The organism is Companilactobacillus heilongjiangensis, from assembly GCF_000831645.3.
Taxonomy (GTDB): Bacteria; Bacillota; Bacilli; order Lactobacillales; family Lactobacillaceae; genus Companilactobacillus; species Companilactobacillus heilongjiangensis.
Genome location: NZ_CP012559.1, coordinates 576,715 through 634,385, shown reverse-complemented (window position 1 = coordinate 634,385; position 57,671 = coordinate 576,715). Strand labels below are relative to the sequence as shown.

44 protein-coding genes and 1 pseudogene (2 of these 45 only partly in view) are annotated in these 57,671 nt (G+C 38.4%); 10 read left to right on the top strand and 35 right to left on the bottom strand.

Annotated features, from left to right (window positions below; genetic code table 11):
• The 3 genes from JP39_RS02800 to JP39_RS02790 all read right to left on the bottom strand — a co-directional run.
• Window positions 1-17 carry the beginning of a helix-turn-helix domain-containing protein gene (locus JP39_RS02800; protein ID WP_041501689.1) on the bottom strand. It extends 460 nt beyond the left edge of the window, so only the first 17 of its 477 coding nucleotides appear in the window; the start codon lies at window positions 15-17; its stop codon lies off the left edge, out of view.
• A 146-nt stretch (window positions 18-163) separates the two neighbouring features.
• Complete coding sequence (locus JP39_RS02795; RefSeq protein ID WP_041500028.1) at window positions 164-781, bottom strand: metallophosphoesterase family protein; 618 nt, start codon at window positions 779-781, stop codon at window positions 164-166.
• Window positions 781-1,116, bottom strand: a complete 336-nt coding sequence (locus JP39_RS02790) for a hypothetical protein (RefSeq protein WP_041500029.1) — start codon at window positions 1,114-1,116, stop codon at window positions 781-783. The genes JP39_RS02795 and JP39_RS02790 overlap by 1 nt, the downstream gene beginning before the upstream one ends.
• Before the next feature lie 979 nt (window positions 1,117-2,095).
• Between JP39_RS02790 and JP39_RS02785 the strand changes: the two genes are divergently transcribed.
• The 4 genes from JP39_RS02785 to JP39_RS02770 all read left to right on the top strand — a co-directional run bounded on the left by JP39_RS02785 (window position 2,096) and on the right by JP39_RS02770 (window position 8,704).
• Entirely contained in the window at window positions 2,096-3,526 is a 1,431-nt protein-coding gene (locus JP39_RS02785; protein WP_041500030.1) for a glycerophosphodiester phosphodiesterase, read from the top strand.
• A gap of 65 nt (window positions 3,527-3,591) precedes the next feature.
• Window positions 3,592-4,989, top strand: a complete 1,398-nt coding sequence (pepV, locus tag JP39_RS02780) for a dipeptidase PepV (protein ID WP_041500031.1) — start codon at window positions 3,592-3,594, stop codon at window positions 4,987-4,989.
• 411 nt (window positions 4,990-5,400) lie between these two features.
• The gene (locus JP39_RS02775; protein WP_041500032.1) at window positions 5,401-8,151 is read left to right on the top strand and encodes a transglycosylase domain-containing protein; all 2,751 of its coding nucleotides are present in this window, start codon (window positions 5,401-5,403) and stop codon (window positions 8,149-8,151) included.
• A 247-nt stretch (window positions 8,152-8,398) separates the two neighbouring features.
• Complete coding sequence (locus tag JP39_RS02770) at window positions 8,399-8,704, top strand: hypothetical protein (RefSeq protein WP_041500034.1); 306 nt, start codon at window positions 8,399-8,401, stop codon at window positions 8,702-8,704.
• Window positions 8,705-9,434: 730 nt separating this feature from the next.
• Here the strand turns inward: JP39_RS02770 and ccpA are convergent.
• Window positions 9,435-10,436, bottom strand: a complete 1,002-nt coding sequence (gene ccpA, locus JP39_RS02765; protein ID WP_041500036.1) for a catabolite control protein A — start codon at window positions 10,434-10,436, stop codon at window positions 9,435-9,437.
• 172 nt (window positions 10,437-10,608) lie between these two features.
• On the opposite strand from ccpA, the gene JP39_RS02760 reads away from it, so the two are divergent.
• Window positions 10,609-11,709 (top strand): M24 family metallopeptidase, encoded by a 1,101-nt coding sequence (locus JP39_RS02760; protein WP_041500037.1) that lies wholly within the window; start codon window positions 10,609-10,611, stop codon window positions 11,707-11,709.
• A 497-nt stretch (window positions 11,710-12,206) separates the two neighbouring features.
• On the opposite strand, the gene JP39_RS02750 is transcribed toward JP39_RS02760, so the two are convergent.
• From JP39_RS02750 to JP39_RS12865, 3 genes and pseudogenes are all read right to left on the bottom strand, one after another.
• On the bottom strand, window positions 12,207-12,512 hold the full coding sequence (locus JP39_RS02750) for a hypothetical protein (RefSeq protein WP_041500040.1): 306 nt from the start codon (window positions 12,510-12,512) through the stop codon (window positions 12,207-12,209).
• Window positions 12,513-12,514: 2 nt separating this feature from the next.
• Window positions 12,515-12,925: a DUF948 domain-containing protein gene (locus JP39_RS02745; protein WP_041500042.1), complete on the bottom strand. Its 411-nt coding sequence runs from the start codon at window positions 12,923-12,925 to the stop codon at window positions 12,515-12,517.
• 402 nt (window positions 12,926-13,327) lie between these two features.
• Window positions 13,328-14,729: pseudogene (locus JP39_RS12865) on the bottom strand (XTP/dITP diphosphatase).
• A gap of 114 nt (window positions 14,730-14,843) precedes the next feature.
• On the opposite strand from JP39_RS12865, the gene JP39_RS02730 reads away from it, so the two are divergent.
• Window positions 14,844-15,323: a DUF2507 domain-containing protein gene (locus JP39_RS02730; protein ID WP_041500046.1), complete on the top strand. Its 480-nt coding sequence runs from the start codon at window positions 14,844-14,846 to the stop codon at window positions 15,321-15,323.
• Window positions 15,324-16,028: 705 nt separating this feature from the next.
• Here the strand turns inward: JP39_RS02730 and trxA are convergent.
• The 22 genes from trxA to JP39_RS02620 form a co-directional block, all read right to left on the bottom strand.
• A complete protein-coding gene (trxA, locus tag JP39_RS02725; RefSeq protein WP_041500047.1) occupies window positions 16,029-16,340 on the bottom strand; it encodes a thioredoxin in 312 nt (103 codons plus the stop codon).
• Between the two features lie 69 nt (window positions 16,341-16,409).
• Complete coding sequence (locus tag JP39_RS02720; protein WP_041500049.1) at window positions 16,410-18,764, bottom strand: endonuclease MutS2; 2,355 nt, start codon at window positions 18,762-18,764, stop codon at window positions 16,410-16,412.
• A 51-nt stretch (window positions 18,765-18,815) separates the two neighbouring features.
• Window positions 18,816-19,358: a CvpA family protein gene (locus tag JP39_RS02715; protein WP_041500050.1), complete on the bottom strand. Its 543-nt coding sequence runs from the start codon at window positions 19,356-19,358 to the stop codon at window positions 18,816-18,818.
• Between the two features lie 379 nt (window positions 19,359-19,737).
• Entirely contained in the window at window positions 19,738-20,049 is a 312-nt protein-coding gene (locus JP39_RS02710; RefSeq protein ID WP_041500051.1) for a DUF1292 domain-containing protein, read from the bottom strand.
• 10 nt (window positions 20,050-20,059) lie between these two features.
• Window positions 20,060-20,494, bottom strand: coding sequence for a Holliday junction resolvase RuvX (gene ruvX / locus JP39_RS02705; RefSeq protein ID WP_041500053.1), 435 nt, complete (start codon window positions 20,492-20,494; stop codon window positions 20,060-20,062).
• A complete protein-coding gene (locus tag JP39_RS02700) occupies window positions 20,495-20,752 on the bottom strand; it encodes an IreB family regulatory phosphoprotein (protein ID WP_010018752.1) in 258 nt (85 codons plus the stop codon).
• Window positions 20,753-20,815: 63 nt separating this feature from the next.
• The gene (gene alaS / locus JP39_RS02695) at window positions 20,816-23,452 is read right to left on the bottom strand and encodes an alanine--tRNA ligase (protein WP_041500054.1); all 2,637 of its coding nucleotides are present in this window, start codon (window positions 23,450-23,452) and stop codon (window positions 20,816-20,818) included.
• Between the two features lie 772 nt (window positions 23,453-24,224).
• Entirely contained in the window at window positions 24,225-25,571 is a 1,347-nt protein-coding gene (locus tag JP39_RS02690; RefSeq protein WP_041500055.1) for a DEAD/DEAH box helicase, read from the bottom strand.
• Window positions 25,572-26,528, bottom strand: a complete 957-nt coding sequence (locus JP39_RS02685; protein WP_041500057.1) for a DHH family phosphoesterase — start codon at window positions 26,526-26,528, stop codon at window positions 25,572-25,574.
• Window positions 26,521-27,630, bottom strand: coding sequence for a DNA polymerase IV (gene dinB / locus JP39_RS02680; RefSeq protein ID WP_371851534.1), 1,110 nt, complete (start codon window positions 27,628-27,630; stop codon window positions 26,521-26,523). The genes JP39_RS02685 and dinB overlap by 8 nt, the downstream gene beginning before the upstream one ends.
• Before the next feature lie 39 nt (window positions 27,631-27,669).
• Window positions 27,670-29,106 carry a glucose-6-phosphate dehydrogenase gene (gene zwf / locus JP39_RS02675; RefSeq protein WP_041500060.1) on the bottom strand — a complete coding sequence of 479 codons (1,437 nt, stop codon included), beginning with the start codon at window positions 29,104-29,106 and terminating at the stop codon, window positions 27,670-27,672.
• Window positions 29,107-29,538: 432 nt separating this feature from the next.
• A complete protein-coding gene (locus JP39_RS12535) occupies window positions 29,539-29,691 on the bottom strand; it encodes a hypothetical protein (protein ID WP_157492450.1) in 153 nt (50 codons plus the stop codon).
• A gap of 361 nt (window positions 29,692-30,052) precedes the next feature.
• Entirely contained in the window at window positions 30,053-30,529 is a 477-nt protein-coding gene (gene yajC / locus JP39_RS02665; RefSeq protein ID WP_041500069.1) for a preprotein translocase subunit YajC, read from the bottom strand.
• A gap of 96 nt (window positions 30,530-30,625) precedes the next feature.
• Window positions 30,626-31,768, bottom strand: a complete 1,143-nt coding sequence (gene tgt / locus JP39_RS02660; RefSeq protein WP_041500062.1) for a tRNA guanosine(34) transglycosylase Tgt — start codon at window positions 31,766-31,768, stop codon at window positions 30,626-30,628.
• A gap of 9 nt (window positions 31,769-31,777) precedes the next feature.
• Window positions 31,778-32,815 carry a tRNA preQ1(34) S-adenosylmethionine ribosyltransferase-isomerase QueA gene (gene queA / locus JP39_RS02655; RefSeq protein WP_041500064.1) on the bottom strand — a complete coding sequence of 346 codons (1,038 nt, stop codon included), beginning with the start codon at window positions 32,813-32,815 and terminating at the stop codon, window positions 31,778-31,780.
• Between the two features lie 66 nt (window positions 32,816-32,881).
• Complete coding sequence (ruvB, locus tag JP39_RS02650; RefSeq protein WP_041500065.1) at window positions 32,882-33,910, bottom strand: Holliday junction branch migration DNA helicase RuvB; 1,029 nt, start codon at window positions 33,908-33,910, stop codon at window positions 32,882-32,884.
• A gap of 514 nt (window positions 33,911-34,424) precedes the next feature.
• The gene (gene ruvA, locus JP39_RS02645) at window positions 34,425-35,012 is read right to left on the bottom strand and encodes a Holliday junction branch migration protein RuvA (protein WP_041500067.1); all 588 of its coding nucleotides are present in this window, start codon (window positions 35,010-35,012) and stop codon (window positions 34,425-34,427) included.
• Window positions 35,013-35,015: 3 nt separating this feature from the next.
• Window positions 35,016-36,947, bottom strand: coding sequence for a DNA mismatch repair endonuclease MutL (mutL, locus tag JP39_RS02640; RefSeq protein ID WP_137619754.1), 1,932 nt, complete (start codon window positions 36,945-36,947; stop codon window positions 35,016-35,018).
• A 283-nt stretch (window positions 36,948-37,230) separates the two neighbouring features.
• Complete coding sequence (gene mutS, locus JP39_RS02635) at window positions 37,231-39,876, bottom strand: DNA mismatch repair protein MutS (protein WP_041498749.1); 2,646 nt, start codon at window positions 39,874-39,876, stop codon at window positions 37,231-37,233.
• 13 nt (window positions 39,877-39,889) lie between these two features.
• Entirely contained in the window at window positions 39,890-40,693 is an 804-nt protein-coding gene (locus JP39_RS02630; RefSeq protein ID WP_041498750.1) for a TIGR00282 family metallophosphoesterase, read from the bottom strand.
• A 373-nt stretch (window positions 40,694-41,066) separates the two neighbouring features.
• A complete protein-coding gene (locus JP39_RS02625) occupies window positions 41,067-41,762 on the bottom strand; it encodes a DUF554 domain-containing protein (protein WP_041498751.1) in 696 nt (231 codons plus the stop codon).
• 73 nt (window positions 41,763-41,835) lie between these two features.
• The gene (locus JP39_RS02620) at window positions 41,836-42,648 is read right to left on the bottom strand and encodes a MerR family transcriptional regulator (RefSeq protein WP_041498752.1); all 813 of its coding nucleotides are present in this window, start codon (window positions 42,646-42,648) and stop codon (window positions 41,836-41,838) included.
• Window positions 42,649-42,821: 173 nt separating this feature from the next.
• On the opposite strand from JP39_RS02620, the gene JP39_RS02615 reads away from it, so the two are divergent.
• Both JP39_RS02615 and JP39_RS02610 read left to right on the top strand, forming a co-directional pair.
• Window positions 42,822-45,305 carry a DUF11 domain-containing protein gene (locus tag JP39_RS02615; RefSeq protein WP_041498753.1) on the top strand — a complete coding sequence of 828 codons (2,484 nt, stop codon included), beginning with the start codon at window positions 42,822-42,824 and terminating at the stop codon, window positions 45,303-45,305.
• 284 nt (window positions 45,306-45,589) lie between these two features.
• Entirely contained in the window at window positions 45,590-48,049 is a 2,460-nt protein-coding gene (locus JP39_RS02610) for an isopeptide-forming domain-containing fimbrial protein (protein ID WP_169751860.1), read from the top strand.
• A gap of 51 nt (window positions 48,050-48,100) precedes the next feature.
• Here the strand turns inward: JP39_RS02610 and JP39_RS02605 are convergent, their stop codons facing one another.
• The 3 genes from JP39_RS02605 to groES form a co-directional block, all read right to left on the bottom strand.
• Window positions 48,101-48,673: a hypothetical protein gene (locus tag JP39_RS02605; protein WP_041498755.1), complete on the bottom strand. Its 573-nt coding sequence runs from the start codon at window positions 48,671-48,673 to the stop codon at window positions 48,101-48,103.
• A gap of 591 nt (window positions 48,674-49,264) precedes the next feature.
• Window positions 49,265-50,896 (bottom strand): chaperonin GroEL, encoded by a 1,632-nt coding sequence (gene groL, locus JP39_RS02600; RefSeq protein ID WP_041498756.1) that lies wholly within the window; start codon window positions 50,894-50,896, stop codon window positions 49,265-49,267.
• 51 nt (window positions 50,897-50,947) lie between these two features.
• Window positions 50,948-51,232: a co-chaperone GroES gene (groES, locus tag JP39_RS02595; RefSeq protein ID WP_041498757.1), complete on the bottom strand. Its 285-nt coding sequence runs from the start codon at window positions 51,230-51,232 to the stop codon at window positions 50,948-50,950.
• 142 nt (window positions 51,233-51,374) lie between these two features.
• On the opposite strand from groES, the gene JP39_RS02590 reads away from it, so the two are divergent.
• Window positions 51,375-52,001: a CPBP family intramembrane glutamic endopeptidase gene (locus tag JP39_RS02590; RefSeq protein ID WP_245626347.1), complete on the top strand. Its 627-nt coding sequence runs from the start codon at window positions 51,375-51,377 to the stop codon at window positions 51,999-52,001.
• Between the two features lie 448 nt (window positions 52,002-52,449).
• On the opposite strand, the gene JP39_RS02585 is transcribed toward JP39_RS02590, so the two are convergent.
• From JP39_RS02585 to JP39_RS02575, 3 genes are all read right to left on the bottom strand, one after another.
• A complete protein-coding gene (locus JP39_RS02585; protein ID WP_041498758.1) occupies window positions 52,450-53,730 on the bottom strand; it encodes a cation:dicarboxylate symporter family transporter in 1,281 nt (426 codons plus the stop codon).
• Between the two features lie 514 nt (window positions 53,731-54,244).
• Complete coding sequence (gene manA / locus JP39_RS02580) at window positions 54,245-55,213, bottom strand: mannose-6-phosphate isomerase, class I (RefSeq protein WP_041498759.1); 969 nt, start codon at window positions 55,211-55,213, stop codon at window positions 54,245-54,247.
• A gap of 20 nt (window positions 55,214-55,233) precedes the next feature.
• Complete coding sequence (locus JP39_RS02575) at window positions 55,234-55,884, bottom strand: redox-sensing transcriptional repressor Rex (protein WP_041498760.1); 651 nt, start codon at window positions 55,882-55,884, stop codon at window positions 55,234-55,236.
• A 136-nt stretch (window positions 55,885-56,020) separates the two neighbouring features.
• On the opposite strand from JP39_RS02575, the gene JP39_RS02570 reads away from it, so the two are divergent.
• Window positions 56,021-57,671, top strand: partial view of an ABC-F family ATP-binding cassette domain-containing protein gene (locus JP39_RS02570; RefSeq protein WP_041498761.1) — the 5' portion only. 260 nt of this gene lie beyond the right edge of the window; the window shows 1,651 of its 1,911 coding nt (coding positions 1-1,651); the start codon lies at window positions 56,021-56,023; its stop codon lies beyond the right edge, outside the window.

The window sequence follows — 57,671 nt, the reverse complement described above, 5'->3', positions numbered from 1 at the left end:
CTGTTATTCGATTTCATGAGGATTGTCCTTTTTGAATTGATTATATCGAAATACAGATATGAAAGCTACGCTCCACTAGTTAATCGGTAATAATGAAATGAAAATGTATATAAAAGTATTTACATTTCATTATTTTAATCGATGAGATATTTGTTACTGGTCATCATCTTGCATCTCGCTGCAATCTAGCCATATCTTTTTGCTTCTTAGCATACATTTCCAAAATCTCTTCACCACGTAAAGGCGAACCCCATGGCAAATCTTCTGACAAATAATCACGTTCAGGCGCATCGACACCAACGTTGATATTTTCAGCAATCGGTACAGCGTAATGATGAATATGTCCGTGCAAATTGATAATCTTATCGACTTTTCCTAAAAGCATTGGATAGTGTGTGCAATAAAATTGGTGATGATCAAACTTCAACAGTGAACCGACATCCTCAAACTCAAATCTTGGCTTACCATCGGCCATCGTTTCATTGTGCTTATCCAAAAATTTAAAGAGTGAACGATAATCATGATTTCCCTTGATCAGAGTCATATGCCCATTCAATTGGCGCAACATATCATAAGTTTCTTCATCAGTTGGTGTGTTCTGTGGGCGCATTGAAATATCACCCAAATGATAAACTCGGTCATTTTCATCAACTCGAGCATTCCAAGCATCAATCATAGCCTGATTCATTTCATCAACGTTACCGAAATGACGTGGTGCAAAATTATTAGGCTCTAATAATTGATAATGATAAAAATGTGTATCGGCTATAAAATAATTCATTATTCAGCGTTATCTTCCTTTGAAATTATTCGGTTAGCTTTTAAGATTTCATTGAATGCATCCCGAACTTTACCCTCAGGTTTCTTGTATTCAACCCATTCTTTTAAATTCATTGGTGGAACTGTATAATTTGCGTTGACGTAATCCTCGTAGACAGTAACCGCTGAAGAATGTGGAATGTTAAGTTTCAAAATCCTAACTTCTTTAATCATACCAAGTTCTGCAGCCTTTTCTGCACGACCATTCATAACGATATTGGCAAGTTCATAATACTTAGTGCCATCATTACGAGTAATTTGTTCAATTATATCTAACGTCTGTTTCTCATTGTCCATTCTTAATACCTCACGTTTAAAAATATCCCGTCTCCAGAGCCGAGAGTATTTCGCCTGCTGTGCGACCGGCTCGAGCCAAAGTTCGGTCTCGAGCCTCGATTTTGAGCTTTGCAAAAACCGCAAATCTCAAAATACGTCGGTGGTGTAATGGCTAAAGCCATAACGCCACTTCCACTGCTGGTGAATACTCTCAGCTCTTCCGACTAATTTGTTTCCTCATTATTAATAATAATCATTCAGAGTTGTTTTAATATATACTGAATAGATTACAGCTGTTTCCATAAAAACATTTTTCATACGCGTGGTGCTAGTTAAGTATGCCGTCTACAGAGCTGGGAAATATTCTCAAGCTGTGCGGAACGGTCCGAGCCAAAGTGCGGTCTCGAACCTCGGTTTGAAGCCTTGACACAGTTCGTCAAGTCTCCAAACACGTCCGGTGGTATAAGTACGGAAGATTCCTTCCGTACTTATACCACTACCACGGCACACAAATATTTCCCAGCTCTTCCGACTAATTAATCTTTATTAATTGAATGTGAAAGCATTTAAATAATTTTAGACTATAAAATATTTGTAACAGGTTATCAACTAGCACCATGCGTATTTTTCATATCTATTCTAGTTCATTCAACCTATAGACTTGTAAATCGTTTGATTAATTGGAAATAGTAGTAACAAAACCAACATCACTTACTATTTTAGATATATATATATTCATACCAAGTATGAATCATAAGCCAAAAATGCACTAGCCTCCGGTCGTCAGGAATATAGTACGCTGTGGAGGTGGCGTTAGAGCTTTAGCTCTTACACCACAGGGCGAGTTTTGAGATTCGCGTACTTTGCGAAGCTCAAAATCGAGGTTCGAGACCTTGGCTCGGACCGGTCCTCATAGCGGACTATATTCCTGACGACCGGAGGCGGCCCAAACACCAGCCTTACTACAGTATATAATATCTAAAAACTTAGGGAGTTAATTATGATTTCAAAAAGTTTCAATCTTTTCAAAATATCGCTAGCTTTATTAATTTTTATCTTTGCTAGTGGTTTTACCGTCATTGGTCACCGTGGCGATCCAATCAATGCTCCCGAAGAAACATTTGAGAGTTTTGATAAAGCTTTCTCTGAAGGGGCCGATTACGTTGAACTCGATTTGCACGTTTCCAAAGATAATGTCTTAGTTGTTTCTCATGACCGAGACCTTGAGCGTGTTACTGGTACTTCGGAAATTGTCTCGCAACACAACTTCTCTGAACTAGCTCAGTTAAATCAGAAGAATGGCGAGCCTATTCATAGTTTGAACCAAGTCTTTGAACATTACAAAAATAATCCTAAAGCTAAGTTTTTAATTGAAACTAAAAAAACTAAAAAGGGTAATCCACAAAATATGGAAGCCTTGCTCAAACAAGTTATCGACACTTATGGCATGCAAAACCGTGTTATGTTCCACTCCTTCTCAACTAAGAGTTTGGAAAATGAAGCACAATTGATGCCTGACATCCCTCGGATTTTCATTGCTGGGACAACTAAACGAATCAATTTTGATATTTTGCAATACGTTACTGGCGTTAATGTGTCATCTAATATTGTTACGCCGCAAATTATTGATACGATGCATTTTATGGGCAAGAGCATTTACGTTTGGGATGAAATGAATGAGAGTCCTAAGAAGTGGAATACGTTGATCAACATGCCGATTGATGGTGTGGTCACCAACTACCCTGCTACTGGTAACGAATATCGTCAGCTCAAGGACCAGTCAAAATCCGAAGCGCTCAATCAGAATGTCTATTACATGAGCAGTCAAAAGGAAACTATTTATGAGAACCCTTACCGTTTAATTAAAACTGGCAAAACTGTTAATCCGCTTGATGGCTATCACATCACTAATATCATCAAGTTTAATGGTGAGAAATACGTTCAACTTGGCGAAAACAAATTTGCTAACGCGACCGGCTTTAACTCTGAATATGCCTTACGTGATTTGCGTCAATATTTTGGTGCTAAAGTAGTCTTTCGTAATCAACAACCAGATAACTTCCTATATAGTGACCCGACCGATTCAAATTCAATCGTCAATCGCTTAGAAGCCAACAAGCCACAACGTATCATTACGATTCAAAAGTATGGCACACAAACTTGGCTCAAGTTAAAAAATGGCTGGATCAATGCCCATAATGTTTTGATTCAACTGAATCCTGAATCATATTTTGGGAATAATTCATTAGACAGTTATCAGGATTTACCTCGTGGCCAAAGAATCAAAAATATTGATTTATTACAGGATTTTGCAAACTTTAAACCAACTGGTGACCAAAGTTTAAAAAATGCCAGTCTAATCAGAGAAATCAACAACTTTTATATTAATTTCTCGGTTAATAATGACAACGATTCCATAAATAAAATTTAGGTAGATTAGCCTTTAAGGTCAACCTTTGGTAAAATATAAAAAACTCGTGTGGAGGTCAAAGATATATGTCTATAGATTGGGAAAAGGAAGTTTCACATCGTTCAGATGAACTAATAAATGATCTTTCTGAATTAGTAAGTATTGATAGTTCTAGAGATACAGAACACAAGACTAGCGATTATCCACTAGGACCTGGACCAGCAAAAGCTCTACAAACATTTTTACACTTTGCAGATCGTGATGGTTTCGCAACTAAGAACGTCGACAATCTTGCCGGAAGAATTGAACTTGGGGACAGCGACGATGCCATCGCCATTTTAGCTCACGTGGATGTTGTGCCTGAAGGACCAGGTTGGAACACTAACCCATTTGAACCAGTTATCAAAGATGGTAACTTTTATGCTCGTGGTGCTTCAGATGATAAAGGACCTAGTTTAGCTGCCTACTACGCTATGAAAATTATCAAAGAACTCAACTTGCCCACAAGCAAGAGTGCCCAATTGATTTTAGGAACTGACGAAGAGAGCGAATGGGTCGGTATGAACCACTACATGGAAAAGGAAACTTTGCCAGAAACTGGTTTCTCGCCCGACGCTGAATTCCCTGCCATCAATGGTGAAAAAGGAATCGTCTCATTCAGAGTTAATTTCCCAACACCAACTATCGGCTTAGTTAAAAACTTTGTTGCCGGAATCAGACCTAACATGGTTCCTCAAAACGCTGAATCAGACCTTGATTTGACTAAAGTTTCTGTTGAAGATGTTAAAGCTAACCTTAACGACTTCTTAGCAGCAAATCCTGAAATCAAAGGTAGCGTAACCGTTACAGACGACATTGCCTCAGTTAAGATTATTGGTAAAGGAGCTCATGCCATGGAACCATACAATGGTATCAATGCCGCAACTTACCTAGCTAAATTCCTAACTGCCTTTGACTTGAATGATAGTGAAAAACTTTACTTCTCATTTATTGCCAACGACTTACACTTAGATTTTGCCGGCAAACACTTAGGTATTGCCAACAAAGATGATGTCATGGGTGAATTAACACTCTCACCTAACATTTATGAATACGATGCTGACAAGGCTAACATCTTGTTAAACATCCGTTATCCAAAAGGTGACACAGGCGAAACATTGACTGACAAGATTAACAAAGCCTTACCAGAAAATGTTTCCGCCGCTATTGAAGGACACAACCAATTACCACACTTTGTTGCTGCAGATGATCCATTGGTTCAAGCACTTGTTGGAGCCTACCGTGATCACACAGACGACGATACCGAACCATTTACAGTCGGTGGTGGTACTTATGGACGTATCTTAAAACATGGTATTGCCTACGGTGCAATGTTCCCTGGTGACGAAAACGTCATGCATCAACCTAACGAATATATTAATCTCGATAAACTAATGAAGTCGACTGCTATTTACGCAGATGCTATTTACCGTTTGATTAAATAAATTAAAACTAGAGCTATTACAACAATGAATGAATATAATCTTCATATTTAAACATTTAATTAATACAAACAAATATCTAATCATTTGAAAATAAATTAAATTAGTCGGAAGGGATGAGAATATTAACCCGCTGTGGGTGTGGCGTTAGAGCTTTAGCTCTTACACCACCGGGCGAGTTTGGAGACTTACCGGGTTATGGTAAGGCTTCAAAACCGAGGTTCGAGACCGCACTTCGGCTCGGACCGGCCCGCATAGCAGGTTAATATTCTCATCCCTGTAGACGGCCTTAAATAACAATTCAAAAAGTTCTGTAGAAGTACTTTTCTACGGAACTTTTTTTGTTTTTACACTTCTAAATCGATTTTATTATATAATTACGGTATGTAACTTTTTAAGGGAGCTTATTTAAAAGTGAAAAATTTATGGAATAGCATTGTCGACAGCTTCAAAAGTATCAAGAGCTGGTCTGATTTTGCTAAGAAAGCTAATCTAACGATTGAAGTTATTCGCAGGATAATCCTCTACTCGCTCGCCGGGTTATTGATTATTATGAGTTTAGCAATCGGTTTAGGTATGGGCTATGTTTCTGCTTTGACTAACAAAGTAGATGTACCAACCAAACATGAAATGCAGACTGAACTTCAAGACGTTAATAATTCAGCCACTTTATATTTTGCCAATGGCGAAAAGGTTGAAAGTCTCCAAAAGGACCTTGAAGGTAAGAAAATTTCCCTTTCAGAGATGTCTCCTTACTTGAAGAAAGCTATCGTCTCAACTGAAGATAGCGACTTCTACCGTCACAAAGGTGTCGTTCCAAAGTCTATTTTTAGAGCCGTAATTTCTGACGTTACCGGTATCGGTGCGCAAACTGGTGGATCAACTTTGACACAGCAAACAGTTAAGATGCAGATGTTATCATCGGAAACGACTTGGAAACGTAAAGCCGTTGAAATCTTCCTAGCTATGCGTGTTGATAAATACTTCAGCAAGGAAGAGATCTTGCAAGATTATTTGAACGCTGCAACCTTTGGACGTAACAATAAGGGTCAAAATATTCAAGGTGTCCAAGCTGCTGCTCAAGGATTGTTTGACAAAAATGCCGGTGACTTGAACTTGGCTGAATCAGCCTTTATCGCCGGTTTGCCACAAAGTCCTTCAATCTATACACCATACGATTTACGTGGTCGCGTTAAAGATGACATTAGTCTTGGTTTAAAGCGTAAAGATATCGTTTTGTATCGGATGTATCGTGATAATCAAATTACCGAATCCCAATACAATGCTGCTAGAAAGTTTGACTTGAAGTCTGATTTCCAAAAGCCTGCCAAACTAAGCAGCAGAGAAATCAAGTATGGCTATCTATACAACACATTATCTGAACAGGCACGCACGATTTTGATCAAACGTTTAGCCAAAAATGATGGTGTTAAATACAGCGATGTCGTCAAAGATGAAAATCTCTACAAGAACTACTCGACACAAGCTGACAATGAATTACACAATAAGAATTACAAGATTTACAGTACTGTTGATAAGAAATTGTATGAAGCAATGAATGACCAAGCCCAACAATTTAAGGGTAACTTGGGAACGGTCCACTCTGATGACGCAACTGATCCAACAACTGGTAGAGCTGTCAAAGTATCCGAGCCAGTTCAAAATGGTTCTGTCTTACTTGATAACAAAACTGGTCAAGTTCTAGCATTCGTTGGTGGTGTTAACTTCAAGAAATCACAATTGAACCATGCGTTTGATACAAAACGATCACCTGGTTCTTCAATTAAGCCATTGATTACCTTTGCACCCGCAATTGAAAATGGTTTGATTGGTTCTCAAACAATGTTGGCCGATTTTAAGACTTCATTTAAGAAGTATTCTCCAACTGACTATGGTGAAACGATTCAAAACCGCTTTGTCTCAGCTAGAGAAACTTTGGAAGAATCATACAACATTCCTTCAGTTAACTTGTACAACTACATCAAGCAAAACGATGTTCATTCTAAGAAGTACATGGAAAAGATGGGTATTCACTTATCTAACAAAGAATACAACCAATTAGGTATTACCTTAGGTGGTACTGAAAATGGTGTGACTGTGCTTCAACAAGCCAGTGCTTTCTCAACTTTTGCCAACAAAGGTGTCCATGTTGACCCTTACGTTGTTGCCAGAGTTTCAGATCCCGCCGGCAAGACGATTTACAAACACAAGGGTTCTAATACTCGTGTCTTCAGTAAACAAACATCTTACATTATCAAAAATATGTTACATGGAGTCGTTACTAAAGGTACTGCCTCTGCCCTATCATATGAAGCTAACTTCAATACCAAGAATCTCTTTGGTAAAACTGGTACTTCAAACGATTATCGAGATAACTGGTTTATTGGTAGTACTCAAGGTGTCACAATGGCTTCATGGATCGGTTACGATAACTTCTATGGCAATAATTACAACCTAGCAAGTAATTCAACCGATATTAACCAAGAGCTCTGGGCGAAGATGGCCAATGCCGTTTACAAAGAAGATAAGAATACCTTTAACACTAAAGAAGCTTTCAACAAGCCCGAAGGTGTTAGATCTTATAAAGTTGATAAAGAAACTGGTACATACACCGGTTCAATCGGCTACAACGGTATTACGACAAAAGTTAACCAACACACCACTAATTCCTTGTTCTATAAAGGTAGCCCTAAGAATATGTCATACGATGAATTTGCTATCGGTGCTAAAGATAAGAATTACAAACTATTCTGGGATAATTACTTTGGTCGTAGCAATGGTTATGCTGTGGTTAAGCAGATCGGTTCAAATGACAAATCCGCTGACGAATTAGCCAATGAAAATGGTAGTGGACGTACTTCAGGATTCAGTAACAGCACTAATAGCAATGAATCATCCGAAGTCGTAACTAACAACTCATCATCGACAACAAGCAGCAACAATAACCAAACAAATTCAACAACCTCAAATGGTTCATCAGAAACAGGTACTGGATCCGGCTCTGGGTCAGGTTCAGGTGCTGGGTCTGGAAATGGCTCAACATCAACTGATACTGGCGACACAGGTTCAACTGGTTCTGAAGGTGGATCATCATCTGGAACTGGTGATACAGGTACCGCAGGTGGCGGCGCTGATGCTGGTGAGACACCGGCAGCTGGCGCGTAGAGAGTGGAGACAGGGCGGTTAGCTCCCGAGCATTTGCGTAGCTTCACGAATTATCCGCGCACTTTGCGGATGATTTGGGAAGCTATGCAAAGCGGAAGGAGTTGCCCTGTCGGAACTCGTTTTAGACCCACCGCATATATAATATAAAAAAAACTAAAGCCCCAAGGTCAGAACAGACAAATTCAGACCTTGAGGCTTTTCTTATGATAAAATGGGAACGTTACTTTAAGATTTAAGGAGATCACATATGTACTTCAGTCCAAGCTTTTTACAAAACACACTTTATATCGTAGCTGTAATTCTAATTGCATTTATAGCATACGTTATCAGCTACAAAATCAAACATAATATTAAAATTTGGGACAAATCATTAACACTAGCATCCATCGTCCTAGTCAACACACTATATTCAATTTTAGGCGGTTTTATCGACCTCCCCTATGAATTAAGCTCAGTTGTAACTGGCGGTCTCTCACTAGTGGCATTTGGCTATATAGTCGTAATTATATGGGAACTACATAAACAACGTAAAACTTCCAAAAAGAAAGCTTAGAGAAATTCTCTAGGCTTTTTTCTGTACTTGCCGCCTCAGGTTGGAAAAAAGCAGTCTGCTATGGGGACCGGTGCGAGCCAAGGTCTCGCACCTCGATTTTGAGCTTCGCAAAGTACGCGAATCTCAAAACTCGTCCCGTGGTGTAATGGCTAAAGCCATAACGCCACCTCCATTGCGGACTGTTTTTTCCAACCTGAGGCTATTTTTTTTCTGATGGTCCAGTTCATATAATCATTTAGTAGATTATGAATACGTATGATTACTAAACGGTTCTCAATATAATACTTAACAATTTAAGATTGAACGATAAAACTCGACATAACTCTTGTTGTAATAACACTAATGATGATTTGCATAGATTCTCAGAAGTCCTCATTAGAATAATAAATCAAATTAAAAGATAAATTAGTTGGAAGAGCTGAGAGTATTCATCCGCAGCGAAAGTGGCGTTATGGCTTTAGCCATTACACCACCGGGCGTGTTGGAGACTTACCGTTTTTTGGTAAGGCTTCAACCGAGGTTCGAGACCGCACTCTGGCTCGAGCCGTACCGCGCAGCAGATGAATACTCTCAGCTCTGGAAACGGCCTCCTTCAATACACTTTCAGTCCTAGAATAAAATGATTATTCTAAACACATTTTCAGATAAAAAAATCAGGTAACTCCATTATTTGAAGTTACCTGATCCATAAATTTTGAATTAACGATTGAAAATTCTATTTTAATTTCAACTATTTAGTTGAACCACGTTTAACAATGCTGTATGGCAACTTGATTGTGTTGTCATCAATTTGTTCTTGGTTCATCATCTTTGTCAAAAGACGCATAGCAACGGCACCAATATCATACAATGGTTCTTCGATTGAACTCATCTTTGGACGAGTTACTTCACAAAGAATCGTGTCATTACTTGTTACAAGTTCAAAGTCGTCAGGAATCTTAACGCCAGCTTTAACGGCTGAGTTCAAAATACCTGAAGCTAGAAGATCATCTGTAACATAAGCGGCTGTAGCACCACTACTGTGAATTGCATCCCAGATAGCTTCGCCGGCACGTACTGAATATTCAGCTTCAAAGACCAAGTTAGATGAGAAGTTCAAGTGAGCTTTCTTCAAAGCCTTCTTGTAACCATCTAATCTGTACTTGCCATCAATAGGATTTTCAAGACTGCCACCGACAAAGGCAACCTTCTTGTGACCATTTTGTGTCAATTGACCAACAACGCTGGCAACAGCATCAGTAAAATCAATGTTTACACTGGCACTTTCATTATTTTTATCGACTGAACCAGCCAAAACGATTGGTGTCTTTGAGTTTGCCAAGATACGCTTCAACTTTTTAGACAATTGCTTGCCCATGTAAATAAGCCCATCAACTTGCTTTGATAGCAAATTATTCAAGATTTGTTCTTCATCGCCAACTGATTCTTGCAAACTAGTTAGAATGATATTGTACTTGTACATTGAGGCAACATCGTCAATACCTTTAGCTAATGATGCATAATACAAGTTAGTGATATCGGGCAAAATTACGCCAATTGTTGTACTCTTTTTACTTGCTAAACCACGGGCAACAGCGTTGGGACGATAGTTTAAACGATCGATTACTTCCAAAACACGCTTTCTAGTTTCTTCCTTTACATTGGCGTTACCATTGACTACACGAGAAATAGTGGCCATAGAAACGTTGGCAGCTTCGGCTACGTCATAAATTGTTACTACTTTTTTCTCCATTAATATTCACTCTCTCAAACAATATTTTCATTAATTATCTCTAATTTATCAAACATCTTTACATTTTGCAAGCGGTTTCTGTATCATTGGTATATGTTTTCACGTTTTTTCAAAAAGAAAATCATTTTCAGTGATATACTACTAATAAATATTGTCGTAAAGGAGTATTTTCATGAAGAAACAATTAATCGCACTACAAGAGTATTTAGCACAAAACGGACTTGATGCTGCATATATTTCAAGCCCCGAAGATATCAACTATTTTACTGGTTTTTACAGCGACCCAGTAGAACGTATTCTTGCACTACTCGTTTTCCCAGACAAAGACCCATTTATGTTCGCACCACAGCTTGAAGTTGAAGCTGCTAAGGATGCTGGCTGGGATAAAGATGTCTTTGGTTATCTCGATCATGAAGATCCATTTGCTTTGATGGCTGGTCATATCAAAGACGTTGCTGGTTCACCTGTCAACTGGGGTATCGAAAAGGATAACATGTCTGTTCAAAAGCTTGAAGCTTTGAGACAACAATTCCCTGACGCTAAATTCCCAGTTAACCTTTCACGTTACATGGAAAATGCCAAGCTTATCAAAACTCCAGAAGAAATTGCTGAATTAAAAGCTGCTGGTGATGAAGCTGACTACGCTTTCTCAGTTGCTTTCAAGGCAATTAAAGAAGGCCGTACGGAACAAGAAGTCGTAGCCGAAATCGAATACGCTATGATGAAAAAAGGTGTCATGCACATGAGTTTTGACACTATCGTTCAAGCCGGAGCCAATGCTGCTAATCCACATGGTGGCCCTGAGAAGACACCAATCAAACGTGATGAATTAATCCTCTTTGACCTTGGAACAGTTCACAACGGCTATATCAGTGATGCATCAAGAACCGTGGCTTTCGGTCAACCAGATGCTAAGTCACTCGACATTTACAAAGTCGACCTTGAAGCTCAATACGCTGCTATGGATGCCGCTAAACCTGGTATCACCGCTGCTGAACTAGATAAAGTTGCACGTGACATTATCACTAAAGCTGGTTATGGCGAATACTTCATTCACCGTCTAGGACATGGTATGGGAGCATCAGAACACGAATTCCCTTCAATCATGGAAGGCAATGACATGGAATTGAAACCAGGCATGTGCTTCTCAATCGAACCCGGAATCTACATTCCAAACGTTGCCGGAGTTAGAATTGAAGATTGTGTTTATATCACAGAAGATGGTTGCGAACCATTTACACATACAAGTAAAGAATTGCAATATATCAACTAGGGGGCCGTCTCCAGAGATGAGAATATTTCACCTGCTATGCGGACCGGCGTGAGCCAAGGTCTCACACCCACAGCGGGTGAATATTCTCATCTCTTCCGACTAATTGGACTTTAACTAACCATTTAGTAATATTCATAATTAACTTAAACTTGCAGTTACATATTTAAAGCTAAAAGGACAAAACATTGACTAATACAGTGTTTTGCCCTTTTTTGTATAGCATTCTAAAATTTATAACAACAGATCAAACAAGAAATAAACTAGCCGGAGTGTGACAGTAAATGCAGTCTGCCATGAAGGTGGCATTAGGGATTTATCCCTTACACCACGGGACGATTTTTGAAATTCGTGGTTTCTGCGAAGTTCAAAATCGAGGTTCGAGACCTTGGCTCGGACCGGTCCCCATGGCAGAACTGCATTTACTGTCACACGGAGGCGGCCCAATAAAAAAAGACCTCAACTCTTAAACACAAGTTGAAATCCTATAAATTTACAAATTAATCTTTATTGCTTTTAAGAGAATTTTCATCATTTAGGTCATCTTCATTGAAGACAATATCTGATGTATCTTCACTCTCTTTAATTTTTGACATGTGATCCTTCAAGGCATCTGTCTTTTCGTTGAATGAATCAACCAGATCACTGTTTGTACTCAAGCCAACGCCGCCATTATTGAAATCTGCACGAATTGTCATGATATTTTCCAATAGCTTTTGACCTGATTCACTTGTTAAATACTTAGAAGCAGCATATCCTGAGGCGCAGCCTAAGAGTAGGCCCAATACAAAATGATTATTTTTCATAATTATTTATTCTTCTTTCTTGGCCAGAACTTAGCAGCCGTCTTAGCAACTGTGGCAATGTTACCTACTGTCATCAAGTTTTGGAAATTAAAGCCAGTGTTTGGCTTTTCCTCTGTTGCTTTAGCAGATTTCTTACCGAGGTTCTCAACTGTATCAAATAATGGGTTCAACTTGCTGGATTTGCTGTTAACATCATCCATCAAGGTGTTAGTCTTATCAACTAACTTAGTACTTTGATCCATAATCTGTTCAGTATTCTTAGAAAGGACTTCAACCATCTTAGTTGTTTCCTTCATAGTTTCTTGCAATTCTTGAAGCAATTTAGCAGTTTGGACTAATGTTCTGGCTAAATATACAACCAATACTACAAAAGCAACTGCCGCGATTAAGCCTGCAATTTGTCCACCAGTCATAATCTTACCCTCCTGTATTTTAATAGCACTTTCATACTAGCATTATATCAATTCATCGGCAATTAATTACCTGCCTTCTCCGGGTGACAGAAATATAGTCTGCTGTGAGGACCGGTCCGAGCCAAAGTACGGTCTCGAACCTCGATTTTGAACTTCGCAAAGTACGCGAATTTCAAAACTCGTCCTGTGGTGTAATGGCTGAAGCCATAACGCCACCTTCACTGCTGACTATATTTCTGTCCCCCTCCGACTAATTCACATTCTATTAGTATAAGCAATCTAACCAACGCATGATGTTAGTTGATAACCTATTATAAATATTTCATAGTCTAAAAACACATTAAATAAATTGTACTTGAAACCGTTACATAACGTTTATATCTTTCAAAATCCAGAAAAAATCTACCACTTAATCCAGTCTTGCCATTGCTTTTCTAGCTTCTGAATCGCATGTCCTCGGTGACTGATAGCATTCTTCTCGTCCACGCTCAACTGCGCCATCGTCTTATCTAATTCTGGTAGATAAAATAATGGATCATAACCGAAACCGTCGTCTCCTGCTGGGAACAAGCCAATCAAACCCTTGACTTCTCCTTCAACAACTAAATCTTCGTCATTGTTAGGACTAGCGAAAACTAATGTTGAAAAGAAACGGGCGGTTCTCTTTTCTTTTGGTACTCCACCTAATTCACTCAAAAGTTTGGCATTGTTGGCTGCGTCATTGTGATCTCCTGCATAACGTGCTGAATACACGCCTGGTCGACCGTACAAAGCATCAACTTGTAATCCGGAGTCATCGGCAATGGTTGGTAAATTGAAGCGTTCCATCACTGCATGTGCCTTAAGTTTGGCATTCTCTTCAAAAGTCTTACCAGTCTCTCTAATTTCAGGGAATTCTGGAAAATCCAATAAAGTCTTCAATGTGAAATCTTCATCGTTAAAGATGCTTTTGAACTCACGAGCTTTGCCGGGATTCTTAGTTGCTATGATTATTTCTTTCATCGTTGCCTCCAATATTTACTAAACTGATTTCATCAATGTCAGTCTGTAACCAACGTTTTGCAAGTTTTGAGAACTCGTCAATGCCGCCAGTTGTATAAAGTTTAATTGTTCTATTATTTTGATTTGTTAAAAGCTCATTATCTGTTAAATAAGTTTTCGCCACTTCAACCGTGCTGACTGCGGGGTCAACCAAAGTCATTTTTGGTAAGTAGTTATTGATTTGTGTCTTCAACATTGGGAAGTGTGTGCATCCCAAAATTAAAGTGTCATAATTGCTATTTTTAAATGGCGATAAAGTTTTGGCAATATCGGCTTCAGCCTCTTGACTGTTAACTTTATCAGCTTCCACAAGTGCAACGAATTTCTGTGCTGCAATCCCTAAAACCTTGGCACTCGAGTTAATCCCAGTAATTGTTTGGCTGTAACTCTTGGAATTAATCGTCGATTCAGTTCCAATAATACCGATATTACCAGTTTTAGAAACTTTAACTGCTGCTTGTGAACCCGGTTGAATTACTCCAATCATTGGAACAGTAAATTCAGTTCTCAATTCTTCCAAAGCATTGGCAGTAGCGGTATTGCATCCATAAATAATTAGTTTTACATTCTGGCTAATCAAAAACTGTACCATTTCTCGGGTATAAGCGATAATTTGTTCCTTAGTTTTTACACCGTAAGGCATACGTGCTTCATCGCCAATGAAAATGATATTCTCAGCTGGCAATTGACGGAGTACTTCTTTAACGACGGTTAATCCGCCCAATCCAGAATCTAATACTCCAATTGGTCTATGATCACTCATAATGTTTCCCCCACTCTCATTTAAGTGAAATTTTTCCGTGCTATCTTTTACAATGACTTAAAAAGCAATTACTCTAATGATATAATGAATTGTCTGAAAAAAGGAGTTATAGCAATGGCCGCAAAATCAAAAGATCTTAACAAATCAACGTTAACTGATGCTCTAAAGAAAAGTGAAAACGGTGAGAGTACAGATACGTTAACTGAAAACTACTTTGCAGTTTCAGTACTCCGTGATTTTATTCTACCCGATTTGCTTGACAAGGATGCCGTCGAATTATTGTATTGGGCCGGTAAAAACCTCAGCCGTCAATTGATTCTCGATATGGAAAGCTTACCCGACCTATTCATCAAGGCTGGTTTCGGTAAATTAGAAATTACCAAGCAAACACCGAAGAGTTATACATATAAGTTAACTGGTCCTGAAGTTAAACAACGTTTTGATACGAATAATGATGATCCAGAGTTCTCATTAGAAACTGGAATAATTGCTGAAACTGTTGAAAAAACAATCGCAGCATATTGTTTAGGAACATATACTGTAAACAGTAAAGCCAAAAGCGTGACAATTAAAATTCAAATTGATCGAAACTAAAGTATACACCAAAAACCGATCAAAGTGACTGCGTTTATTGCTTAAAATTTATAACAACAAATAAATAAGCAAGTCTCAAATCCTGATCTATCAGGGTATTGAGGCTTGCTTATTTTTTTATTTGCCGTCTCCAGAGATGAGAGTATTAACCTGCTATGCGGACCGGCGTGAGCCAAGGTCTCACACCTCGGTTTGAAGCCTTACCAAAAACCGGTAAGTCTCCAAACACGCCCGGTGGTGTAATGGCTGAAGCCATAACGCCACACCCACAGCTGGTTAATACTCTCATCTCTTCCGACTAATTTCAGCTTTTAATATCATTGATTCAATCAATAATTATGGTTATTTTGATATACACCTATAAATATAAATATCAATTTCGGTCGCTCAACTCTTTTTTGTACTCCAACAAAAAAAGATTGGATTCCCAAACATAAGGAAAATCCAATCTTTTTATACAAATCAAAAATTAATAAATTCAATCTAACTAACACATTGAAACCTTCAATACCCCAGCCGGAGGTTGTCGGGGAAATAATCAGTCTGCCATGAAGGTGGCGTTAGTGCTTTAGCACTTACACCACAGGGCGAGTTTTGAAATTCGCGAACTATGCGAAGTTCAAAATCGAGAGGCGAGACCTTGGCTCGACTCGATCCTCATGGCAGAACTGATTTTTCCCTGACAACCGTAGGCGGAATTTTTAATTAATCTGAATAACCATCCAAAATATTAGTTAGTTGAGCTTTATTATGGAAACCTGTGAGCTTTTCTACAACTTCGCCATCTTTTTTGATAACTAATGTAGGAATTGCCATGATTCCAAATTCTTTAGGTGTATCAGGGTTAGCATCAACATCCATCTTCAAAAACTTAACTGAATCATCGTTTTCTGACAATTCTTCGATAACTGGTGATTGCATACGACATGGACCACACCATGTTGCCCAGAAATCAACTAGTACAACACCATCTTTTGTTTCTTCTTTAAATTCTTTATCTGTTACTTCATCAACCATTTCATTCACTCCTTTTAACAAATTAAATATTATCATTATTAGCTAATCTTTAGAAAGCATTTGCTCTCATTAAAGGTCAACAATTGTAGCACCTGATCCACCAGAGCTTGCGGGAGCGTATCCGAATGATTTAACTCGAGGATTTCTCTGGAGATAATTGGTAACACCTTTTCTAATAACACCTGTACCAAACCCATGGACAATTGTGACTTGATTATAACCAGCTAACAAGGCCGAATCAATATATTGATCCAGTTCAGTCATTGCTTCCTCATAACGTTTACCACGTAAGTCCAATTTGCTGGAAAGTCCGGTACTCTTGGTACGACGAACCATTGTTGGTTTCTTTTCTGGTTCTTGCTCAGCGTTTTGAACTTTCTCAAGTTCGTCAGCACTAAACTTCATCTTCAAGATACCAAGTTGAACTTCATACTCATTATCCTTATTCTTACGGACAATCGTACCAATTTGATCATATGTCAACGTCTTAACAGAATCGCCGACTTTCAATGCTTGACGACGTTTGTTGCGACGTAAAACTTTATTCTTCTTGATTGCTTCATCTTGATGCAAATTCTTCAAGTTAGTCTTGGCAGAAATAATTTGGTCTTCCTTAATTGCCACACCATCTTGTTCCATCTTATGAAGCTTATCAATAATCTTCTCTGATTCCTTTTTAGCTTTGGCAACGATTTGATTAGCTCGAACCTTAGCTGCTTGAATTTCAGAGTTCTTCGACTTATCGAGGGCGTCACTCTTCTTTTCAAAATCAGTTTGGATATCTTTGTTCTTAGATAATTGAATCTTCAATTGGTCATTCTTTTGCTCAAACTCTTTACGACGGTTCTCAAGGTCAGCAATCATATTGTTGAGATCTTGACTCTCTCCATCCATCAAAGCTTGTCCACGGTCAACGACACTCTTGTCCATCCCTAATCGAGCGGCAATGTTAAACGCATTGCTTGCTCCAGGAATACCAATCAACAAACGATATGTTGGTCGTAGTGACTTGTCATCGAATTCCATACTGGCATTGATCGTTTCCGGTGTATTATAAGCAAAAATCTTTAGCTCAGGATAGTGAGTCGTTGCCATAATATCAGCTTTTGACGTTGCTAATTTTTCCAACACAGCAATCGCAATTGCAGCACCTTCTTGTGGATCAGTTCCGGCACCAAGTTCATCAATTAAGACCAAACTGTGTTCGGAAACTTTATGAATGATATTAATAATATTATCCATATGTGATGAGAATGTACTCAAGTTTTGTTCGATTGATTGTTCATCACCGATATCGACGAATACTTCATCGAAAACAGCAATTTCACTGGCTTCACGAGCGGGAATAAAGAGACCTGCTTGTGCCATCAATTGAATTAAACCAAGAGTTTTCATCGTGATAGTTTTACCACCAGTATTGGGTCCAGTGATTAACATCGTTCTGTAACCATCGCCTAGCCTAATATCATTGGCTACAACCTTGTCTGGGTCGATTAGCGGGTGTTTTGCCTGTTCCAAGTCAACTACATGATTATCGGAAATAATTGGCTCAGTGGCCTTTATTTCCTTAGCATACTTAGCTTTAGCGTTAATCAAATCAAATTGTGCTAAAACTTCGTTGTTTTTCACGATTTCATCAATTTCTGGACGAACCATATCTGACAAATTATTCAAAATCCGAATCTCTTCAGATTTTTCAGACAACTTAGCTTCATGCAATTGATTATTCATCCCGACAACAGCTTGTGGCTCGATGTAGAAAGTCTGTCCACTGGCACTTTGGTCATGAACAACTCCACCAAATTTTGCTTTATATTCAGCTTTAACAGGAATAACAAAACGATCATCACGCAATGTTACTAGTGCTTCAGTCAAATACTTAGTGTTCTTGCCACGCGTAAATTGAGCCATAGTTTGACGAATTTCATCATTCAACTTATTGATATGACTACGGATATACTTCAAATCATCCGAAGCAGTATCCAAAACGCGACCAGTATCATCCAGTGAACGGGCAATACGACGTGTCAATTCAGGGTTATTGATCAAGTCATCATTCAAGTCATAAAGTTGACGTAATTCGACTTGGTTATCTTTTAAATCTTCAAAAAACTCTTTTAATTCACTAGTGTTTTGGAGGACTTGACCAATAGCAGCCAATTCCGTTCCATTTAAATTCCCGTCTTTTTTCAAACGGTTAGCTTGGTCATGTAGATCAGCTAATTTTCTAACTGGGATTTCACCCTTAATACGGACAATATCAGCACCATCTTTAGTTTGGTCAATCAATCTTTGAACAATTGATTCAACCGACATTGGCATTAATTTTTTTAGGAGTGTCTTCCCACGAGTTGTGATTAGATACTTAGCGATTTCAGCTTTGATCTTGTCAAACTCTAATACTTTCAAAGCTTTATTATTCATAATGTCTCCTATACAAAATAAGACTGAAACATAAAGTCTCAGCCTTAAAGTTTAAATAGCTCCAATCCAGAGATGACTCAAAACACCAGTTAATACCGGTGTACTTCGAATCATGGCTGAAGCTACGAATGAATGTTCCAAAGCATGTTGAATACCAGGTACCGGAATCATGGCTAACATTAACATCACCATAAAAATAGTGACATAAGTAACGACGAATCCAATAATCCCTCCACTTAAAAGATTTACATCATTGTACATTGGAAAATACGTTAGACGTTTGAAATACAAACCAACGAATCTCACAATGATCCAACCAATGAAGCAAATAAGTATAAAAGCAAAGGCACGGTAAAATGCATTGTCTAGTTCCATACCAACTTTTGTTGAGAAAAAGGCAAATTCACTGCCTAAATTGGCAGATGGATAAGGCACAATCATTTCAAACTTTGGTCCTAGGCCTCGAAAAGACACTAGTGCCAAACAAAAGAATAGCGCATATCCAACTGCATAAAATGCTTCCATGGCTAGTCCACGGCGAGCACCAATATAAAAACCATAAATCAAAAGTAAAATAAGTAACAGACTAAGCATTATTTCCCCTTACTTCAATCATGCTAAAAAAGCGAATTTATAAATCATTTTTCATTGCCGTCTCCAGAGCTGAGAAGTATTTCGCCTGCTGTGGGACCGGCTCGAGCCAAAGTACGGTCTCGACCCTCGATTTTGAGCCGAAATTCACGTCTCAAAATACGTCCTGTGGTGTAATGTTAAAGTCCTAACGCCACTTCCACTGCTGGTGAATACTTCTCAACTCTTCCGACTAGTTTATTTATACAAACTAATAAATATTTCCAATCCTTTATATATAAATAAAAGGAACATTCCTACGGAAATATTTATAACGATACCCTCAGATAACACCATAAACAATCAAACGATTGGCTTGCGCCAATCGTTACTTGTTTAGTGCTTATTCTTCGTAATTATCATCGTCGTCACTTGTGAATGTGTTCAAAACTTCTTGAACCATATCCCATTCTTCTGGGTCATCGATTGGTTCTAGATCACCGGCATCGACATCTCCATTTTCATCTGGTTCGAATGAGTATGCTTGAATAGCAATTTCTTCTGCATCCTTATCAGCTTTTGGATATAGGAATACGTATGATTTACCATAATCTTCTGAATCAAAAGTAAAGAGAATCAAATAAGTTTCTTCGTTACCTTGTTCATCACTTAAAATAACTTCGTCTAAATCCTTTGGTGGTTGTTCTTCACTCATAATTATCACCTTAATTTCGTGTTAGTTTACCTTTAGCATCAAGATAATTCTGTAGAATCATCTCTGCGGCAATCTTATCGATAACTTTCTTACGTTTTTTACGAGACACATCGGCCTCATCAATCAACATTCTTTCGGCCTGAACAGTTGTTAACCGTTCGTCAATAAAATCGATTGGCAAATGAAACTTATCTTCGACCATTTTGCCATACTCACGAGACTTTTCTACTCTGGGTCCTTCAGTGTTATTCATATTCTTTGGTAATCCAAGGACCACACCAGTAGGTTGCTTTTCTTGAATAATTTCGCCTAATCGATCTAAGCCAAATTGCTCTTTATCCTCATTGATACGAATAATTTCAACTCCCTGCGCTGTCCAGCCTAATAAATCGCTGCAAGCAACACCGACAGTTCGTGAACCAACATCTAAACCTAATAATCTCATCTATTTACCTTGATTGAGATAACTCTTAACTAATTCTTCGATTATCTCGTCTCTTTCATGTTTCAAAATCAAATTACGGGCATCGTTGTGTCGTGGAATATATGCTGGGTCACCAGAAAGTAGATAGCCGACAATTTGGTTAATTGGGTTATATCCTTTTTCTTCTAGTGATTGGTAAACACTTTGCAATGTTTCTTTGACATCTTTGCCTTTGTTTTCATTAAAATCGAAACTCATAGTTTTATCAAGTGAACTCATGGCAAACCTCCATATAACTAAAATTTAAGTGACCGAAAAGCTTCATTTCAATTATAGCCCACTTTAATAAGATTTAATAATATCTTTGGCTAATTGTAACGCATTTGTAAGACCAGCCGGATTCTTACCACCAGCTTGCGCCATATCTGGACGACCACCGCCGCCACCTTGAATTTCCTTAGATATTTTCTTAATTAAATCTCCAGCTTTAACACCCTTAGCTTGGGCATCCTTGTTAACAGCTACAACTAAACTAGCTTTGTCATCGCCGCTAGCACCAAGAACCAAGATATCTGACTTATTGTCATTCTTCCAGTCATCGGCAAGTTGTCTAAGAGCTGACATATCAGCAGGGACAATATTTGAAATAACTTTGTAGCCATTAATATCTTCAACATTATCAAAGACTTCAGCTGACTTTTGACTTGTTAATTGTGCTTTCAAGTTTTGGTTGTCACGCTTGAGGGCTTTAATTTCATCGGCCATTTGTGCAGCACGACTTGGTACATCTTTTAATTGGTTAACTTTAATATTCTTAGCAGTTTCTTGTAATGCTTGTAATTGTTCGTTGAAGTATTCGAAAGCTTCCTCACCGGTAACGGCTTCGATTCTTCTTGTACCTGAACCAATAGCTGATTCAGAAGTAATCTTGAACAAGCCTAGTTCAGAAGTGTTTCTGGCGTGAGTACCACCACAGAATTCAGTTGAGAAATCATCAATTTCAACAACACGAACGAAGTCGCCATACTTTTCACTAAATAGTGCAATGGCACCCTTCTTCTTTTTAGCCTCTTCAATAGGCAATACTTCTGTCTTAACTGGAATAGCAGCCCAGATCTTTTCGTTAACGATTTTTTCAAGGTCAGCAATTTGTTGATCTGTCAAAGCAGTGTTGCTATTGAAATCGAAACGTAAGTAATCTGGTTCAACTAATGATCCGGCTTGGTGAGTTCTAGCACTAACAACATCACGTAAAGCTTGATCCAACAAGTGAGTAGCCGTGTGATTGTGACGAACCTTTTCACGGAAGTCTACATCGATTTCTAGCTTGTATTGTGTATCAGATGAAATAGCTGACATAACGTTAACTAGATGAATGTTTTGACCATTTGGAGCGTGTTGAACGTCAATAACTTCAGCAACTTGGTTACCCTTCATGTCGTAAATATTACCAACATCGGCAACTTGACCACCCATTTCAGCATAGAAAGGAGTTGTGTCAAAAATCAATTGTGCTTGACCTTCAGCAACAGTCTTAACTTCTTTATCATCAACAACGATATCTTTCAAAGTACTTTCAGTTTCGTTGTGATCATAACCAATAAATTCACTAGGTGTCTTGATTTCCATCAAAGTTTCATCTTGCATACCCATTGATTGTAAGTTTCCACGAGCATCACGAGCACGTTGTTTTTGTTCTTCCATGTTTTGTTTGAAACCAGCTTCATCAACTGTCAAACCTTCGTCGTTAGCATATTCACGAGTAAGTTCCATTGGGAAACCGTAAGTATCGTAAAGTTTGAAAGCATTGGCACCGTCGATAACAGTTTGGTCTTTCTTACGAAGATCAGCAATAACACCGTTTAACAATGCTAAACCAGCATCAAGTGTTTCTGAAAAACGTTTTTCTTCTTGCTTAATTGTTTGGGCAATGAAGTCTTGTTGTTCGCTAACTTCTGGATAGTAACTTTCCATAATGCGACCAACTATAGGAACCAATCTGTATAGGAATGGTCCGTTAACGCCTAACTTCTTACCATTTAGAACAGCACGTCTGATCAAACGTCTGATAACATAGCCACGACCTTCGTTTGAAGGCAAAGCACCATCACCAATAGCGAAAGATACTGAACGAGCGTGGTCAGCAATAATCTTAAATGAAACGTCATCTTCAGCGTTTTCACCGTATTTCTTATCGCAAAGTGAACCAACATCTTCAATTAAAGGCATGAATAAGTCAGTTTCAAAGTTAGTCTTTGTACCTTGAACAACAGAAACAAGACGTTCGAGACCTAAGCCCGTATCAATGTTCTTATGTGGTTGTTCAACGTATTGACCATTTGGCAAGTGATTCAATTCTGAGAACACGATGTTCCATACTTCAAGGTAACGTTCGTTTTCGCCACCAGGATAGTTTTCAGGGTCATCTTCTGACAAGTTGTTGAATGATTGACCACGATCGTAGAAAATCTCTGAATCAGGACCACAGGGGCCTTCACCGATATCCCAGAAGTTATCTTCATCTTTTAAGATATGATCTTTAGCAATTCCTGCTTTAGCCCAAAGTTCTTGAGTTTCAGTATCCTTAGGATAAGTTGTAATGTACAAACGATCTTTGTCCATATCAATCCATTCAGGACTTGTTAGAAATTCAAAAGCCCAAGGAATAACCTCTTCCTTGAAATAATCCCCAACTGAGAAGTTACCCATCATTTCAAAGAAAGTTTGGTGACGCGCTGTTTTACCAACATTTTCAATATCGTTAGTTCTGATACATTTTTGAGCACTTGTAATTCTAGGATTGTTAGGCACAACTGTACCATCAAAATATTTCTTCATGGTAGCAACACCAGAGTTGATCCAAAGTAAAGTTGGATCATCATGAGGAACAAGTGATGCACTAGGTTCAATCATGTGACCTTTTGTTTGGAAAAAGTCTAAAAACATCTTTCTTATTTCAGCACTTGATAAATTTTTCATTTTATCTCCCTAAAAAAAACGAAAAATCGCTGCAACTCCAAGGACGCCACTGCGCGGTACCACCTTGTTTGCAACGATTATCGTTAGCCTCTCAACATTTATTATATACAATTTAATTTGGCAGCATCTGTACACCAAATACTTGAGCCTTCTCACCAACCGGCTTTCTCTGAAAGTATCTGATACAAGATATATCCAAGGAAAATATTAACCATCAGGACAAAAATTGTCAATGTTAAAGTTATTTTCCGTCTCCGGGGATGAGAACATTCACCTGCTATGCGGACCGATTCGAGCCAAAGTGCGGTCTCGAATCTCGGTTTGAAGCCTTACCACAGACCGGTAAGTCTCCAAACTCGCCCGGTGGTGTAAGAGCTAAAGCTCTAACGCCACACCCACAGCTGGTGAATATTCTCATCCCCTCCGACTCTTTGATTCTCTAGTTTGAATTGTATTTTAAAATGTTTCGTTAACTTGTATACAGATCAAAAGATTAAAAAAAGAAAACAATTTCCCCTAAATGGAAAAATCATCTTCCTCATTTTTGTATTAATAACTAAAGATTCCAACAAAAAATAAATTAGTTGGAAGAGCTGAGAGTATTCATCCGCAGCGAAAGTGGCGTTATGGCTTTAGCCATTACACCACCGGACGTGTTGGAGACTTTCCGGTTTTTGGAAAGGCTTCAACCGAGGTTCGAGACCGCCTTTTGGCTCGGACCGTGCCGCGCAGCAGATGAATACTCTCAGCTCTGGAAACGGCCTAACAAAAACTACTTGTGGCTATTCTTTCTAGCTTCACGTTCTTGTCTCTTATTTTGTCTGTTTTGAAGTTTTCTTTGTTGACGATGTTCTTCGTTAATCGCCTTTTTAATCTTATTCTTGTAACCTGGTTTTCTCTTGGTCTTTTGCTTCTTAACAAAGCCAACTAACTTAGTATCAAGTTTTTCTTGGGTAGCTCTACGGTGTACTCGTCTGTCACGTTCTACGACATCAACGATTTCACCATTCTTGATATCCTTGTTTTCAAACTTGATTCCCATGTGTTCGATGTCATCGATTTTGTTTTCTTCGCCTGGTTCATAAATCGTAATGGCTGTACCGGACATCTTGTTACGTCCTGTTCTACCAACACGGTGAATGAAAAAGTCTAAGTCGTCAGGAATTTCAGCATTAATTACGTGTGAAACTCCGCTGATGTCGATACCACGGGCTGCTAAATCTGTTGCTACAACGAATTGGTATTCCATGTTTTCGACTTGTTTCATAGCACGTTTTCTTTCACGTGGTGTTAATCCACCATGGATACGAGCTACTTTTAGGCCTTGGCTGCGAAGATAGTTGTAAATCTCATCAACTGACTTCTTAGTGTTAGCGAAAATCAAAACTAGGTATGGTTCTCCTAATGTGATCAATTGGTAAATCATTTGTTTCTTATCACGTCCGTGACTAGACATTAGCCAATTGCTTACGTTTCTAGGAATGATTGTCCCGTTCTTGATTTCTACTCGTTGAGGACCATGCATGTACTTCTTCAAGTATGGTTCTAGTTTTTGTGGAATTGTAGCTGAGAAAACCATCATTTCACGGTTATCTGGCAATTTACTTGTAATATGTTCAACATCATCTAAGAAGCCCATGTCCAAAGTCATGTCAGCTTCATCGACAACGAAACGTTCTACATTTTCAATGTGCAAATCATTTTCACGGATTAAATCCCAGAGTCTTCCGGGAGTACCGATAGCAATTTGTGGTTGGTGAGCTTCAAGCTTTCTCTTTTGACGATCACGGTCAGAACCACCAACGAAGATAAAGGCATTATATTCTTCTGGGTAGTTCTTCAAAATTGCTTGTGTGTCTTCATAAATTTGATAAGCCAACTCACGACTTGGAGTAGCAATCAAAAGTTGAACTTCTTGCTTGTCAGTCAAAGCATTCATTGATGGCAACAAGAAAGCATGTGTCTTACCGGAACCTGTTTCTGATTGAACAATAATATCTTTTTTCTTATTAACTAAAGAAATTACGGCCTCTTGAACCTCGGTTGGTTCCTCAAAATGTATTTCTTTCAACGACTTATTGATTGAGTCATTAAAGTTGTATTGCGAAAATTTAGTCATCTATTCACCCTTCTGGTTATATTCAGTAACTATCTCTTTAAGCTCTTCAAACATCTGTTCCACTTCGGCAGCGTTTTGGGCAGTGGCACCACTTGCTAATGGGTGACCTCCACCATCATGTTCTTTAGCTAGTTCATTGATGATTGGACCTTGAGAACGCAAATGCATTCTGAAAGTACCATCATCTTTTTGAACAGCTTCCATCCATGAGCAAACTTCCTTCAAACGGCCTGGTGTCGAAACAACAGAATTGGCTTGTTCTTGATTGATACCCAATTTCTTCATTAAGTCGAGATCAATCACTGCATAGGCTGCACCCGAGGCATCAATTTGTAAATTATCAAACAGAATACCTTGAAGCTTAGCTTGTTGCAATGTAATTTCATTCATCTTGTTGTTGATGGCAGCAGTATCTACACCCAAAGCGATACATTGGCCACCGACTTCCATCGTATGTTGTGTTGTTGATGGATATAGAAATCTACCTGTATCACCGACAATTCCGGCATACAAATAATAAGCAACTTCCTTGGTCAATTGTAGTTCATCACAGCTTTCAATCAAATCAGCCACGATTTCCGAACTAGAACTAGCCTTAGTGTTAACGAAAAGTTGATCTCCATAAGCATCATCATTAGGATGGTGATCGATCTTAATTAAGAAATCCCCATCATCAAAACGTTGATCGTCAATTCTTGGTTGATTAGCAGTATCAGTGACAATAACGAGTGCTCCTTGATAATCTGCATCAGTTACAGTTTCAGCAGTTGATAACCATTTGAGTCCTTCAGTGTCGTTACCACCAATTAAAATTTTCTTATCTGGAAATGCTTGACGAAGAGTCGTTGCTAAACCAGCTTGTGACCCCAATGCATCAGGATCTGGATTTTGATGACGTAGAATGATAATTCTATCATATTTTTTAATTGTTGCAATTATTTCGGCAAAGCTATTCATTAATATTGTCCCCCTTGTAAGACAAGTTTAAAGAAACCTCTTCATACGATAATGGATCTAAATTAGTAATCGTGATCCCCAATAAACGAATCTTTTGATCTCTCACCTTTAATTTATCATAAATATCCCTAGCAACACGATAAATATCCGTTTTTGTTTGGACGTAATCTTGAAAACTCATTCGTTTCGTAATAGTTTCAAACTCCGAATTACGCAATTTCAGGACAACCGTCTTACCATGTTGACGCTGTTTCTTTAAATCTTTACTGACCAACTCTGCTAAAAAATGCAGTTCTTTGTCAATTTGTTCATCCGTAACTAGATTACGAGTATAAGTCCGTTCTCGACCAATCGACTTACGCAAACGGTGACCCTCAATTGGGGAATCATCAATGCCATGCACTCGTTTATAAATTACGTAACCCATTTTGCCAAACTTCTTCAAAAATTCATCTTGGTCAATGTTTTGTAAATCTTCACCAGTATAGACGTCCATATCGTGAAGCTTTTGTTGCATTGCCTTACCGATACCATTGAATTTTTCAATAGGAATTGGTTTGAGAAATTCTTTTGCATACTTACCTAGGATAATCGTTCGACCAAACGGTTTGCGATAATCCGACGCCATTTTAGCTAGAAATTTATTATAAGAAATCCCAACAGAACACGTTAAACCAGTCTCTTTAACAATTCGTTGCTGAATGTAATTTGCTAGTTTAATGGTATTCACTTCGCCCAACTTGTTATGCGTGACATCCAGATACGCTTCATCCAAGGCAACGGTCTGATAATTGTCAGTCACATCGCCAAAGATATCGTGAATCTGATTAGACACACTGCGGTAGAGTTCAAAATTTGGTGGCGTAATAACTAATTTATCTTTAGGAATCAAGTCGACTGCTTGTTGAGCTGGCATAGCCGAATGGGCTCCATACTTACGAGCATTATAATTTGCAGTTGTTACAACTCCATGGTGATTATGCTTGCGTGGATCTTGAGCAACGATTAAACATTTTTTCTTATATTCGGGATGTTCCCGTTCTTCCACAGATGCGAAAAAAGCATCCATGTCAACATGGATGACTTTTCGGTTTTCTTCAATTTTAATTGGAATCTTTAAAAAGATGAGACAACACCGCCTTTAGTCCCAAATCCATGAATTGCCGTCACGTTCCAAAAGCATTTCAGCTGAATCTGGACCCATAGTTCCGCTAAGATAGTTAGGAAAATCAGCTGTTTGACTGTCCCAACGTTGTCTAATAGCGTCGATATATTTCCAAGTACTTCTCAATTCATCCCAAAGGGTAAAGTGAATTCTATTACCAGCAAGGATATCGATAATCAAACTTTCATAAGCTTCACGAGCTTTATCAGTCTTAGTTTCATCAGGCAACTTGATAAAGTCTTGCTTAGAATCTTTATAATCAATTCCGTTAATCAAAACTTTATGTCCATCAACCTTTTCAATCAACAATGTAACAACAGTATTAGGTCTGATTCCAAGTTCTTCAACTTTTTCATTGAAGACAATATCGATTCGTGAAGATTTAGCAGGCATTCTCTTACCAGAACGAACGTAGAATGGTACGCCACTCCAACGCTCAGAGTTAAATTGAATCTTACCAGCTGTAAATGTTTCGATTTGTGAATCCTCTGCAACATTATCTTCTTGACGATAAGCCTTGTTTTCAGCAAGTTCATCAGTGTCATATTGACCACGAACAAAGTCTTTGTCAACTTCTTCAGGTGTCAAAACTTTCAAACTATTGAACAATTCAGTTCTGTTCTTGTGAATAACTTTTGCCTCAGTTGCTTCTGGCTCGTCACTAGCAACGGCACCGATAATTTGCATGATGTGATTTTGAACCATATCACGTAAAACACCAGCGGTTTCATAGTAACCACCACGATCCTCAACACCGAGTGCTTCAGCCAAAGTAACTTGAATATTTGAAACGTATTTGCTATTTAAAGCTTCTTCAAATTTGTCATTATGAGCTCGAATATTAGGAATAGCTTGAATCATTTCTTTACCCAAATAGTGATCGATACGATAAATATCGTCTTCTGGGAAGGCTTTAGAAATATTGCCATTCAATTCGCAAGCGGAATCGAGGTCACGGCCAAATGGCTTTTCAATAACCAAACGGTTGTAACCTTCAGCTTTCAAACCTTCAGAATTGATGTGTTCAGCGACAGTTCCAAAGAATCTAGGCGCAATTGCCATATAGTAAACGCGGTTGTGACCAGCATCAAATTGATCATCTAGTTTGGCAGCTAAGTTTTTCAAAGCGATATAGTGTTCAGAATCATTAACATCATGTGATTGATAGAAGAAGTGTTGTGCAAATTCCTTCATAATTGCTTCATCATCATCAAATGATTCTTTCAAAGAAGTGACAACAGTTTCGCGGAAATAATCATCACTCCAAGGACGACGAGCCGTTCCAATGACGGCAAAGTGATCCTTTAAGAATCCTGATTTATACAAACGGAATAACGAAGGATAAAGTTTACGGTGAGCTAAGTCACCAGAACCCCCAAAAATAATAAAAATTGCTGCTCTCTCTTTAACCATTTTAAGCTCCTTTTGACAGTATCATGTACTTACATTTTACATCATGAATTATTAAACATCTGCATTATTGACTTATTATTTTTTACATTATTAATATTAGACCTTAGAGCATACTTTAAGGCAAACAATATTACTTATACTATTTAAGGATGCCGTTTCCAGAGCCGAGCATATTCATTCTGCTGCGCGGTACAGTTCGAGCCACAGTACGGTCTCGAACCTCGGTTGAAGCCTTTCCAAAATACGGAAAGTCTCCAACTCGCCCGGTGGTGTAATGGCTAAAGCCATAACGCCACTTTCGCTGCAGATGAATATGCTCGGCTCTTCCAACTAATTTTTTTATTGGCTTGATTATATTTGATATTAAAAAAACAAAAAGAAGATGACTTCCTAATATTTGGAATATCATCTTCTCTATTTATCTTTAATAATTTACTTCTTGGCAAAGAAACTTGTTAAATACTCAATTGCCTCTTCATCAGTTTTTAAGCCTTGCTTCTGTTTGATTTCTTTCAGCTTTGCTTGAGATTTCTTACTTAAATTTGAAACTTTTATCTGTTTTGAACTTCTCTCTTTATCAGTCATAAATTAATCTCCAAATTCTATCCAGTCAATCAGTTATAACATTTTCAAGTTTTAAAGCAAATAATATGGATTATATCTTCTGCCCGATTAGATAAATGACTCAAATTCAATAGTTAAACTAGCCGGAGGGGGACAGGGATGGGAGACCGCTGTGACAGTGGTGTTAGAGCTTTAGCTCTTACTCCACGGACGAGTTTTGAGATTCGCGTACTTTGCGAAGCTCAAAATCGAGACTTGAGACCTTGGCTCAAGTCGGTCCCATAGCGGTACTCCCAATCCCTGTCCCCCTCCGGCGGCATATTTAAAAAACCAAACAAAAAAAGATTGAGCCACCATGGATTTCAATCTTTTTTATTTAAAACTATTTTGTTTCTTCTTTTGTATCATCTTTAGCAGCATCGTCAGACTTTGGTGCTTCTTCAGTTTTAGCAGCTGTATCTTCTGCAGGAGCTTCTACTTCTTTAGCATCATCTTTTGCATCAGTCTTTGCTTCTGCATTTTCTTCAGCTGCTGACTTGTCGTCTTTAACGGCATCAGTAGTTGCTTTATCAGCAGGAGTTGAACGACGAATGAAGTTCAAGTCGAATGTTAGATAAATTCCATCACAGTCAACAACGACTTCTTTGTTCTCACGGTCGATTGATGCGATTCTACCTTTAATACCACCAAGTGTAACAACTTTGTCACCCTTGTTCATTTCTTTAAGCATTTCTTGACGTTTTTGTTGTTGTTTCTTTTGTGGACGAATGGATAGGAAGTACATACCAACGAACATAATAACAACGAAAATCAAAAGTGTCATCGAGCCACCGGCACCTGCGGCACCTAATGTAAGCATATTCAAATTTTCCACCTCTTAATAATTTGCATAAGTATAGAGTAACAAAGATTTTAAATTGTTTCCATACTAGTAGGTTTTTCTTATCAAAATATTCTAAAATTTCTTAGCATTTTCCTGATTGAAACCGTAATCTTCAAAAACATGTTCTCTAAATTCCAATAAATTGTCATCCCTGATAGCTTGACGAACACCTTTCATCAAGTTCAACAAGAAGTACAAGTTATGGTAACTCGTCAAATGAGTTCCAAATAATTCATTAGCGTTGATCAAATGACGAATGTAAGCACGTGAATAATTACGGCAAACGTAACAGTCACAGTCAGCATCAATCGGACCAAAGTCACGAGCATACTTAGCATTTTTAACAACTAAACGACCGTGGGTTGTCATACATGTACCATTTCTGGCAATTCTGGTTGGCAATACACAGTCAAACATGTCGATTCCACGAATAACTCCGTCAATCAATGAATCGGCTGTACCAACGCCCATTAGATAACGTGGTTTGTTTTCAGGCAACATCGGTGTTGTAAAATCTAGGACACGATTCATTTCATCCTTTGATTCACCAACAGAAAGTCCCCCAATTGAATAACCAGGGAAATCCATGCTGACAAGATCTTGGGCACTTTGTTTACGTAAATCTTCAAAACCAGCACCTTGAACAATTCCAAAGAGTGCTTGCCAATCAGGATTACGGTGAGCTGCTAATCCTCTTTCAGCCCAACGGCTAGTTCTAGCAACTGACTTCTTGATGTAATCGTAGCTTTCGAAAAATGGTGGACATTCATCCAAACTCATCATGATGTCAGGTCCCAAATAGTTTTCAATCTTGATAGCTTTTTCAGGTGACAAGAATTCACGACGACCATTCAAATGATTTTTGAAATGCACGCCGGCTTCAGTAATATCACGGTTATTGGCTAATGAGAAAACTTGAAAGCCACCGGAATCAGTTAAAATACCTTTATTCCAATTCATGAACTTGTGTAAGCCACCGGCTTCTTGAACAATATCCTCGCCTGGACGTAACCAAAGGTGATAAGTATTGGCTAAAACGATAGTTGCACCGATTTTCTCAAGGTCCTCAGGTGCCATATTTTTAACTGATGCTTCCGTACCAACAGGCATGAAGATTGGTGTTTCGAAAGTTCCATGTGGAGTTTCCAACAAACCTAATCGTGCACCAGTATGTTTTTCTTTCTTTAATAATGTGTATTTAACAGCTGGTTCCATAAATTCCCTCTACTTAATGAACATTGCATCGCCAAAACTGAAGAAACGATACTTCTCTTCAACAGCGTGTTGGTATGCGTTCAAAATATTTTCTCGACCTGTAAATGCTGCTACAAGCATAACTAATGTTGATTTTGGCAAGTGGAAGTTAGTGATAAATTCATCGACAACTTTCCATTGGTAGCCCGGTTTGATAAAAATATCAGTCCAACCAGAGTCTGCCTTAATTTCACCATTAAACTTCGTTCCAATTGTTTCCAAAGTTCTAATTGAAGTTGTTCCGGTCGCAACAATCTTGCCGCCATTTTTCTTAACGTCATTCAAAGTTTTAGCTGAATCCTCATCCAAACGATAAAATTCTGAATGCATCACGTGCTTGTCAACGTCAGTTTCAGTAACTGGTCTGAATGTTCCTAGACCAACGTGCAAAGTAACATAAACTAGCTTAACACCTTTATCCTCAACCTTTTGCAATAATTCTTTTGTCCAGTGCAAACCAGCAGTTGGAGCAGCGGCTGAGCCATTTTCTTTCGCATAAACGGTTTGATAACGGTCAGGATCATCAAGCTTTTCTTTGATATATGGAGGCAAAGGCATTTCACCTAATTTTTCCAAAATTTCCATAAAGATACCTTGATAATGAAATTCGATAATCTTGCCACCGTGTTCCAAATCTTCTAGCACTTCAGCTTCAAGTTGACCATCTTCACCAAATTGAACCTTAGTACCAACTTTGGCACGCTTAGCAGGTTTCATCAAAACTTCCCACTTGTCGCCCTCAATATTATTCAATAACAAGACTTCTTCGTGACCATCAGTATCTTCTTTACTACCGTACAAACGAGCTGGAAGAACACGGGAATTGTTCATTACCAAAGCATCGCCTGGATTCAAATAATCCAAAATATCGTAAAAATGCTTGTCTTGATACTCTCCCGTTTCGTGGTCAAGAACTAAAAGTCTTGATTGGTCCCGATCCTTAATTGGTGTCTGAGCGATGAGCTCTTCTGGTAAATCGTAATCAAAATCTTCTGTTGATAGTGACATATAAAATTCTCCTTTGATAGCTGGTTTAACGGAATTCTTCAGATACGCCAAAACGAGTAAATCACTTTACTCGTTTTTTTCAGGGTATGGCATACCCAAGTGTTCATAACCTTTTCTTGTTACAACACGACCCTTAGCAGTTCTCTTTAAGAATCCCATTTGCATAAGATATGGTTCATAAACTTCTTCAATTGTTTCTTGTTCTTCACCGATATTAGCGGCAATAACTTTTAGACCAACTGGACCACCATTATAAAGTTCAATGATCATTTCCATAATTCGTCTGTCGATATGATCCAACCCAGCATCATCAACTTGCAACTGGTTCAAAGCTGACTCGGCCATGTCATAATCAATCGTATCTTTATTGGCAACTTGAGCAAAATCACGAACTCGTTTTAATAGTCGATTGGCAATTCTAGGTGTTCCACGAGACCTTCTGGCAATCTCATGTGCACCCTCTTCGTCGACGTTAATATTCAAGACATTAGCTGAACGGAAAACAATCTTAGACAATTCATCTATGGTATAGTACTCCATTCTTTCGACAATTCCAAACCGATCTCGCAAAGGCGCTGAAAGCTTACCAGCAGCAGTTGTGGCACCAATCAAAGTGTATGGCACTAGTTGGTGATGCAATGAACGAGATTCACTGCCCTGACCAACAATAATGTCGATATAGAAATCTTCCATGGCTGAATATAAAACTTCTTCAACTGCTCGAGGCATACGGTGAATTTCATCAATAAATAAAACATCACCAGGTTCCAATTCATCCAAAACAGCAACCAAGTCACCAGATTTTTCAATCGAAGGACCAGTAGTTGTATGAATATTGACACCCATTTCGTTAGCAATAATCATTGCCAAAGTTGTCTTACCTAACCCGGGAGGGCCATATAGTAAGACATGGTCTAGGGTTTGTTGACGTTGTTTAGCTGCTTTGATGTAGACATCCAATTCCTTTTTAGCTTTTTCTTGACCTAGGTATTGGTCAAAGCTTTGAGGACGTAGCGTTTGTTCTACAATATCTTCGATATTATCAAGCGAGTCGGCATCAGTAAGCCGTTCGTCTTCATTTTCATTATGTTCGATTTTTTGACAACTCCCTTCTTGAAATATATGAGGTCGTCTCCAGAGATGAGAGTATTAACCTGCTATGCGGAACGGCCCGAGCCAAAGTGCGGTCTCGAACCTCGGTTTGAAGCCTTGCAAAGTTCGCAAGTCTCCAAACTCGCCCGGTGGTGTAATGGCTAAAGCCATAACGCCACACCCACAGCTGGTTAATACTCTCATCTCTTCCGACTAATTTATTTCTCTAAATCATTATCATAATCAACAAATTTTCATTTCATATTCACTAATTGATATAACACAAATATTCATTCAATAGTAATTCTAAATCTTCGACCACAAACCAACTAACAGATACATTAGCTGGAGGTTTTGAGGGAGATTCGAACTGCAGTGGTGTTAGAGCTTTAGCTCTTACTCCACGGACGTCTTTTGAGATTCGCGCTTCTTGCGAAGCTCAAAAGCGCGGCGCGAGACCTTGGCTCGCACCGGTCCCACCGCGTGTAGAATCTCCCTCGAAACCGGAAGCGGCCCCCTATTTAATCAGCTTCAATCCTGCACGTAGATATTCGTCGGCACTCTTGAGATTTTCTTTCTCTAATTGTGGTTTGATACGACTGATTTCTTTTGGTGAATAGCCTAATGATTCTAATGCTGCTAGGCCGTCTTCTAGCTCTTGATTGCCTGAGCTGAATTCGACTGGTGCTTCGCCTAATGTCATCTGACCTTCGGCTGTAAATTTACCTGACAGATCCAAGATAATTTGTTGAGCTGTTTTCTTACCGATTTTAGGAAACTTCGTTAGGTATTTAACGTCATCATTTTCGATAGCGTGAATTAAGCCTTGTAAGTCTTGACCAGCTAATATGGCTAGAGCACTCTTTGGTCCAATTCCGGAAACGCTAATTAAATGTAGGAAAATATTTTTTTCATTTAAGTCATAGAATCCATACAAAGCTTGTTCATTGTCACGAACTACTTGCTCGACATAAACTCTGGCTTCTTGATTTTCTTCATAACGATAAGGATTGGCAACTTGGACTTTATAGCCCACGCCTTGAACGTCCACCACGATATATGAAGGGGTAACTGCGGTTATTAAACCTTTTAAATATTCAAACATAATTTACTCACTCTCTCTGGTATCATGTGGATCTTGAATTCTCTTAAACATTTTTTCGAGATCCTTATTACTGAATTCTACCAAGACAGGACGTCCATGGGGACAGTTATATGGATTCTCAGCTTTGGTCAAATTGTGGAGCAACTGACTTGCTTCTTGGCTGGTGATATGGTGATTAGCTTTGATAGCACGTTTACAGCTCATCATGATAGCATTCTTTTCACGAAACGCTGCCACACTGATTTTAGAATCATTTAAAACATAGTCAACCATTTCTTTAATTGTCGACTCTTCTTGACCTTCGACAAACCATGTTGGATGCGTATTAACGACAAAACTATTCTGACCGAAATCTTCCAAATATAAGCCGATACTTTCCAAAACTGGCTTTTTCTCTCGAATCAAAATACTTTCGGAATTGGGATATTCTAGGACAATTGGCACCAATAATTTCTGTTGGTCGTTGGAAACTTTACCAATTTCTTGACGGTAATACTCATAATTGACACGCTCTTGCGCAGCATGTTGATCGATTAAATAAAAGCCGTCCTTACTTTCAGCTACCAAATAAGTTCCATGAATCTGACCAATGTAGCGTAAGTCTGGAAACTCGGACTCTTCAGTTGTAGGTTGAGATTCATTGGTTGGTGCTGGTTCATCTGGAGCAACCACATGCACCTTTTTAGCCGACTCTTGTAACATGCGTTGGTCCCATGATTGTAAATGCTCGGGATCTTCAAAAATTGGCATCCCTGTCATCGGTGTTTCAACTCGTTTAGAAATTGAATAGTCGACGGGCTGTGGAGTCTCGGTTGCTGTATTTCCTAATGGTTCATTAATTTTATCAATTGACTTTATATCATCAAAACTAATTTGTTCTGGCTTATATGTATCAACCGTTTGGGTGGTATCTTTGCGACCCAGATTTTTCACAGCATCGGGAATCAAATTCTGATTGGACAGACGTTCTTTGATTCCTTGGCTGATTAAATCACTGATGTGACCTTCGTTGGACAAACGCACTTCCTGTTTAGTTGGATGAACGTTGATGTCGACCAATCCCGGATCCATGGTAATATCAATGACCGCAATTGGATAACGTGCCACCATCAATTTAGAACCATAGCCACGGATAACCGCATTCGCTAACTGGAAGTTTCTAATGTAACGACCGTTTAGAATCAACGAAATATATGATCGATTTGAACGTGTTGTATCAGGTTTTGAAAAGTAACCTTTGATTTCATAATCGGGGTCAGAATTTTCAAAATCTAACATGTGACTGGCAATCGTTCGACCATAAATACCAGCAATTGTCTGTTGTAAATTGTTGTTGCCAGACGTCCAAACAAGGTCCTTGCCTTCATGGATCAAGCGGAAAGAAATCTCGGGATGTCCCATGGCTAAACGGTCAACGATGTCGACAATTTTATTCAATTCGGTATGCAATGATTTCACATATTTCAAGCGAGCTGGTGTATTGAAGAACAAATCTTCAACCGTCTGGGTCGTGCCTTTTGAGCGGGCAAAAGTTTCTTTCTTGAGCAACTCATTTCCAGAAAACTTAGCTCGAACAGCGGACTTGCCATCCTGACTTGTTAAGACAGTCAGCTTAGAAACAGAGGCGATACTGGCTAAAGCTTCACCACGGAATCCCAAAGTTCTGACATTGAACAAATCATGATCAGTAGAAATTTTACTAGTCGTATGCGGTAAAAAGGCGACCTCAACATCGTCTGCTGAAATCCCCTTTCCATTATCATTAACTTCAATTGATTTTAAACCTGCTTGTTTGACTGTAATCAAAACTTGCGTGGCTTGTGCATCGATGGAATTTTCCACCAGCTCTTTCACGACTGATGCGGGGCGTTCAATAACTTCCCCAGCGGCAATCTGGTTACTTAGTTCTACTGGTAGTTCATGAATAATACCCACTTTTTCCACCTTCTTCATTTTCTTATTTATATATGCTGTTGTGCCTACGGTTTCGAGGAATAAAGCCTGCTGTGGGACCGGCTCGAGCCATAGTGCGGTCTTGAGCCTCGTTTTTGAACTTCGAGAAAACCACTCGAATTTCAAAATTCGTCCTGTGCTGTAACGGCTAAAGCCGTAACACCACTGCCACTGCTGGCTTTATTCCTCGAAACCTCCGGCTATTTAAATTTTTAATTCATCATCGTTCTTTTTTTACTGCTTTGTTAACTTTTGAATGTTAATTCTATTTAAGCTTCTTTTGCCATTTATATAGTAAGTTTATAGCCTCAATTGGTGTTATTCCCATTAAGTCTTGATTATCTAGTTCTTTAATAACCTGTGATTCTTTGGTGGATAACTTTTTAACTTTCTTTGTTGTCTCTGGGAATAGTGATAATTGTGTTTCATCATTATCAGCTTCCTCAACTTCTTCTGCCGGTTCAACTACCACTGGCTTTGCTTCTTTAATTGGATCTGCTACTGGTTCTTTAATACTTTCCGAAGTTGTTGTGTGAACCGATGTTTCTTCCAAGCTACTTAGAATCTTGCTGGCTCTTGTCAAAACATCGTTTGGTAATCCTGCCAATTTGGCAACGTGGATACCATATGATTTATCGGCTGGTCCTGGTAAAACTTTGTGCAGGAATACTAGGTCACCATTCTCTTCTGAGGCATCAACGTGGACATTTCTTAATCCTGGCAACTGGCTTTCCAATTCGGTCAATTCGTGATAGTGAGTTGAGAATAATGTCATCGCATTCACATTCTTATCGATATACTCGATGATTGCTTGAGCTAATGCCATACCATCATATGTTGCAGTACCACGGCCAATTTCGTCAAAGATAATCAAACTGTTGGCTGTTGCATTCTTCAATGCATCGTTAGCTTCACGCATTTCAACCATGAATGTTGAATCACCGGAGATCAAATCATCTGCCGCACCGATTCTGGTAAAAATGTGATCAAAGATTGGCAGTTTAGCCGACTCTGCTGGTACGAAACAACCGATTTGAGCCATGATAACTGTCAACGCCATCTGTCTCATATATGTACTTTTACCAGACATATTAGGTCCAGTTATCAACAAAATGTCAGTCTTATCGTCAAAATTAACATCGTTCGGAATGTAACTGTTATTACTTAATACCTTTTCCACAACGGGATGACGTCCATTAGTAATTTTTAGTTCATGTTTATCCACAAATTCTGGAGCTACATAATGGTACTCTTCACTGACAACCGCAAAACTTTGTAAAACGTCCAAACGTGACAAAATGTTTGCCAATGCTTGAATGCGTCGGATTTGGTCTTTAATTTTTGATCTTATTTGGTCAAATAAGTGATATTCCAAACTCTTGGATTTTTCCTCCGCTTCAAGAATCAAGCTCTCCTTGTCTTTCAACTCGGGAGTGATATATCTTTCAGCATTAACCAGCGTTTGTTTTCTTTGGTAACGATCTTCAGGAACTTTATCGATATTAGCACGACTGACTTCAATATAGTAACCAAAGACCTTGTTGTAACCAATCTTCAAGTTATTGATGCCCGTCAATTCTTGTTCCTTAGCCTTCAAACTAGCTAACCATTGCTTACCATTCTTGGAAGCATCAAGATATTTATCAAGCTGTTCGTTGTAGCCTTCTTTAATCAAGCCACCACCGGTTACGGAAATTGGAGCTTCTTCAACCACTGCCTTGTCGATTAAATTACGAATGTCAGCCACTTCATCAATCTTTTCCACATAGGCTGTTAATTCATCGTCACCGATATCCAATAGGATAGATTTAATTTCAGGAACCTGTTCCAAAGATGTTTTTAATTGAATCAAATCACGTCCATTGACTGTTCCATAAGCAACTCGACCTGCTAAACGTTCCAAATCATAAACTTTCGTCAAGTAATCTTGGAAGGATGATCTTTGGAAATAATTGTCCAAAAAGACTTGCACAAAATGTTGACGTTCTTTTAACTTACCGACACTAATTAACGGACGAGCCAGCCATTGTTTTAATAAACGGCTACCCATCGCAGTTTTAGTCTCATCCAAAAGCCACAAAAGCGTTCCGGACTTCTTGTTAGTTCGAATATTTTTGAACAACTCCAAGTTTCTTTGAGCCGAGTGATCCATCAATAAGTAAGAAGAAGTTTCATACGATTCAGCTGGTTTCAAGTGGTCCAAAGAACGCATTTGCGTCTTGATTAAATAACTTATCAACAACTTAACGGTATTAACTTCTGTATCAGCCGTAATCTTGGAATAATCAAAGGTATAGTTATCATCTAAATCATCCAATTTAGAAATCAAAATTCCAAATTTACGTAATTGATCAAGATATTTCTGTGGAAAACTTCCCGAAACGACTGTTTCTTTGGTATCCAAATTTTGCAACTCATTAGTTAAATCTAATTGACTTGAAACTGATGTAACTTTAACTTCACCAGTTGAAAGGTCAGCATAGGCTAATCCGAAGACATTTTTGTGGGCGGTAATAGCCGTAATGTAGTTGTTATCCTTGGCCTGATCGGATTTATCCATAATCGTACCAGGTGTAACTACTCGAGTAACACCTCGTTTGACCATTTTACCTTGGGCGTCAGCGGGATTTTCCAACTGATCACAGACAGCTACTTTATAACCTTTATCCACAAGTGTATCAATGTAACCCTCAATAGCATGATGAGGCACGCCACACATTGGAATGCCTTCGTCAGCTTTTTTATTACGGGATGTCAAAGTTAGTTCAAGAATTTGCGAACCCTTAACGGCATCGTCATAGAACATTTCATAAAAGTCACCAACACGATACAACAAAAAAGCATCTGGATATTGCTTTTTGTATTCCAGATATTGCTCCATCATTGGTGTTTCTTTAGTTTTTTGAGGCATAAATTCCCTCCGTTTAATTCAAAAATGATTGATTATTTGGTGTAATTACATAATTTTTGATGCTACGAGCATTATTAGTTTGGTCATTAATTTCGATAACAGCAAAACCAATTTGCATGCGACCATCTTCATCAACATCAAACTTATTAGGACGTTGAGTTAGAAAGCGGTTGATGATTGGTTCTTTTTTGTCACCCAAGATACCATCGTAAGAACCAGTCATCCCAACATCAGTTAGGTAAGCAGTTTGCTTGTTGATAACCTGTGCATCGTTTGTTTGAACGTGAGTGTGCGTACCACAGACAGCAGAAACTCGTCCGACCATGTAATTAGCAAAAGCAATTTTCTCACTAGTTGTTTCAGCGTGAAAATCGACGAATTTAATCGCATCTTTATCCAGTGAAGCAACTAATTTATCAGCTGCAATAAAAGGATTGTCGAGTGGCTGCATCAAAGCAGTTCCCTGCATATTAATTACGTAAACTTCTTTAGTATTAACTTTAATTTTTAGAAAACCACGTCCGGGAACATTTTCCCCAGAGAAATTATAGGGACGTAAAATATTCTTCTTTGGATCGTCGATAAAATCTAAAATTTCACGCTTATCCCAAGTATGATTTCCTCCTGTAACGACGTCAGCTCCGGCGCGAGTTATTTTTTGATAATCAGGTTCTTTTGTACCCTTACCACCGGCCGCATTTTCACCATTAACAATGGTTAATTGTGGTTTGACCTTCTTTTTGATCTCAGGTAGATATGTTTCTATAGCTTTAATGCCGATACTACCAACGACATCGCCAACGAAGAGTATTTTCATTATATTTTATCCCCAATCTTTACCTATGATATTGTATCAATTTTGACGAGAATTAAAAAGACCAGACGAACGTCTGGTCGTATCTTTTAAAATAATTAATTGTCTATTGAAGCTTTCCGTTTCCGGAACTGAGAGTATTCATATGCTGCGCGGCACGGTCCGAGCCAAAATACGGTCTCGAACCTCGGTTGAAGCCTTTCCAAAGAGCGGAAAGTCTCCAACACGTCCGGTGGTGTAAGAGCTAAAGCTCTAACGCCACTTTCGCTGCGTATGAATACTCTCAGTTCCTCCAACTCATTTATTTTTAACAGATTGTGGTCAACAAGTAGCCATTTTAACGATTACAGCAACACACATATTAAATATATTTTATTTAAAACAATTGCATGACAGCGATAACCACGATTGGTACCACTAAAGATGGCAATAAATTCAAAACTTTTATTTTTTTAATATTTAACAAACCTAGTCCAGAGGCCATGATTAAAATACCTACGACTATTGTCAGTTCCGTAATCATATTATTGTTGATTGAATTTTGCAACAACATGGCAATCAAGTAAATACTACCCTGCCAAGTGAAAACTGCCACTGCGGCCAAAGCCATTCCGATACCAAATGTCGATGCCAAAACAATGGACGTGATTCCATCAAGCATCCCATTGGTAAATAGGAAAGTATAATCTTTGTTCAACGCTGCTTGAATTGGTCCCAAGATTGACAATGAACCGATACAGTATAACAAAATACCAGTAGCTAAACCTTCAGCCAAATTGTTGCCACCACCCTCTTTTGGCTTAGAAAACTTAGCAACCAAGTTATCGAAACGTTTTTCCAAATTGAGTGCTTGCCCAATCAATCCTCCAACCGCCAAACTGACAATGAATAAAACTGGATAGTGACTTTTTGGCATATGTTGCACGACGGCGTTTAGTCCAATGGCAATCGCAGCCAATCCCAAAGCCTGTGTCAGGATCTCATTATACGCCGGCTTGATTCCTTTTTTGAAATAACTACCGACGAAACTTCCTACTAAAATCATGCAGACGTTAAAAATTGTTCCTATCATAAGATCCCCCCTAAATGATGATGTTAACTTAAAATTATAAACTCTCTAGTGACTAGAGGGTCAATAATTTTTCTTAATCTTTAATAGGAATCCGAATTTCCGTCACATATTTTGAATATTCGTTGGTAATACCGTAATCAATCAAAGCTGTTTCAACCGCTGGACCAATAATCTGATAAGCATGTTTTTGACAATAATCCAACAATTTTTGATACTGCTCAGTCGCATTATTATGCGTCCCGTGAAATCTCAAACGCAAATACTTGCCGGCAGCCAATGAGCCAGTATCGTCAGTATCATCCCCCGGTTCCAATATTAGTAACAGACCACTGTAATCAGAAAGATTTTGCTGTTGTAACTGTTCCATAGAAATCCTCAACGCAATTTTTCCCAAAAAAATATTCTTATCCACCCCATATTTTTGTCGCAAGGTTACGATAGGAAATTCAATATCATCACTGGGACGATAATTTTCATCTAAATAAATTACGGGGATTTCTGGCAAATCAATTAATTCAATCGTATCTAATTTGCTATGTGTAGCATCTTCAACTTGTCCAATTCGAGCGTCAATTCGCTGTTCAACGTTTTGTAAAACTTTAATTTGTGCCTGAACTTGTGATTTTTGTTGCTTTAGCATTTCTTCCAATTTATCAATATCACGAGCTTCAAAGAAATCTTTAATTGATTCAACTGACAAATCCAATGCTCGCAAATAACCAATCACATTTAACCGTTCGAATTCTTGTGTCGAATAGTAGCGATAATTCGTTTTAGTATTGACTTTAGCAGGCTTCAGTAAGCCTACTTCATCGTAATAACGCAAGGTAGATATCTTGATATTAAACAGTTCAGCAAGCTGACCAATCGAAAAAAATTGATTCATATTTTTCTTCCTTTTTTTATTGAGTGTTTGATTCATTCTGTGAAAAAAATAACATTGAGATGTGAATCATTAAATTAATTATTATAGATTATAATAAATCTGAATGAATTTGGACAAATTAGACTAAATTTTATAACTATTAAATTTTTAATTGTATTTTCGGGGGAATAAAAATGAAAAGGAATAAGTTGGTCACAAGAATATTATTTGTTTTATTTACGGCTTTGATGATGTTTTTGACGGTTATTCAATCGCAGACCATGGTCAAAGCTGCTACAGCACAAGACTACGCTGATGCTGAAAAAATTTTCCAAAAATATGATGGCATCACCAACTGGAAACTCCAGAGCAACTCTCCATCCAATTCAATAGGAAAAATCCCTATAGGTGGAAACATTTCTCTTGGGTACACCTTCGGTGCAGCTCGTAATTCAAGTGGCGTAGTTACATCTGGTGACAACACTATTACTAAACAAAGTAAATCTACTATGATCAATAGTGTTCCAAGTATCTCCAATGGTAAAATAAACGTTTTTTTGATTTACGGCAACAAATATTACGGAATATTACATCAAGGAGCTAATTCATACATTGGAACTGGTGGCACACCACAAACTGCTTCTGACTCTTCAATTGATTATGCCTTGCTCACTGGTGGGAGTTCCACTTCGAATTACTATTCGGGCATGAATTTACTTACAGGTCTAAATTTGATTGACTCAGGAGCTGGTATCGACAAACAATACTACACAGGTACAGACGCTAACGGTGCTGCTGCATTTAAACTTTTGGGATACTATAGCAGAAGAAATGTCTATGTAGAAATAGTTCTAAAGGCCTCCATAACGGGCGCCCCCATTGTCCAACGGGAATTATACGTCTATAATCCATCCACAGATAAAACGTCATACACACAATTTCAAACATTCTACGGTGAAGATACTGGGTTGAACCCTAATAATGGCGATACCACAGTTGATAACGTTCCAATGTATGCAATTGGTAAAGGAGAAGGCTTATACCTAATGAGTGGTTCAAATTATAATCCGGCTTCAAAGTTATTTGTTACTAATGACGTTACTGGTGGGTTTAAGGACTTCATGGGTAGAATCCTTACTAATCCAACCGATTGGAGTATCAAAGGTAAACAAAATAAAAGTACTTCCGATATTACTAATCCTAAGATTCCTTGGAATGGAACTTCAGAAGGTCAAAATGGTGACACAGCTGACGCGGCTGGAACTAACCTATTAAAATCTAATGGCTATGATGTTGTTAACTCAGCTGGACTTCAAGATTCAGCTTATACCCTCAGATGGCCGTCAACTGACTTATATGGTGGTCAAGTTGCAGAATACTCCTCTACAATTGGTGCAACCGTTGCAGGTTATGCTATTCCAATTGTCAGTAAAACATATACCAACCTTACATCACCAGGAAGTACAGTAAACCAGGTCGGTGATAAATTAAGATTTACCTTGAACGTTAAAAATGAAGGTTATCAATCTTCATGGTCTATGACTAGAATTCTCGATAAAATGCCTGCTGGTTTGACAATAGATAAAAGTACAACTCTAAGCTCAATTATAAATGGCGACAATATTGATTTTAATCCCAATTCAAGTGTTGGCGTAGGAGGATCCGCCACTTTCACCTTTACCGCAACCATAAATAACCAAGCTCCCTATAATACTGATGAAAATGGTAATTTAACCAATACAGCCCAATTTACAGGTAATAATGTTAACCAAAATGATTCAAAAACATATAAATCTAGTATCGACATCCCTGTTGAAGCTCCTAAATTTAAATATCGTTTCACTAAACTAGTTAGAAATGACACAACTGATCCTAATGGTAACTTTGAAAGTAGAGCTACTGGTAAAAAAGGTGACACCATCGAATATAAGGTTGACTTTATCAGCAATGGTACCAGCACATTTAATGGCGCTAACTTTGCCGATAGTTTACCTGAAGGTCTAGAGTTAGTCCCTGGCAGTGTGACAATGGACGGTGTAGCAAAAAATGGTTTGAACTTCTCAGTTAATCCACTATCAAACAACGCCACTCACACTATCTTATTTAAAGCAAAAGTTACTGGTATCGACGCGTCAACAGCATCTAATACCGCCTACTTTAACAATGTTGTAACTAGTAGCGGACAATTAAACAGCATTTCTACTGAAGCTCCGGCCATTGTAGATATTGAAGCTGCTCCCCTGACAACTTCATTTGTAGAAGTACCAACAACAATCGACTTTGGTAGCGTCAATAGTGCTGGGCTTGAAAGGACTCTTTCAAATGTCAGCACAACTGGCAAATTAGTTGTCACCCACTCAGCTGACACACCATTTCAAGTAAGCGTTAGTTACGATAACAATGGTGATCAACCTATCGCAAGTAACGGTACCAAGTTGATTCAAGATGGCGGTGAATCATTGCTATTCAATCAGGCCAAGAGTGATGCTGATGAAAATTGGCATTCCCTTACACCTGATCCTGTTCCAATCAAGAGCGATGGATTCAGCGGTTCACATACTAACTATGATCTAACCGACTATATCGGTGCTAAAAAGTGGAAATTACGTGTTCCCGCCGATAGTAAAGCCGGATCTTATAGTGGTCAAATAACTTGGTCAATCAATGATACTATTTAATAAAATTAAAAAATGGAATCAGTAATCATAATTGATTATTGGTTCCATTTTTTGTACATATCACTACATCTAAAGCAATTATCTATAATTTTACTTCCATTATTATTCCTATTATTTATAAAAAATGATTCCTTAAAGACAAATAAGGTCTTATAATCAGGTTGTTGATTTATTTAATTATAAAATAACATGTGAATTATCTTTATTTTCAGGGAGGAATAATGATGATGACAAAATTATATAAATGTATCCCCAAACTTTTGGATACATTTTTTATTACGTTTATGCTTATATGCTTCTTTAGTAATCAATCCTTGACTGTTGAGGGTGCAGGTCAGGGAGATGTTGAAACTAATATTTCCAGGATCAATGATGGAATCACTAATTGGCGGGCACAAACTTACGCCACAACAACTAATAATGTCGGTCAGATTTCTCTTGGTGGTAATGCTTCTTTAGACTATACCTTTGGAGCAGCGCGGGATGCTAACAATAATGTAGTCCTAAACGGGGCTGATAACACCATTCTCACGGATTCAGGTGTTAGTGGTGCAACTTCACTTTATAATTCCAAAATTAATATTTTCTTTAACAACAATGGTAAATATTATGGGATATTACACCAAGGTGCAAACTCATATAAAGGTGGTAGTCCCGGAAATGCTTCTGACACATCTCTTGACTTTGCTTTAGTAACTGGTATTTCAACTCTTAGTTACAGTAACTATTCAATTCTAAAACAAATGAAATATAAAGTTTACTATACCGGAACCGATAGTCGCAGTAAACCAGTGTATAAGATTGGTGGCTTTCTTTCAAATCAAGGTATTTACGCAGAAATATTACTACGTCCATCCCTTTCTGGCGCACCAATTGTTCAAAGAGAGTTATATTTGTACAATCCCACAACTTCAGTAAAAAAGTTCCAAATTTACTATGGTGAGGATACTGATATGGATTCTACTGGATCAAATTCTTCAGATAATGTCCCTATGTATGCAATTGGGGACAATAAGGGATTATATCTTTACAGTACCAAAATTGCTTCAGATGCCTCATCAAAACTTTTAATAACTAACGATGTTACTGATGGCTTTGATAACTACATGGGCGAAGCTTATACGAGTCCTTATGACTGGGCAAAAAAAGGAAAACCTTCTGGTAATTCTGGTACATTGACTAGTCCTATGCTCACATACGACAAAGATGATGCAGATAATATTGGCGATTACAGTAGAGTTGCTGGTTCTCCATTACTATATGGTGTGGGTTCCGGTGGAACAATTTTTCCAATCGTTAATGGTGATGGCGTACAAGACTCAGCTTATGCTTTAAGATGGAATCCAACTGCCATAAATCCTGGTCAAACGACACACTATAGTTCAGCTATCGGTGGTACTTTACCTGGTTATGCCACACCAACTGTAAGTAAAACTTACGTTAATAAAACTAGAAATACCGGCGGTAATCAAGTTGGAGATACGCTTCAATTTACACTAAGTGTGGGCATCAGTGGTTCGAGTTGGAATTTTAATCGTTTGTTAGATACTATGCCAACCGGATTAACCTTAGACCCTAGTTCTGTAAAATATGTTTGGACACAGACACAATCAACTGGTTCTGGAAGTAATATGCACGATGTTGATGTCATTAAAGGTTATGGAACCGCTCCAGCTTCAGGTACTACTAATAATCAAATTGACTACAATCCAAATACCGATATCGGCGATAAAGGTAAATACGTTGTCACATACGATGCAACAATCAACAATAAAGCTACTTCGACCGTAACTAACAACGCTGATTTCACCGGTCACAACGTTGTACATAATACTGGCGATGTCACAAATCGTGCAACTACAAATATTCCTGTTACAATACCTAATTTCAAATATCAATTCACCAATCAAATCCGTAATGACACAACTGATCCAGATGGTGCCTTTTCTAGTTCAGCTAGTGGTAAAAAAGGCGATATCGTTGAATATCAAACTACTCTAAGTCCTATCGGAATAGATTTCTTAAAGTCTGGCCATTTCAATGATATTGTACCTGACGGACTTGAGTTAGATCCTGATAGCATTACAGTCAATGGTTCTAAGAAAAGTTCGTTGGACTTTGACGTAAGTACCATTACCAGTGGTAATCCTTTAACAGTTGATTTCAAAGCTAAAATCACTAGTATTAATAAGGCAACTGTCTCGAATACCGCCACGGTAACCAACGTCGTCATAAATCCTAGTACCAATTATGGGACGATAATCTCTGACAATGCTGACCTTAATATTGAGGAAACTCTCCCAACGACGTCATTTGTCGAAGTTCCTTCAACCATTGATTTCGGTAGCACCACGTCTATTGGAAATCCCCGGATGCTAAATAACGTAAGAACTGATGGTAAGCTAATCATCAATCACAGTGCCAACACACCATTCAATGTCTCAGTTTCTTATGACAACACAACTGATCCTATTGAGAGTAATGGTAATAAATTGATTACTTCTGATAGCGACAATGCAATGATGTTTGATCAAAGTAACGATGACAATACGCCTGACTGGAAACCAATCGTTATAGACCCTGGTGTACCAATTAAAAGTGGTGGTTTCAGTGGTTCATATAACAACTACGACTTGAGTGGTTACATTGGTTTGAATAAGTGGAAATTGCTTGTTCCTGCCAATTCAAAAGCTGGTAAATATAGCGGTAAAATCACCTGGTCAATTGATGATACCCCACAATAAAATATAAAAAAATGGAACCAATAATCGATTGTGATTATTGATTCCATTTTTTTACGCATTCTGATTTTCTTGCTTAATAATTTCAGCTGGAATATCGGCTTCTGAACAAATCACAGCAATAACGTATTCAATCGTTTCACTGTCATCCCAATCAGCTGACAAGTCCAAATTAACCTGACGACCATCATTCAACTTTAATTCTAAATAGTAAGGAGTTGGCAAGTGGAACATAATCTTCTTAGGAGCGTTAAATGAGCCTCCTAGAATATTACTGGGCGCATTCATCTCTTTACCCACAACTACCGTTAAAGCCTTTATATCCTTAAATTTGAAGTCCAATTGGCTTTCACTAAAAGGAAACAAAACTGACTGCAATCTGATACTGAGATTTTGATAATCGTAACTGCGAATACCCTCATCATCAATCTCCCAGTAGCCGTAAAAATCACTCATTGAACGCGCGTAAAGCAAGGCAATAATAACTAAAGCAGTAACGCCCAAAAGTACAGCCAACAAAGTAACCTTCGTAAAGACAAATACCAAAACTCCCACAACTAATCCAACAACTAAGCTGACCGTCATAGGTACGTAATTGATCTTACGACCAAATTCAATACTATCCATTCTGATTCTCTCTTCTATTTTCTATTCGACAATAACTCATTTTATACTTTTAAGGTCCAGATAGGAAATGAATTACTTGTTTGCCATCTCCAGGGATGAGAATATTAACCTGCTATGCGGACCGGCTCGAGCCAAAGTACGGTCTCGAACCTCGGTTTGAAGCCTTACCAAAAACCGGTAAGTCTCCAAACTCGCCCGGTGGTGTAATGGCTAAAGCCATAACGCCACAACCACAGCTGGTTAATATTCTCATCCCTTCCGATTCTTTTTATAGTCAATCATTCCCACACATACATCTATCAAACTAGAGCTGATATCATAAACAAAAAATTCTATTGATAAAAAACCAGCCAGAGGGGAACAGTGATGGAGCCTGCAGTTCAAGTTGTGTTAGAGCTTCAGCTCTTACATAACTGACGTATTTTGAGATTTGCGCACTATGCAAACCTCAAAATCGAGGTGCGAGACCGTGGCTCGGACCGGTCAAACTGCGGCGGAATCACTGTTCCCCTCTGGCGGCATATTTAAATACAAAAAAAACGTCAGCAGAATTTAATCTACCAACGTTTATAATTGTTTAGTTTAAATGGACTACATCATACCGCCCATACCGCCAGCAGCTGGGTTAGCAGCAGGTGCGGCAGGAGCATTCTTATCAGGCTTGTCAGCAACAACAGCTTCAGTTGTCAACAATAGTGAAGCAACACTGGCTGCGTTTTGTAGAGCTGAACGTGTAACCTTAGTTGGGTCGATGATTCCGGCGTCAACCATGTTTTCCCACTTGTTAGTTGCAGCATTGTAACCAACTTCGTTCTTTTCATTCTTGATGTGTTCAACGATAACTGAACCTTCCATACCAGCATTTTCAGCAATTTGACGGAGTGGTTCTTCAAGAGCACGGGCAACAATATTGATACCTGTTTGAACGTCGCCTTCAGCTTTAAGAGCTGTAACTTTATCAAGAACGTTCATGAAGGCTGTACCACCACCAGCAACGTAACCTTCTTCAACAGCGGCACGTGTGGCATTTAGAGCATCTTCAATTCTGTACTTACGTTCCTTCAATTCGGTTTCAGTAGCAGCACCAACTTTAACAACAGCAACACCACCAGCTAATTTAGCTAGACGTTCTTGTAACTTCTCTTTGTCAAAGTCAGAAGTTGTTTCACCGATTTGTTTCTTGATTAGATCAACACGTTCCTTGATAGCATCCTTATCGCCAGAGCCTTCAACGATTGTTGTGTTGTCCTTTGTAACTGTAACCTTACCAGCTTGACCCAATTGATCCATTGTTGTGTCTTTTAGTTCAAGACCAAGGTCTGAAGTAATAACTGTACCACCAGTTAATGTAGCGATATCTTCAAGTTGAGCCTTACGACGGTCACCAAAGCCAGGAGCCTTAACAGCAACGACGTTGAATGTACCACGAATCTTGTTCAATACAAGTGTTGGTAATGCTTCACCGTCAATATCATCAGCGATGATCAATAGTGACTTACCTTGTTGAACAATCTTTTGTAGCAATGGCAAAACATCTTGGATATTTGAAATCTTCTTGTCAGTAATCAAGATATATGGATTGTCGAGGTCGGCTTCCATCTTGTCGTTATCAGTAACCATGTATTGTGAAATGTATCCACGGTCGAATTGCATACCTTCAACAACGTCTAAAGTTGTATCGATACCCTTTGATTCTTCAATTGTGATAACACCATCGTTACCAACTTTTTCCATGGCATCAGCGATCAATTTACCAGTTTCTTCACTAGCTGATGAAACTGAAGCTACTTGAGCAATATCATTCTTACCAGAAACCTTGTGTGAAATCTTGTGAAGTTCGTCAACAGCAGCGTTTGTTGCCTTTTCGATACCACTTCTGATACCAACAGGGTTAGCACCGGCAGTAACGTTCTTCATACCTTCTTTAACAATTGCTTGTGTCAAAACAGTAGCAGTAGTAGTACCGTCACCAGCAATATCATTTGTCTTTGAAGCAACTTCAGAAACAAGCTTTGCACCCATGTTTTCGAAGTGATCTTCTAGGTCAATACTCTTAGCGATTGTAACACCATCATTTGTAATTTCAGGTGCGCCATAACTCTTTTCAAGAACAACGTTTCTACCCTTAGGTCCGATTGTTGTCTTAACTGTATCAGCTAGTTTATTAACACCATCCAACATCTTTGAACGTGCATCTTCTGAAAATTTAATTTCTTTAGCCATTAATTTTCACACTCCATAATTTAAAATAAATTTTTCTTGTTTAAGTTTTAATTAGTCAACGATTGCCATGATATCTTTTTCATGAAGGATTAAATATTCACTGTCTTCATACTTAACTGTTGAGCCTGAGTACTTGTCAAAAAGAACCTTGTCACCCTTTTTAACGTTCATAGGTAATTTAGTACCATTATCAGCAACTAGTCCGTCACCTACGGCAACAACTTCGGCTGTTTGTGGCTTTTCCTTAGCGTTGTTTGCTAAAACAATGCCACCAACTGTCTTTTCTTCTTCTTTATCGACTGTTACAATGACTCTATCTCCAAGTGGTTTTAACAATTTAAATACCTCCAGTAATATTAATTCAATGTTTTTTGTATATCTTTTAGCACTCAACTATCTCTTGTGCTAATCACAAGTTTTATATTAACATTATATTGTGAAGTTGCAAGTATTTACCTTTAAAAATATGGGGGAAATTATGTCTTATCGAACAAATCAGTTTTTCACATTACTGGCTTATATCCTGTTGTTATCGTTAGGAACTATCCTGACAATGTTCTCTATCACAGGCTCAGCCTACTTTATCACCGTCACCATTGCATCATTGATTGTCACTGGTCTAATGATTTATTTAGTTAAACAAAGTGGTCCTTTAGAATTTGAGAAAAAAACTAATTTAAATCACGATTTGCAGTGGATAATTTTAGGAACTGTGGGCGCATTGGTAGTCCAATTCGGAATTGGCTTTGCGGATAAATTATTATTCCATGCCAGCACCGATTCACAAAATACGCTCAGTTTACTGTTGATGGTTAAAGAATATCCATACTATTTCATCTACGTGATGATAGCTGCACCAATTATGGAGGAAATCATCTTCAGACGTGTATTCTTCGCCAACTTGATCAAGCCTACTAACATTTACATTGCTGCTATTGTTTCAGCGTTCATGTTTGCGTTTATGCATCAGGATACTAGATTTTTGGTTTATGTCTTTATGGGATTGTGGTTCTCATATGTTTACTACAAGTCGGAAAATATTTATGTAAGTGCCGGCAGCCATATTATTATGAACGCTATTGTTTTAACGATTGGAATAATGTAGTTGTTTGCCGCCTCCGGTTTCGAGGGAGATGAAGTTGCCTGCTGTGGGACCGGTGCGAGCCAAAGTACGGTCTCGCACCTCGATTTTGAGCTCCGCAAAGTACGCGAATCTCAAAATACGTCCTGTGCTGTAAGGCCGGAAAACCACCGACCTAACACCACTGCCACTGCTGTTCACTCCCTCGAAACCTCCGGCTCGTGTATTTTAAAATTTTGGTATTGCTCTCCGTCGATATATATAAACTACGAAAAATACAAAAAAGATATCTGCAATTTTTAAAAAATTTGCGGATATCTTTTTTGTATCCTCATTTACCAATTCCAAACAAAATACTAATACTCAAAATTACACAATAAGCCAGCCTTCGGCGGCATAAAAAAACAGCCTGCCTTTTCGGCAAGCTGTTCTCTGTGTGTTTAAATTGTTTTTCGACTACATGGAGTGCTAATTAGTCCCCACGTGTGTATGACGCAACGTACTTCTTCCGTTTCTCATCATCGAACTCTTTTTCACTCTTAGCAATAATAACTGTAGCTAGTGAATTTCCGACAACGTTGACGGCTGTACGTCCCATATCTACGAGACGGTCGATACCTGCAATGAAGGTCAAACCTTGCATTGGTACACCAATTGTTGATACTGTGGCTAGGAGTACAACAAACGATGCTCCGGGCACTCCGGCCATCCCCTTTGATGTTAACATCAATACCACAACAAGGGTAATTTGTTGCCCAATGGATAGGTGAATATTATAGGCTTGAGCCAAGAATAAGGCAGCCAATGATTGATAAATTGCGGAACCATCAAGGTTAAATGTATATCCGGTTGGAATTACAAAGGAGACGATACCTTTTGATGATCCATAATCTTGCATTTTTTCCATCATCTTTGGCAAGGCTGCTTCAGAACTGGCGGTGGTAAAAGCAAGTGTAACTTCATTTTCAATAATTCTAAATAATTCATAAAATCTAACGTGGAATAAGTGACCGACAAGTGCCATGATAACGAATACGAAAAACGCCATTGTCGCATAAGCAATCAGTATGAATAATGCCAAGGGTTTTAACGAATTGAAACCCATTTCCCCAACGGTAACACCGATCAAAGCACAGACACCAATTGGAGCTAAACGCATAACCCAGTTAGTAACTTTAAACATTACGTTCGCAACTGCATTTAAAACATCGGTAATAATTTTACCTTGCTTACCGATTGAAGCTGTTCCAAGTCCAAAGAGAACTGAGAAGAAGATAATTGGCAACATATCACCTTTGCCCAAGGAAGCGAAGATGTTAGTTGGAATGATACTCATCAAAATTGACCAAATACCCGAATGTTTAGCCGTTTTGGCGGTCGCTGTATATTGGCTAATATCCGAACCTTTTAGACTATGAATATCAATATAGGTACCGGGGTGGGTAACATTAGCCACCACAATACCAATAATAATCGCTAAAGTAGTCATGATTTCAAAATAAATTAACGTCTTTAATCCAATTCGACCAAGTTTTTTAATATCACCCATATTGGCGATACCAACAGTCAAACAAGAAATAACAATTGGTAACACAATCATTTGAATCATCGAAATAAACATTGTCCCGATGTTCTGCATTACCTGTATAGCAACCTTATTCTGGTAAAATACCTGTCCTAAAACAATACCTAGGATCAAGCCAATAATAATTTGCCACCCTAGACTAACTCGAAAAAATCGTTGTCTTTGCAATTTTAAGTCCCCTTTTGAATTAACATATCTTTAATTATAGAAGATTTTTTAAGGAATGGGGAATTGATAGCGATTTCAAATTAAAATAAATTTCATTTTATTAGCTATGACGAACATTATTTGTATGTAGCGGTGATATTGTTCTATTTTTAATTGATTTTCGGATAAAAAAATACAGAATATACGGATTTATTTTTCCGTTATTCTGTATTTAGTGAATGATTTGTTGATTTTTTATTAGAATTGGTTAATTTTGATGCTGGTTATTTGATTGTATTATTAATAATATTACAATCGAAGAACAGCATTTTGTTTTGGATATTTTAGAGTGCATTAGCAATATATACCGGCAGCGGTATTTTAGACCTTTTTGCTGGGCATGCTGCGGCTCTAAAACGAGTTCCGCAGGCCAATTTCTTCCGCTTTGCCAACTTCCCAAATCATCCGCAAAGTACGCGGATAATTCGTGAAGTCATGCAAATGCTCGGAAATTCCCGGGCCTGCTCCACTCTCTCTAGGCTTCTCCTGATTCTGAAGCAATAATATCCAAATCTCCAGCTAGTGTCCAAGCATCTACTGTTGCGGGTACAATCAAGTGAACGCCTTTCTTCAAATCGTAATCCTTGCCATCAACGGTAATCTTACCTTCTCCACTAAGAATTGAGATCAATGTATATTTACCGATTTGGTGATGTAATTCAACTGGTTCTTTAATTTCCCAGTGATAAACTGAGAAGAATGGTGAAACTGGTGGTTGAACGAATGTTGTAAACTTATTCTTACCAACTTGTTTTGATTCAATGTTTAATTTTGGATCTTTATGAGGAACTGTAATTGTGTCTTCTGATTGTTTGATGTGAAGATCACGTTTCTTACCTGTAGACTTTTCAACACGGTCATAGTCATACAAACGATATGTTGTATCACTGCTTTGTTGTGTTTCGAGTGCCATGATACCTTTGTTCAAAGCATGAACGGTCCCACTTGGTACATAGTAGAAATCGCCTGTCTTAACTGGAACTTTTCTCAACAAGTGGTCCCAGTCGCCGGATTCGATCATTTGGTCGAGTTCAGCTTTATTCTTGGCATTGTGACCATAAATTAAGTATGAACCTGGCTCAGCATCGATGATGTACCAGCATTCTGTCTTGCCTAATTCGTGTTCGTGCTCGGCAGCGTATGCGTTGTCGGGGTGAACTTGGACTGAAAGACTTGCTTCGGCATCCAAAATCTTAGTTAGCAATGGGAAAACTTTTCCCTTGGGATTGCCAAATAATTCACTATGATTTTTCCAGAGGTCGTCAACATATTGTCCAGCAAACTCGCCGTTTTCAACTTCTGATCTACCATGTGGATGTCCTGAAATAGCCCAGCATTCACCGATAGAACCATCAGGAATGTTGTAACCAAACTTAGTTTCTAACTTTCTGCCACCCCAAATTTTTTCGTGGAAGACAGGTTTCAAAAATAATGGTTCACTCATAAAAAAATTCCCCCAAAAGTTTAGTTTGTTTCTTCTGTCAATGACTTGTCACGGTCTAGGAAGAAAATCAGTGTCTGCAATTCATTTGCCAAATCGACATAGTGAACACGGATACTGTTTGGTACGTTGATAATAACCGGTGTGAAGTTCAGAATCCCTCGAACTCCAGCATCTGCCAACAAGTCAGCAGTTGTTTGCGCAGCGTTTGAAGAAACTGTCAAAATACAAACATCGATCTGTTGTAAGTTAAGTTGTTCCTTTAATTCACTAATGTCATAAACGGGAACACCGCTCTTAACTGTACCGACAATTTCTTTATTTATATCAAAAGCTGCCGCAATTCGAACATTATTTGTTCGAGAAAAGTTATAATTTAGTAAGGCGTTACCTAAATTACCAACACCAACTAAGGCTACATTGGTCCGTTTATCTTGATTCAACAGCTTTTTAAAGAATGCTACTAAATCGTTTACATCGTAGCCGTATCCACGTTTCCCAAGTGCACCTAGATATGAGAAGTCACGTCTAATTGTAGCACTGTCAATCTTGACCCCTTCTGATAGTTCACCAGAGGAGATTTTTTTTGTGCCCTCGTCCTTGAGAAATTGGAAGTAACGATAATAAATTGGTAAACGCTTTATTGTTGCGTTTGGAACTGTTGTTTTTGTCATAATTTACCACCATATGTGTGTCATTTCACTAACATTCATAGTAAATAAAAATCACTAAAAACGCAATACGTTAAACCTATAAAGGCATAAATTATTAATTAATGATAAAATTGTGAATACATAAAGGAGTTATATTTTGATTTTATTACAAGCACAGAACATTACGAAAAATTTCGGTACGAAGAAACTTTTTTCCAATGTCAGTTTCGAGATACAAGACAACAGCCGCATTGGTTTGGTCGGTCGAAACGGGGTTGGAAAATCTACTTTACTGAAGATTATCTCTGACCAAGAGAGTTATAACAGTGGCAACATTGCCCTAAAAAAAGATACCAATATCGGTTATTTAGCCCAAGATTCTGGACTCGATAGCGACAATCAAATTTTTTTGGAAATGGAAAAAGTTTTTGATTATCTCAAAGCTCAAGAAAAAAAGATGCATGCTTTGGAAGAAAAACTAGCCAATCCAAATGTCGATGACTACGACGAAATTCTCAAGCAATACGATCAATTGCAAAATACCTTCCGTCAAGAGAATGGTTACGGCTATCAATCAGAAATCCGCAGTGTCCTCAAGGGATTTGGCTTTGACGAAGATGTTTGGGAACACAAGATTTCTACCCTTTCTGGTGGTGAGAGATCTCGGTTAGCCATGGCTAAAATGCTTTTGGAACATCACGACATCTTACTTTTGGATGAACCAACTAACCACTTGGATATCAATACTGTCGAGTGGTTGGAAAGTTACCTTAAAGGTTATCGTGGCGCCCTAGTTATCGTTTCCCATGACCAATACTTCCTTGATAAAGTGGCAACTGAAATTGTTGAAATCAATCAACATTCATCAACCCACTACTCTGGTAACTATACTTTCTACCTCGATGAAAAGAAGAAGAATCAAGCCGTTGCTTGGAAACATTACGAAGAACAACAGGCAGAAATCAAGAAAACTGAAGAGTATATCCAAAAGAATATCGTCCGTGCTTCCACAACTAAGATGGCTCAAAGTCGTCGTAAGAAGTTAGAACATATGGATGTTTTGGACCGTCCCGGCAGTGATCAAGGTTCCGTTCACTTCTCATTTGAAATCGACAAGGAAAGTGGTAATGACGTTCTTTTAGTTAAGGACGCAGCCATCGGTTATGACGACGAAATTATGTCCGAACCAATCAACCTTGACGTCAAAAAAGGTGAACGTGTCGGTATTATCGGGCCCAACGGTATCGGTAAATCAACCTTTCTCAAGTCAATCCTCGGCCGCATTCCGTTAATTAAAGGAACTAGTCAATTTGGTGCCAACGTTCAAGTCGGTTACTATGACCAGAATTTAAAGGGACTCGATCCAAAGAAAGACGTCCTGCACGAAATCTGGGACCGTTACCCACGCCTTGATGAACAAATCATCCGTAAGAAGTTGGGAGCCTTCCTCTTCAGTGGCGATGACGTTCTTAAGCCAGTTGCTGGATTATCCGGTGGTGAAAAAGCTCGTTTAACTTTGACAAAATTGTCGATGGAAAACAATAATTTCCTAGTAATGGATGAACCAACTAACCATTTGGATATCGACAGTAAGGAAGTCCTAGAAGATGCCTTGAAGAGCTTCCCTGGTACTGTCCTGTTCGTTTCTCATGACCGTTACCTATTGAATACACTTGCCAATAGAATCGTTGATATCGGCAGTGAGGGCAGTAAAATTTATCTTGGTGATTATGATTATTATCTTGAGAAAACTACCGTCCAACCAGTCGCTGAAGAAGAAGCTAAAACTTCTAACGTCAGTGAAAAGA

Coding starts and splice junctions, on each gene's coding strand:
- JP39_RS02795 (WP_041500028.1), bottom strand. CDS start 781: ATGAATTATTTTATAGCCGATACACATTTTTATCATTATCAATTATTA.
- JP39_RS02790 (WP_041500029.1), bottom strand. CDS start 1,116: ATGGACAATGAGAAACAGACGTTAGATATAATTGAACAAATTACTCGT.
- JP39_RS02785 (WP_041500030.1), top strand. CDS start 2,096: ATGATTTCAAAAAGTTTCAATCTTTTCAAAATATCGCTAGCTTTATTA.
- pepV (WP_041500031.1), top strand. CDS start 3,592: ATGTCTATAGATTGGGAAAAGGAAGTTTCACATCGTTCAGATGAACTA.
- JP39_RS02770 (WP_041500034.1), top strand. CDS start 8,399: ATGTACTTCAGTCCAAGCTTTTTACAAAACACACTTTATATCGTAGCT.
- ccpA (WP_041500036.1), bottom strand. CDS start 10,436: ATGGAGAAAAAAGTAGTAACAATTTATGACGTAGCCGAAGCTGCCAAC.
- JP39_RS02760 (WP_041500037.1), top strand. CDS start 10,609: ATGAAGAAACAATTAATCGCACTACAAGAGTATTTAGCACAAAACGGA.
- JP39_RS02750 (WP_041500040.1), bottom strand. CDS start 12,512: ATGAAAAATAATCATTTTGTATTGGGCCTACTCTTAGGCTGCGCCTCA.
- JP39_RS02745 (WP_041500042.1), bottom strand. CDS start 12,925: ATGACTGGTGGACAAATTGCAGGCTTAATCGCGGCAGTTGCTTTTGTA.
- JP39_RS02730 (WP_041500046.1), top strand. CDS start 14,844: ATGGCCGCAAAATCAAAAGATCTTAACAAATCAACGTTAACTGATGCT.
- trxA (WP_041500047.1), bottom strand. CDS start 16,340: ATGGTTGATGAAGTAACAGATAAAGAATTTAAAGAAGAAACAAAAGAT.
- JP39_RS02720 (WP_041500049.1), bottom strand. CDS start 18,764: ATGAATAATAAAGCTTTGAAAGTATTAGAGTTTGACAAGATCAAAGCT.
- JP39_RS02715 (WP_041500050.1), bottom strand. CDS start 19,358: ATGCTTAGTCTGTTACTTATTTTACTTTTGATTTATGGTTTTTATATT.
- JP39_RS02710 (WP_041500051.1), bottom strand. CDS start 20,049: ATGAGTGAAGAACAACCACCAAAGGATTTAGACGAAGTTATTTTAAGT.
- ruvX (WP_041500053.1), bottom strand. CDS start 20,494: ATGAGATTATTAGGTTTAGATGTTGGTTCACGAACTGTCGGTGTTGCT.
- JP39_RS02700 (WP_010018752.1), bottom strand. CDS start 20,752: ATGAGTTCACTTGATAAAACTATGAGTTTCGATTTTAATGAAAACAAA.
- alaS (WP_041500054.1), bottom strand. CDS start 23,452: ATGAAAAATTTATCAAGTGCTGAAATAAGAAAGATGTTTTTAGACTTT.
- JP39_RS02690 (WP_041500055.1), bottom strand. CDS start 25,571: ATGACTAAATTTTCGCAATACAACTTTAATGACTCAATCAATAAGTCG.
- JP39_RS02685 (WP_041500057.1), bottom strand. CDS start 26,528: ATGAATAGCTTTGCCGAAATAATTGCAACAATTAAAAAATATGATAGA.
- zwf (WP_041500060.1), bottom strand. CDS start 29,106: ATGGTTAAAGAGAGAGCAGCAATTTTTATTATTTTTGGGGGTTCTGGT.
- JP39_RS12535 (WP_157492450.1), bottom strand. CDS start 29,691: ATGACTGATAAAGAGAGAAGTTCAAAACAGATAAAAGTTTCAAATTTA.
- yajC (WP_041500069.1), bottom strand. CDS start 30,529: ATGCTTACATTAGGTGCCGCAGGTGCCGGTGGCTCGATGACACTTTTG.
- tgt (WP_041500062.1), bottom strand. CDS start 31,768: ATGGAACCAGCTGTTAAATACACATTATTAAAGAAAGAAAAACATACT.
- queA (WP_041500064.1), bottom strand. CDS start 32,815: ATGTCACTATCAACAGAAGATTTTGATTACGATTTACCAGAAGAGCTC.
- ruvA (WP_041500067.1), bottom strand. CDS start 35,012: ATGTTTGAATATTTAAAAGGTTTAATAACCGCAGTTACCCCTTCATAT.
- mutS (WP_041498749.1), bottom strand. CDS start 39,876: ATGCCTCAAAAAACTAAAGAAACACCAATGATGGAGCAATATCTGGAA.
- JP39_RS02630 (WP_041498750.1), bottom strand. CDS start 40,693: ATGAAAATACTCTTCGTTGGCGATGTCGTTGGTAGTATCGGCATTAAA.
- JP39_RS02625 (WP_041498751.1), bottom strand. CDS start 41,762: ATGATAGGAACAATTTTTAACGTCTGCATGATTTTAGTAGGAAGTTTC.
- JP39_RS02620 (WP_041498752.1), bottom strand. CDS start 42,648: ATGAATCAATTTTTTTCGATTGGTCAGCTTGCTGAACTGTTTAATATC.
- JP39_RS02615 (WP_041498753.1), top strand. CDS start 42,822: ATGAAAAGGAATAAGTTGGTCACAAGAATATTATTTGTTTTATTTACG.
- JP39_RS02610 (WP_169751860.1), top strand. CDS start 45,590: ATGCTTATATGCTTCTTTAGTAATCAATCCTTGACTGTTGAGGGTGCA.
- JP39_RS02605 (WP_041498755.1), bottom strand. CDS start 48,673: ATGGATAGTATTGAATTTGGTCGTAAGATCAATTACGTACCTATGACG.
- groL (WP_041498756.1), bottom strand. CDS start 50,896: ATGGCTAAAGAAATTAAATTTTCAGAAGATGCACGTTCAAAGATGTTG.
- JP39_RS02590 (WP_245626347.1), top strand. CDS start 51,375: ATGTCTTATCGAACAAATCAGTTTTTCACATTACTGGCTTATATCCTG.
- manA (WP_041498759.1), bottom strand. CDS start 55,213: ATGAGTGAACCATTATTTTTGAAACCTGTCTTCCACGAAAAAATTTGG.
- JP39_RS02575 (WP_041498760.1), bottom strand. CDS start 55,884: ATGACAAAAACAACAGTTCCAAACGCAACAATAAAGCGTTTACCAATT.